The organism is Candidatus Zixiibacteriota bacterium (assembly GCA_040752815.1).
Taxonomy (GTDB): domain Bacteria; phylum Zixibacteria; class MSB-5A5; order GN15; family FEB-12; genus JAGGTI01.
The window spans coordinates 115,344-173,014 of the sequence record JBFMGC010000001.1; the positions used below are offsets into that span (position 1 = coordinate 115,344).

Consider the following 57,671-nt stretch of genomic DNA (forward strand, 5'->3'; position numbering starts at 1 on the left):
GCCGCGGTCGCCAATCGCACCAAGGAGATCGGTACCCTCCGTGCGCTCGGATTCAGCCGCTTCAGTGTGCTGACCGTATTCTTGTTCGAAGCGTTGATTATATCACTCACCGGTGGATTGGTGGGTGTAGCGGCCGCTTATTTCCTGAACTTCCTGCAGATTTCGACTACCAACTGGGATACGTTTTCAGAACTCGCCTTCAATTTCCGCTTGTCATCATCGATCCTGATCCAGGCCCTGATATTTTCGCTCGTCATGGGTCTGCTCGGCGGCTTTCTGCCCGCCGTGCGGGCATCACGGCTGCGCATCGTGGAATCGTTGCGGGCGTGACGGCGCAGGGGAATCGATGTAGCGCGGCAGCTACAATCAAATCCTGCCGATGAATCTACGCAGACGCCCCTCATCTGCCGAGTCCAGCGCTTCGCCGGACGCCGCCAGTTGCTCCATAAGGGCCGAGAGCGCCGGCCGCAGGTAACGCCGATTCTGCCAGAGTATTTGGAATACCATTTCGGGGTCCGACTCGGCAACGCGGGTAGCCCCATCATAACTGGACGAGCGAAGTTCGTTTTTGTCAGTTTCAATGGAGGGTAGTTGCTGGAAGACGTGAGAAAGCGAGTAGGCGAGAAGATGCGGCAGGCTGCTGGTCACCGCGATTACCTGATCATGCCATGGCGCGCTCACTCTAATTGCCCTCGCTCCCAGTGCCGCTGTAAGTTCGTTTACGACGGCGTAGGCTTGACTGTCGGCGGACTCACCTGGTGTAAGAAAGTAGTTCGCATCCTTGAAAAGCGTCCCGTTCCACGAATCGACACCGCGCTTTTCCGTTCCGGCGAGCGGGTGTCCGCCAACGAAATCGCACAAATCCAGGCTCTCGGCTATTTGCGTTATGTCCTGCTTGACCGAACCGGTGTCAGTCACAGCTACTTTTGGCCTTAGCGCGTCGTGGTGTCTCTGCAGGATAGCCATGATAGCCACAACCGGCACGGCGATTACTACGATATCGCTCAGAGCAATTAATTCAGCTTCGGACGAGGCAACGCCGTTCACCGCGCGCCTCTCCAGCGCTGCAGCCGTCAATTCTGTCCGCGGATCAAATCCTACGATGTTGCCGCACGCGCCCCCGGAACTCAAGCATGAGGCTATCGATCCACCGATCTGCCCCAGACCAAGGATCCCCAGCCTGAGATCGCCGAGCGCCATCACACCGCCTTGCCGATTGCCCGACCGATCGTCCGCACCTGATCCATCAAGGCGTCGAATTGGTCGAGGTACAGCGACTGGTGGCCGTCGCACAGGGCGGTTTCCGGGCTTGGATGAATCTCGATAATGAGGCCGTCGGCTCCGGCGGCCACCGCGGCCAGCGAGACCGGGGCGATCAGCTTGCGGTCACCGGTGGCGTGCGACGGGTCGACAATGACCGGAAGGTGGGTCAGCGATTTGAGCAGGGGAACCGCGGCGATGTCACACGTGTTGCGGGTCAGCTTCTCGAACGTGCGAATACCGCGCTCGCAGAGGATGACGTTGTAGTTGCCGTTGGCGAGGATATATTCAGCAGACATAAGCAGCTCCTCGATTGTCGACATCATGCCGCGCTTGAGCAGCACCGGTCGCGACTGCTTGCCCACTTTCTCCAGCATGGAGAAATTCTGCATGTTCCGGGCGCCGATCTGAATGATATCGACATATTCGGACACCAACGCCACGTCGTCCTGTGACAGGCACTCTGACACAATCGGCAGACCTACCTGCTCACGCACACGCGCCAGTATCTCCAGCCCCTCCCGCCCAAGGCCCTGAAAGGCGTACGGTGAAGTGCGCGGTTTGAAAGCGCCCCCGCGAAGCACTTTGGCGCCCGCCTGCTTGGCCCTGACGGCGGTCTCCAGCACCTGATCATAGCTCTCGACAGCACACGGCCCCGCCATTACAACCACCTCGCCGTTGCCGATCTTAGTCCCGTTGAAATTGATTACCGTCGACTGCGGCTTAAACTCCTTGGAGGCGAGTTTGTACGGTTTGAGTATCGGAATGACCGCCTCTACTCCCTCCAGCCCGAGCAGCTTCTCCGGGTCTATGGTGCGCTCGTCGCCGATCGCGCCGATAATTGTCTTCTCGTCGCCCTCGGAGATGTGGGGCTTGAGGCCCAGGCCCTCGATATGTTTGATCACGCCGGCCATGTCTTTGACCGACGAACCCTTCTTGAGCACGACTATCATCATTCTTCTCCTCCAGCCAGGTCAGGCCTGAGCCGAGCGGTCTCACGCAGGTAGAGATGGCGGACCTCGTCTTGTTTCATCTCAGTTTCACAGTGTATCAGGATGCGGATAACCCGCTTCATTGCGCCGGGGACGTCAATTTCAGTAGCGCACAATAAAGGCACGCGGGAGAGACCCATTTCGCGCGCGACATAGGCGGGGTAATCGGCATTCAGGTCGGGAGTCGCCGTTATGAAGACCGATGCAATGTGTTCTGCTTCGATCCTGTTGGCCGCAATCAGGCGGGCCAAAAGATCTCTGGTTGCCTCGAAGACCGCTTCGCGCGAATTGGCCCTGGCGCAGGTTGCCCCGCGTACACCTCGCATCATGGATTACCTCCTAATCGCCCGGCCACTTCCGCCATAAAACCTCTGAGGTTCCGAAAGTGACCGTCTCCATTGTCCGAATCTATCAGCTCTATGATCTTGCTGCCGATGATGACGCCGTCTGCGTACCGTGCCGCCTCGGCGGCCATGTCCGGTGTGGATATGCCGAACCCTATGCAGACCGGCAGCGCGGTCTGTTTCTTTATTCTGGTTGCGCTCTGTCTTAGCTTTGGGTCGAGCCTCGTACGCGTGCCGGTCGTGCCCGTGACACTTACGAGGTAGAGAAACCCCGAACCGAACTCCGCTATCGAAGCAGCGCGATCTTTGGGAGTCGTAGGTGTGACCAAACCGATGTACGCCACATCGCGGCGAGCGCAGGTTGAGCGCAGCTTATCGCTCTCCTCCAGTATCATATCCGGCACGATCAGCCCGCTCACCCCGGAATCACGGCACTCGCCAAGAAACCGCGATAGCCCGGCCCTGAATATCAGATTGCTGTAGCACATGACTACAATAGGTAGAGAATGGGCTGCAGCTATCGATCTTATAGCGGCAAAACCGCGTGACACCGTAAAGCCGTTGACTATCGCTCGGTGAGATGACCTCTGTATCACCGGGCCATCGGCCAGCGGATCAGAATGGGGAAAACCGATTTCGAGGATGTCGGCGCCGGAACTGCAGGTCGCATCCACGGCAGGCTTGAAGCGCTCGGGGTCCGGGTACTCCGCAGTAAGAAACGGAATCAGGGCCTTGCGCCTTTGCTGCCGAAGGCGCGCGAAGGTGTCATCGAGTCTGCCGTTCATATTCCAACACGCTCTGCATGTCCTTGTCGCCCCGTCCGGACAGGTTGACGACTATGATCTGCTTTGGTTTTGTTCTTCGCGCCAGTCTTCGAGCGTACGCCAAAGCGAAACTCGATTCGAGCGCCGGGATGATGCCCTCATTCGCACACAGTTCGTGGAACGCAGCCACTGCGTCGCGGTCCGGAACCGTGCGGTAAGCGACTCTGCCCGTCTTTTTGAAATGGGCGTGCTGAGGCCCCACTCCGGGATAATCAAGACCGGCGCTGATAGTGGTCGTCAAAGATATTTGCCCGTCACTGTCCTGAAGCACGTAGCTGCGCGTCCCGTGGAGAATGCCCGGCGTGCCTTTGGCAAGCGCGGCGGCGTGTTGTCCGGGGCGGAGTCCCTTACCGGCAGATTCCACACCAATCAGCTTGACAGTCTGGTCGCCCAGAAACGACGAGAAGATTCCCAGCGCGTTGGAACCGCCGCCGATACACGCGATCACGTAGTCCGGCAGCCGACGAGCGACACGCCGGATTTGGCTCCGCGTTTCCCGGCCTATGACGGATTGAAACTCACGCACGATCGCCGGGTACGGGTGCGGGCCAACAGTTGAGCCGATGATGTAGTGAGTGGTCGCCACGTTGGTTACCCAGTCACGAATTGCCTCCGAGGTGGCCTCTTTGAGAGTGGCGAGACCCGCATTTACCTCACGCACCTCGGCGCCGAGATACCGCATGCGCAGCACATTGGGCTGCTGTCTGTGAATGTCGTGGCTGCCCATGTAAACGACGCAGCGTAGCCCCATCATTGCACACACCGCAGCGGTGGCGGTACCGTGCTGGCCTGCCCCGGTCTCAGCTACAATTCGGGTCTTGCCCAAACGCCTGGCCAGAAGTACCTGGCCGATCGTGTTGTTGATCTTGTGCGCACCCGTGTGGTTTAGGTCCTCGCGCTTGAGGTAGATCCTCGCACCTTTCCACCGCCGAGTCAGATTCTCGGCCAAATACAACGGCGTGGGTCGCCCGCCAAAATCCCGGAGCAGCTTCGCCAGTTCGCGGCGGAAGGCGACGTCACCGCGCACCCGCAGGAAACACGATTCCAATTCGTCGAGTGCCGCCACCAGAGTCTCCGGTACAAAGCGGCCTCCGAATTCGCCGTAGTATCCTCGCCGTTTTGCCTCAGGCATTCTGGGCCCTCGCAATGAATTGCTCGATCTTTTTTACATCTTTCACGCCGGGTGACAACTCAGTTCCCCGGGCGACATCGACACCGAAGGGGCGCAGCGCCCGCACCACAGCGGCGACGTTATCAACTGTGAGTTTCCCAGCGATAAGGGTGCGCTCTCGCAAAAACGCGGCACATCCGCCGGGTACGTGGTAAGAATCGCGCTTTGCCTCGTGTTTGAAGTCACATAATAGGAGATCACCGTTCGCCAAGGCGCCAATATCGGTCTGTTCATGGGCCCAAAACGACCTGATCCAGGCGCGCCTCGGCTTTCTCACTACCAAATCCTGGTATTCGAAATACACTTGGTAATAATCAAGCGCTATGGCACTCGTGCGATCGTACCCAATCAGGTCGATTTCAGAAGCAAACACACCCACAACGTGTGCTTTTTCTCTCACGGCATTCACGATGGGCTCTACTTGAGTGATATCCACTCGCCGGGGCGACGACGACAGGACCAGGCCGATGAAATCAGCGCCGGCATCGACCGCGGCGATCGCGTCGCTGACTCTCGTAATACCGCAAATCTTCACTTTGGTCATACGCCCATCAACTCCGCGATCTTCTCAGTCATATTGTCTGCGTGCATCACCGACGATCCAACCAGGAAAGCATCCGCACCGGCATCGCGCATCATCACGATATCAGAGCGCAACTTCAGGCCGCTCTCGGCGATTCGCACGCAGTGATCCGGCACTTGCCGCAAAAGCTGCGCGGCGGACGATAAGTCGACCTTCATAGTATGAAGATCGCGACTATTTACGCCGATAATACCCGCGCCGGCGTCGACTGCGCGGGCCAGCTCCGCCTCCGAATGCACTTCCACGAGAGCGTCGATTTGTATTGACGCAGCGAACTCGATGAAAGTCCTTAACTCATGGTCCGACAGAATAGCGGTTATGAGGAGAACGGCATCTGCGCCGTACGCTTTAGCCTCGGCTATCTGCAGCTTGTCGACAATGAAGTCCTTGCGCAGCAGCGGCAGCGTGACCGACTCGCGGGCCGTGGCAAGATCGGCGAGACTACCGCCGAAATACTGCCCCTCGGTAAGCACGCTGACAGCAGCGGCGCCGCACCGTTGGAAACACGCGGCCGTGGCGTGTACGTCCACCGAATGAACGACGCCGTGGTTGCTGGGCGAAGTTCTCTTTATCTCCAGTATGAAATTCTCCCGGCCGCGCTTGAGCGCCTTGCGAAAGCCGATACCCCCTGCCCGCAGCTTTAGCAATGCTTCGATTTCTCGCTCCCACCCTTCGTACGATCTCAGACTTAGTTGTGATCTCACGCTTTCAGCGATAGTCGACAGCATCAGGAGATCTCCCGCGATTGCGTCACATATTGCTCAAAGAGTCTTAGTGCTGCTCCCGATCTCAACGCGTTCATCGCCGTTTTATACCCATCCTCGACATTTGTGACCTTATCTGCGCACAAAAGCCCTACACCGGCATTAAGAGCGGTCACTTTGGTTCGTTCCGATTCCGTACCGCGTAGGACTTCCAGCAACATCGTCAGGTTGACGCTGCGGTCACCGCCGCGAACGGATTCAAGCGCGAAACCGTTGTTCAGAAGCTCCGGCAGTGAGAGTGATTCGGTTCGAACGTGGCCGTTGGACCAGCGATACAGCACATTCGTGTCGCCCGGCAGCAGCTCGTCTACACCGGATTCGTTGTGAAAACTGACAACTCTCTGGTGCGTGAAATGCCCGGCGACTGATGCCATCAGGGTGGCATTCCGGTGATTCGATGTCCCAATTATCTGGTGTGTGGCGCGGGCCGGATTCAGAAGCGGACCGATAAGATTGAAGACCGTGCGAAAACCAAGTTCGCGCCGCACTTTCGCCACCCGCGCCGTGGCGGGATGGTAGAGCGGCGCGAACAGGAAGCAAAAGCCTATCTCGTCCAGCAAGTGTGCGGAATGCTCCGGCGTGACGTCGATCTTCGCGCCCGCCTCTTCCAGAATGTCCGCCGATCCGCAACTGGAACTGACGGCCCGGTTGCCATGCTTGGCGGTCGGCACGCCGCACGAGGCCACCACAAACGCAGCCGCGGTCGAGACATTGAATGTATTGGAGCCGTCGCCGCCCGTGCCGCAGCAATCGAATACCGTGGTCTGATGATGCGGGACACCGACCGCATGCCTGCGCAGCGAACTCACGCATCCGGCCAGCTCGTCCGGGCGCTCGCCCTTGATACGAAGCCCGGTCAGGAAAGCAGCGATCTGTGCATCGGTGATCTCGCCCCCGGCGATCGCGTCGATAAACGCTTCGGTCTCCTCGAAGGCAAGCCCTTCTCCTGCTGCCAGTTTGGTCAGCGTCTCTTTGATCATGACGGCCAATCCAGAAAGTTACTGATGATCTGTTTGCCGCAGTCGGTTAGTATCGACTCCGGATGAAACTGCACTCCGAACAACGGGAACGAATCGTGCATCAAACCCATCACCTCGCCATCTGCGGTGTAGGCGACAGCATGCAACTGCGCCGGCAGGGTTTCTTCGCTGACGATAAGCGAATGGTAGCGTGTCGCCCGAAACGGATTCGGCAGGCCGGCCAGTATGCCTTTGCCGCGATGGTAGATCTCCGACGTCTTGCCGTGAACGAGCCGTTCCGCCCCCCTTACCTCGGCGCCGTAGGCCTGAGCGATACACTGGTGCCCCAGGCAGACGCCGAGGATTGGGATTTCGGCCTGAAGAGATTCGATGATTTCCAAGCAAAGCTGAGCATCGCGGGGATGTCCCGGCCCCGGCGACAGGACGATCTTCTCGGGACGCATCTCGATCACATCGCCGAGCGCAATCTCGTGCGGTCTGAAAACCCGGACATCACTGTCCCGTTCACCGAAGTACTGAACGATATTATAGATGAACGAATCATAGTTATCTATGAACAGAATCATAACCGCCCCTCCTCGGCGTCAGCAATAGCCCGCTTAAGAACCGCTATTTTGTTCCGGGTTTCCAGATGCTCCTGGGCAGGGATAGAATCGGCCACGATACCTGCGCCCCCTTGCAGCAGAAGCTCGCCGTTGCGCCGAATGATCGTGCGTATCGTGATGCACATGTCGAAATCGCCGGAAAGCGAGAAATACCCGACCGACCCGGCATACGGCCCGCGGGCAGAACGCTCCTGCTCGGCAATTATCTCCATCGCCCGCAGCTTGGGAGCTCCTGAGACAGTTCCGGCGGGGAATGTGGCCCGGAAGAGATCAAAGTGGTCACAATCGGAACGCAGTTTACCGGTCACGGTAGAGGTGAGGTGCATGACATGCGAGTACATCTCCAACTGCAATCTGGACGGCACGCTCACCGTACCGAATTTGCACACTCTTCCGAGATCGTTGCGGGCGAGATCGATCAGCATCACGTGCTCGGCCCGCTCCTTCTCATTGTGCAACAACTCCTCGGCCAGCCGGTGATCATCATCGGGCGTTCTGCCGCGCCGGCGAGTTCCGGCGATCGGGCGGGCAGTCGCGAGGCCATCGCGAAGCTTCACCAGCGCCTCGGGTGAAGAACCGACCAGCTCGATGTCATCGAAATCGAGATAGTACATGTAAGGCGACGGATTGAGCATACGAAGCGCACGATAGACCTGGAAGCAATCGACAGCGGACTGGCGCCGCTCACACTGCGAGACCACCGCCTGGAAGATGTCACCCTTGACGATGTGCTCCTTGACCTTGAGCACCATCGCCTCGAAGTCGGCCGGGCTGAAATTGGAACGATAGTCGCCGTTGGCGACAGCCGGTTCGCGATGATTCGGCACTCGCTCACCGGCCAGTGTCGATCTTACCTGCTCCAGTGAAACCGGCTCCTTGCCGGAGTGGAGCGTCCCTCCCCTATGACGCAGCCGCACCAGTTTCATGCGCCTCATGTAGTGATCGAAAACGAGCAGCTTATCGACAAAATAGAACAACCCGAGAGGCCAGTCCGAACGGGAAAGCAGGCCCTGAAGTTTGGGCTCGAAAAACTTGACGATATCGTATGACGTAAATCCAACTATTCCCCCCAGCAAGGGCATCTCTAAACGCGACGAGGTCTCGAATCTATCCAGGATTAGTTTCAGGCCGTCGAACGGGGCGCCCACGGCCGAATGGGGAACGACAGCACTCCCGCTGGCGGAACTGACTAACGTATCCTGATCGCGAATTTCGATTCGAAGCAGCGGATCAATGCCAATAAAAGTGTAACGTCCGGCCGACTTCGCGTCCTCCGCCGATTCCAGGAGGAACCGCGCGCCCACCGATTGCAGTTTCATGAAAGCCGACACCGGCGTTTCCAGATCGCCCGGGAGGTCGAGTTCTTCCAGGTCGAGAGGGTACCTGGCTTTTGGGGGTTGATCGGCGAGGACGTCGAAGATATTCAAAGGACTCTCCAAAAACAAGAAGCCCGCCATCTCTGCGATAGCGGGCTTGATTTTTCGTTATCCTGAAGCGGTTACACCGGCACAGGCCCACTATCGCAGAGGCGACGGTACCACCAAAAGTAGACAGTAAAGCTGACTGAGATAAAGAGGGCCGATATGAAAGCCGGGGTAATCATTTCAGATCGAATATACCTGGATTTCCATTTTTGTCAAGGGGGTATTTGGTGTCCGACTGAAAGCCAGATTGACTCCGTTCGATCCCGCAAACGTCCGGTGGCGGCACTTGCTTACTTTTGCGCCGTACGGCCTCGATCGTCGTACGGCAATTCACACCTGCAACCATTTGACCAACAACGAGATGTCCGGCCCTATAGACAGTCCGGCAGGCCTACGGACGATCCGGAAATGAACAAATAATCGATCAGCATAGTGATGTCGCCAATCGAAATATCCTCGGCCTGAGGCTCAGCGCCGCCGGACTGGTTGATATCGGCCTCAGCTAGGCAGGGTATGACACCGAAATCACCGCCGATAAACAGCGCATCGATCATGGTGGTCACGTCGCCGATAGTCGGCTCGTCATCACCGCTGCCGTTGGCATCACCGACTCGAGCGACGCAGCACCCTTCGCATCCGTCCGGGACACCATTACCATTCGAGTCAATGTGATCGTCGTAGCCGGGACACAAATCACAATCATCACCGACGCCGTCGCCGTCTGCGTCGGCTTCCTGCCCAAACGGGTTAAACAGATCAGGACAATTGTCCACCGGGCAGAGGTTGGCCGCAAAACCCGGGTCGCCCCACTCATCACCGTCAGTATCGGTACAGGTGTCGCAGGCATCGCCGATCCCATCCTGGTCGGCGTCTGCCTGATTCGAGTTGGCTGACTCCGGGCAGTTATCTTCCTGTGCGCATAGGCCATCATCGTCAATATCGTTTTGCGCGTCGAACACGCATGGATCGCACAGGTCCCCTACTTTGTCATAGTCAAGATCGGACTGGTCGAGGTTGGCCAGGTCGGGACAGTTGTCGCAGCCATCGGCAAGGCCGTCGCCATCGGAATCCGCGCCGCCGCTGCAATCAAGATACAGACGGTACATAGACCGTCCGTGGGTGGCCGCGGCGATCTGGCGGGTCGGCTGATTGAAATCCAGGTCCAGGACCGGCTGCATCGGCATACCGTCACCGAGCGGCGCCCATGAGACTCCCAGGTCTTCGGTGTAGAACACTCCGAAGTCGGTGGCGATATACAGCGTCGACGAGTTCGCCGGGTCGACTATGACGTCGTTGATCGGAGCGTCGGGGAGATTGCCGGCGATCGGCGTCCACGTCATTCCATAATCGTCAGTGCGGTAGATATGGGCAACCCACTCGGCGAGCTGGTAACCCGACAGAGTTACATACGCCACGGATGCATCAGTGGGATCGGGAGTGACACGGGTTATCCAGCGATCGGGAAGACCGGCGGAACGGTTGAGCCAGCTTGTGCCGCCGTTAAGCGTGACCCACACGTTGGCGTCACCGGTACCGACATAGATGACATCGCTGTCGGCTGCGGTCAGCCCGATAGTCGATATGACATTACTTCCCGGAGCAAAGTCGCCGTCGGTGAGATCGCCGCTAATCGCTGTCCAGTTGGACGCGGCGTTGGTCGTTCGATAAATCCGGTGGGAGCCGAGGTAAAGCACGCCGGCGTTGTTCGGGTCCATGGCGAAAGGGGTGTTCCAGTTAAACCGATCGCCGCGGTTGATTCCGGCGCCGGCATTGGCGAAACTGGCGCCGCCATTGGTTGATTTAGTGATATTCCCCCATTGCCATTCGGCATAGGCGATGTTGGGGTTGGTATGATCCACTAAACAGTAGAAACCGTCGCCGCCGAGAACGTGCTGCCAGAACGCCAGCGTCCCGTCAGGAGTACGAAGTGTGCCACGGTCCTGGGTGCCACCGTATAGCCTTGCCGGATTGTGGGGATCGATTGCCACCGTATAAAACTGGGTGTTCGGGAAGTTGGTTAGGCCTTGCCAGTTGTCGTATAAGCCGCCTGTTGTGCTCAAGTACACGCCGCCGTCGTTTCCGACCAAGACAAAGTTGGGCGACCCGGGATGGATATACATGGCGTGCTGATCGGCGTAAATGTAAGGCTCGGTCCAGTCGCCGATCTGCTGCCAATTGAATCCTCCGTCGTCGGAACGGTAAATATCCACGCCCCCCAGATACAACCGGTCAGGAACTCCCGGTGCGACTTTTATCATGGCAAAGTAGTAACCGCGATACGTGACCGCAGCATCGGCCACCCCCGCGCCGAGGCGCGTCCACGAATCACCGAGGTCATCGCTGCGATAAACATCCGTACCTTCGGGCGGGTATGTCCAGTAAAAGGCGTATACGCGAGTGGACTGCGGATCCAGCGTCAATCCTATCCGCCCGACTGTCGGACCGGTGGGCAGGTCAGTATCAGACATCAGCTGCCAGGTGTCGCCCCCGTCGGTCGAACGGTACAGTCCGCTAGTCGAGCCGACCATCACCTCCGACACCGTGTACGTGCTCTCCAGCGACCAGTGTCTCTCCCACATGGCCGCGAACAGCGTACCTGTCGATGGGTGAATGATGACTTCAGCACAGCCGGTAAACTCCGAGATGTAGAGAACTGATTCCCAGTTGGCGCCGCCATCGGTAGAGCGATATAAACCTCGCTCCGGATTAGGCTCCCAGAGCCGCCCCATTACAGCGGCGTAAACTATGTTCGAGTTATTCGGATCTACCAGGATGCGCCCGATCCCGAAACTGAGCGGCAACCCCGAGAACGTCCACGTCTCGCCCCCGTCGGTGCTCTTGTACAGTCCGGTCCCGTCATAGGTCTGAACACGGCCGTTGATCTCCCCTGTACCGGCATAGACGACATTGGGGTTGTTCGGGTCGACCGCCACGGCCCCCATGGAGTAAGTCCCCACCTCATCGAATACCGCTCTCCAGGTCAGGCCGCGATCTGCTGTCTTGAAAATGCCGGCTCCGGCGCTGGCGGCGTAAATCGTGGCCGAATCGGTTGGGTCGACCGCCAGATCGGTGATGCGCCCCGGGACATTGGTCGGCCCGGCCAACTGCCAGTTGAGAGCGGCCTCGCCGCTGAGGGCGCTTTCCGCCCGGGCCTTGGCTCTCATTTCGCGGTACTTGTCCGCAGCTTGAAGCCGCCGAACCGGATCGACCAACTTAGACGGGTAGGCTCGCTGTATGTAAAACCACTCATTCGGAAGAGCGCCAATCTTGCCCCATTTGTCTTTCGAAGGTGGCGTGAGTGGCCCGGAAGTTGAATGCGGGGTCGTCCGGTTGAAGCTTGCCGCATAGACTAGTGCGATAAGTACAATGCCCAGACTAGATGCCAGTGTAAACGATGCCCGTCGGCTTGTCTTCATATATGTCCTCTTTTGAGTGCCGCTTGGCGGCCGAAACGTAGAAATGCTAAGTAAACGTGAAACCGTGCCGAGATTTAACTTTAGACGGAGAGTCGCGCCAAAGTGTTTACAAAAACTCGCTGACGGCGGACCCCTCGAATCCGGCGCCGGTCTACAAATGTCGTACGCCCAGAATAAACTAATTACCACTCCCTCGCGCTACAGCCAAAAAGCCCTTTTTAGAGGGCTCACCGATTCCGGTGTCTCCAATTCGGTGCTAGTTTATGAGCGTGCACCAGATCGTGGGCGGCAGACTTCCCGACAAGCGAGGGCGGCAGACCTCCCGGTCTGCCCCTTGCTGATCCTTCCACGATATACGGACAGACGAGGACCCCGGATTCAGTCCGGGGCAGGCTCTGCCGCGCACAGAAACGGGCAGACGAGGACCCGCCGGCGGCGGGGCCGCGCACGGACTATCAGTTGTTGGGGCACTAGCACATGCGTGCACCATGCCGGCAAGAAAAGACAAACTAGGGAACTTTCTGTGAAATATGCTATTATTGCTAAAATCGACGGAGCCTGCCGGCCGCTTTTATCATCCGCAGGCAGCCGATACATTAATAGGCACTCGTCGCACAGTGCACACTTAAGCGACATGATTCTGTCTTTATCAGGATTTGAGAGTCAATAAACGCAACGCCGACGAGCATGCGGTCGGCAGAAAGGTGGCATATGAGTCGCGTGTTAGTGACGGGCGGGGCCGGGTTTATTGGCAGTCATCTTGTCGACGCACTCGTCGGAAAAGGGCACGAAGTCACCGTGTTCGACAACTTCTCCACCGGCCGCGAGGAGAATCTTAGTTCCTCTCTTTCGAAAGTCAAAGTAATCCGCGAAGACATCCTGAACCTGCAGGCGCTCTCACAGGCGGCCACCGGGACGAACCTCATTTACCACCTGGCCGCGATCTCATCGGTGCCACTTTCTGTAGATAACCCTACCGAGACATTCCAGGTGAATCTGATTGGCACGAGTAACGTGCTCGAGGCGGCCCGGCGCAGCGGCATCAAGCGAGTCGTGTTTATCTCGTCAGCGTCTGTCTACGGCGCCGATGCTCCCGTGCCGTTCCGCGAAACTTTGCCGCTCGAAGGCAGCTCTCCCTATGCCACGAGCAAGCTGATAGGCGAGCAGCTTTGCAACCTCTATAGGCGACTTTACGGACTCGAAACCGTGGCCCTTCGGTTGTTCAGTGTTTACGGGCCGCGCCAGAATCCGCGGTCACAGTATGCCAATGTCATCCCGGCGTTTTCCACGCGATTGTTGAGAGGCGAAGCGCCGGTCATCTACGGCACCGGCAAACAAACCAGGGACTTCATCTTTGTAGGCGACGTGGTGAAAGCGCTGTGGGTCGCGGGCAGAAAGAACGGAATCAATGGTGAGGTCATCAATTTCGGCTCGGGCAGACAGACTACCGTATTGCAGCTTCTCGCTCTGATTAGCAAGTCCCTCAGAATCGATATCCCCCCGCAGTTCGCGCCCGCCAAGCCGGGGGACGACCCCCGCACGTGCGCGGACACGCGAAAGGCGCGACGCGTACTGGGCATCGAGAAGCTGACCCCGTTAGAGTCGGGACTGAAGAAGACCTGCACCTGGTTTAGGCAGTTGCACGAGGCCGGGAGTTGAATTAGCGACCTGATCGCGGTGAAACGGGCAAGGACAAATTGTTTTCCGTGCGGGTGCCATTAACGTACAATAGTCCCCGAACATGACTGTACGCGCCAAGCTTATTCTTTCTTATTCCGTGATGGCCGCAACCGTAGTAGCCGCGGCGGTGGCCACTACATTGGCCATGATCAACTGGCAGGACGCAGCGGGAAAATTGGCCCACAGCCGACAGCAGAGCATGCAGGCCGAGGCGCTGCGGGTCATGATGTTCCGCCAGGTGACCAAGGGTCTTGACTACTTGAGCAACGCCGGAGGTACAGTCGAGGACTTCCAGCAACTGCAGGTCCAGATTAAGGCCGCGCTGGACAAGCTGCTGGCCGGGGTCACCTCCGATATCGAGGCCGACCATGTCGAGAGTCTCGATGAAACCCAGACCGAGCTGCGCTGGGTGCTGGCTCAGATACTGACGGCCAGCACTGGTCCCGGCTCCCGATTCGACCCGGTCGGGGCCCGCACCCGACTGCGGGAAATCGCCGATGAGGTCACCGACGACGTAGCCATACTTAACCAGTATTATCATCACGTGATGGACGACCGACTGGCCGATGCCTCACGCGCGGGCCAATCGGCGGTGCTCACGGCAGGAATAGCCGTAGTTATCGCTCTCTCGCAGTTGCTCGTTCTGGTAATCCTGAGCAACCGGTGGCTGGTGCGTCCGATGAGCAGAATCACACAGGTAACTGAACGTATCAGTCAGGGGGATTTCGACGACCGGGTCGGTATCGAGGCTGCCGACGAGTGGGGTACGCTGGCGACTGCGATCGATAAGATGGCGTCGTCACTCAAAGCGCTTGAACGCCAACTGCTCGCCAAAGAACGGTTCGCCGCGCACGGCGAGATTATCGCCTACACCGCGCACAATATCAAGAACCCCCTGGCGGCGATCAGGGCGGCGGCGCAGGTCACGCTTCGCGCGGTGGAAGACAGGGATCACGAGACTGCGGAATCGCTCAAGGATATCGTGGCCACAGTGGACCGCATGGACGCCTGGGTGAAGGGGCTGATGAATCTCGCCGCGCCGACCCAGTTGCGCCAGGATGATGTCGATATAAACCAGTTGGTCGATGAAGTCCTGCATATCGCGGAAACACGGGCGGCAGGCGATGGTGTCGGTCTCGTGCGTGAGTTTGGAAACGACCTTCCGAGGATTCGCGTTGATTCCGCCCTGATACAGCAGGCGCTCAGCGTGGTAATATCGAATGCTATAGAGGCCGAGAGCCGGACGATAAGGGTCATCACCGGTGTCAAGAGAGGGGCAGTCAACGATCGGATGCTGACCGTTACGATTGCCGACGACGGCCGCGGGGTGTCGCCCGAGGTCATGCCGAAGCTGTTCCGCGCGTTTGTCACAGATAAGAAGGGCGGCACCGGCCTTGGGCTGGCCCAGGCCAAGAAGTTTGTGGAGCTCCATCGGGGCCTGCTGACAATACAGAGTGAGCCGGAAAAAGGCACGACGGTGCTGATTGAACTGCCGGAGTCCCAGAAACCGACGCCGCCTGTATCATAATGCCGCCGGGCTTACACATCGGAGAGATACGATGGCACAGATACTGATAGTGGAAGACGAGGTCCTGTTGGCCAAGTCGCTGGCCCGCGCGCTGATCCAACAGGGGCATGACTGCGCAGTCGCCCCTACCGCCGAGGAGGGTCTGGCGCTGCTGGCCAAAATGCCGACCGATCTGGTCCTCCTGGATATCCAGCTGCCCGGCATGTCCGGACTTGAGGCGCTCCGTAAAATCAAGGAGTTCGATGCCAACATCGCAGTGATCATCGCCACTGCCTATGGCACCATGGCGGCGGCAGTGGAGGCGCTTCGGTCGGGAGCGTCCGATTTTCTGCGGAAACCGCTCGACACCGAGGAAGTTTTACTTGCCGTAGAGCGCGCCGCCACTGATGCCCGCCTCCGCCAGACCGTCTCGTACTATCATGACACGATGGCCGACATGGTCGGCGAGGATCAACTGGTCGCCCGTTCGGAGGCAATGCGGCCGGTGCGCGACGTGCTCAGTCGGCTGTCATCGGCTCACCTGCCCACCGCCGGCGAACATCCGCCCGTGTTGATCACCGGCGAAACCGGTGTGGGCAAGGACATGCTCGCGCGCACCATTCATTTCAAGGGCGAACTGGCCGCTATGCCGCTGATCGAAGTTAACTGCACGACCCTACCTCGAGGATTGGAGGAAGCAGAGCTGTTCGGTTACGAAAAGGGAGCGTTCACCGGCGCGGATCGCTCCAAGCGGGGACTTTTCGACGCCGCCGCCGGGGGAACGATATTCCTCAATGAAATCGGCGATTTGCCTATTGAGGCCCAGGTCAAGCTGCTTCATGTAATCGATCAAAAGAGCTTCCGGCGGATCGGCGGCCTGAGGGATATCGAGTCAAACGTCCGCATCATCTCGGCATCTAACCGCAACCTGAGAGACGCCGCCAACTTTCGCGAAGATCTCTTCCACCGGCTGAACTCGATCGGGATTCAGATTCCACCGTTACGGAACCGAAAGGACGACATTATCCCGCTGGCGCAGCATTTCCTGGCCAAATTTGGGCGGAAGTACAGTCGGGCCAAGATCCTATCCGAGGACGCCCAGCAGGCGCTGGTTGAGCATCACTGGCCGGGGAACGTACGGGAACTGTCTCAGCTTATGGAGCGCGTGACGTTTCTGGATGATCGCAAGGTCGTGACCGCCGATGCGCTTGGGCTAAAAGCAGGTACCCACCCGGCGCTGAACATCAGCGACGACAACGAGGTAAAAATCGAGGCCTTGGGCGATCAGGTGGACCTGGATAAGATCGAAAAAGCGGTCATCCAGAAGGTGCTCGACGCCAGCCAGGGGAATGTCAGTGAAGCGGCCCGCAGGTTAAACTTGGGCCGGGAAGCTCTACGTTACCGACTGAAGAAGCACGGACTTGACTAGACCCGCCCAATCCAACTGGTTCAAATAAACCAACTGGTTGATTTCAACCAAATAGCTGGTCGGAACAGGTGGAGGAGCTATGTCGCTCGGTCGATCTAATTCCGTGTAAGACAGAATGTTGCGAGAGCGTCCGGGACTTTGGCCCACAGTTTGCTGTGGCGTCGTGTACTAAAGCAGTCCATGATAAACCGGCGAACCTAACCATTCGGGTGCACGACATGAGAAACGACGATCACTTCACCAATCGCGCAGCTGCAAACAGCCACGGCGGGCAGGGGTCCGCTGCTATCACCTCGGCCGACCCGCTGGCGAAACGTACCGGGCTGGTCGGAACCAATATATGTGTGATCGGCGGTGGCTTTGTCGGCCTGGTTGCCGCAGCCGGGTTCGCACAGTTCGGGCATAATGTGGTATGTGTCGAGCGAAACCCAGAGTACCTAGCGATGCTCCAGCAAGGCCGGGTGCCGTTTTATGAGCGCGATCTTGACGGCCTCATTCGAACGCACCTGCAGACCGGCCGTCTCAGTTTTCTCGGCGACCTGGCCGAGGGAGTCAATGATACCCAGGCGATCTTCATCGCGGTCGGCACGCCGTCCGATCCATCAGGTCGGGCGGAGTTGTCTGCGATTGACGAAGTAGCCAGGGGTCTCGCCGCTTCGGTTCGTCCCGGCCAGGTGGTCGTAATCAAGAGCACGGTGCCGGTCGGAACCGGCAGCCGCCTTCAGGCCCAGCTCAACGAGCGGTACGGCGCAGACGGCGCAATTTCGGTCGTGAACAACCCGGAGTTTCTGCGTGAGGGCAGCGCGGTCTGGGATTTTTTCAACCCACAGAGAATTGTCATCGGGTCGAGGTCACAGGAGGCGATCAGGGTGGTCAGTGACATCTACCGACTCGGCATGATGCGTACCGTAAACATCATCACGGCCAACAACGAAACGGCCGAACTGATCAAGTATGCCTCGAATGCGTTTTTGGCGACCAAGATCGGCTTTATAAATGAAATGGCGCTTATTTGCGATCGGGCTGGGATAAACGTGCTCGAAGTGGCTCGCGCGATGGGCCAGGACAGCCGCATCGGTTCTGAATTTCTCGAGCCGGGCCCCGGCTGGGGCGGCTCCTGTTTCCGCAAAGATCTCCAGGAGTTCACCGGATTCGCTCGAAGCCAGGGTGCGTCTTTGGCCATCGCCGAGGCCGTACTCACTGCGAATCAGAAGCAGTTTGCGGCCGTAGTGACTAAGGTTATCTCTCTGACTGGCGACCTGGCCGGACGCCGAGTCGCGGTGTTGGGGCTGGCTTTCAAAGCCAACACCTCTGACATGAGGGATTCAGCCGCATTGCCGATCGTGCGCGAACTGCTCGCCCGGGGCGCGACGGTGTGCGCGTACGATCCTGAGGCGCATATCGAAGCGACCAATTGGATTCCGGACATTGAACTGGCTGAGTCCGCCTATGCCGCTGCCGCAGGCGCGGACTGTCTGTTGATTATCACGGAATGGGCCGAATTCCAGTCGCTGGACCTGGGCCGCCTGGCGGATACCATGGCACAGCGAAATATCGTCGACGCCCGCAATATCATCGCTCCGGAAACTGCTCACCGCTACGGCTTCCAATACGTGGGCATGGGGCAATCATAATTATGACGTCCTCTGAGGTACCGTCAGCAACGAGTGTAAACGTAGGCGAGCCCGCGACGCATCCGGTGAGATTTGACGGTGACGGGCGTCGCATGCTAATCTACTCCCACGACACGTTCGGCCTCGGGCATCTTCAGCGCTGCTTGAAAATAGCCGAGAGGCTGGTCGCCCGTCTCCCCCGACTTTCGATTTTGCTGGTCACCGGCTCTCCGGTGGTACATCGTTTCACCCTGCCGCCCGGTGTCGATTATCTCAAGCTGCCGGCGGTGCGCAAAGTGGGACCGGAAAAATACGAAGCCCGCAGCATGGGCATTCCCTATCAGCTCATTCTGGAGTTGCGCGCCAATCTCCTGACGCAGGCCGTGCAGAATTTCGCCCCGCACATTCTGCTGGTCGATCACTCACCGGCAGGTATGAGAGGCGAAATGCTCCCGGCGCTGCATTGGCTTCGCGCCAGTGGCCGACCCTGCACCAAAATCCTCGGCCTTCGCGACATTGTCGACGATCCCGAAACCGTCCGAAAGCTCTGGCACGACGAAGGCATTTACGAGCTGATGCGGACCGTGTACGACCGGATTCTCGTCTACGGACCACGCGAGGTCTTCGATCTCGCCGCCGAGTACGACTTTTCGCCCGATCTGGTCAACAAGACAACTTACTGCAACTATGTTACGGATGTCCACCGCAACGGCATTCGCGCCAGTGCGACAAATGAAACCACACGCCCGACAAAACGGGTGGTCGTGACGATAGGCGGCGGCGACGGCGCGGTGGATCTCATCATTGGCAACTACCTGTCGATGGTGGAGAAGTACCGAAGCGAAATCGACTTTGAATCGAGCATTATCACCGGGCCCTTTGTCGCCGAGGACGAGTTCCGGCAACTGCAGCGCCGCGGGCGGCGGGTGGGCGTAACGGTACGGTCGTTCGTAAAGTCAACCAGCCCGTATTTTCGGAAGAGCGACCTGGTGGTCTCCACCGGCGGCTATAACACGGTCACGCAGATACTCTGTCATGCTCGACGGGCGCTCATTATACCGCGCACCATGTATCGCCATGAGCAACTCCTCAGAGCTGCCTGCATGGCCCGGCAGGGCTGGGTGACCATGATACCTCCGGAGGAACTGACCTTCGATCGCCTCTACCGGGAAATCCGCAGCCTGCTGATGGACTCGAAACAGGCGATGGCCTCGCTGCGGAGCAAGCAATCGCACCTGCTTGACGGCGCCGCCGGGGTGGCGTCAGTGTGTGAAGGAATCCTCGTTGCGCAGTCCCAGGAAGGAAGACCGCTGTGAACAACGACAGGCAACCATTTCGGATCGGTTACGTCATCAAGATGTTTCCCCGGCTGTCCGAAACGTTTATTCTTAACGAGATCCTCGAACTCGAACGGCTCGGCGTCGAAGTAACGATCTTTTCGCTGAAGAAACCGAACGAAGGGCGGTTCCACCCGCAGTTGACATCGCTTCAGGCGCGCGTTCTGTACCTCGAAGACCTTGACCCAAAGAAATGGACCAAGTGGATCAGCGAGGAGTGGCCGACTCTCTCCCAAATGCGCGATAGCCTGTGGCTTCTGATGGACGAGGCGATTCAGTCGGGCGACGCCAACCGCGCGGATCAGGTATGGCAAGCCGCCTGGGTGGCATCACAGGCGAGGAAGTTGAATCTGAACCATTTCCACGCCCATTTCGCCAGTCTGCCCAGCACGATTGCCTACTATGCTCACCGCATCTCCAGTATCCCGTACAGTTTTACCGCTCATGCCAAAGACATTTTTGTCTACACTGCCGACGAGCACCAGCTAAGCCAAAAACTGGTCACGGCAACGCCGGTCGTGACCGTCACCGAGTTCAACCGCACGTACTTGCTTGGCCAAACAGCCAATCCCAACGACGTTCGCCTTCGCGTGATCCACAACGGCATCAACCTCGAGTACTTCCGACCAGACACGTCAATCAGCCGCGAGAAGAACCTGATCCTCACAGTTGGGCGGCTCGTCCCCAAAAAAGGCATCGACACACTCATAATGGCATGCGATCTAATGAGAAACGCGGCTGTCCCGTTCCGCTGTGTCATCGCAGGAACCGGTCCCGAGGAAGCGAGTCTGATCGAACTGACCCGTTCTCTCGGATTCGAAGCGGAAGTCGAGCTTGTCGGCTCAAGAAACCTCGAGGAAGTCCGCGTGCTGATGAACCGAAGCGCGATATTCTGCCTGCCGTGTCGGGTCACCGAAGACAACAACCAGGACGCCCTCCCCACCGTTCTGCTCGAAGCGCTGGCCTGCGAGCTGCCGTGCATCTCTACAAGCATATCGGGCATTCCGGAGATCATAGATTCCGGCATTGATGGTTCGCTCGTGGAGCCGGACAATCCGCAGGCGCTGGCCACCGAACTCACCCGGCTGCTTCAGTCAGACGAGTTGCGGAAGAAGTACGGCGCCAACGGCCGCAGGAAGGTGCTCGATAAGTTCGATCTGAGAAAGAACGTCCAGACTCTCCTGGCGGCTTTCCGGCAAGCAGGGGCGCCGTCAGCGGCGCAGCCTGCGGGCGTGGCCGGACGTCAGGTGGCTGAGGTTTAGATTACCATGCGTAAGCTCCGCCTTCTGTACATCTGCGGCGACCAGGGTATTCCCTTCGGAGGCACGAAGGGGGCGTCGATTCATGTCCGGGAGTTCCTGGAGCACCTCAGCGCCAACAACTGGAGCCCGGTGGTCGCGATGGCAAGAATCGACAAGAACTCGCAGTATCAGCCGTCGTTTCCGGTGTACGCCCTACCGAGCGACGTGGCGCTCCCTCACGACGGAGATATTGAAGAACTGGGCCTGGACGAGCAGACCATCCGCGAAGCGAAGCACTACTACCGCAGCCAGGAAGTACAGGAGCTCGTCAACGGCCTGCACAAGCAATATGACTTTGACCTCATTTACGAAAGATACTCACTTTTCAGCACCGCGGGGCACCTGCTCTCGGCGAAACATGGCCTGCCGCTCGTTCTTGAGGTCAACGCGCCGCTGGTGCGGGAAGCGGGCAGCTATCGCAGCCTGCGCCAGACACATCTGGCGCGTTCCGTCGAAAAGCTGCTGTTCAATCACGCCAGTCATATCTTCGCGGTCTCCGAGGAGTTGCGCAGCTACATCCTTGGTATCAGTCCCAACGCCGTTGTGTCGACCACGCCAAACGCCGTCTCGCTGGACAGATTCACGAATGTTGACTTCGCCGCCTGGCGGAATCGGATATCTCGCAGTCCGGAGACCGATTTTGTCATCGGTTTTGTTGGCTCGCTCAAGCCGTGGCACGGTGTCGAGATTCTGCTGAAGGCATTCGCGGCGATTGCGGATACCGATTCGCGCCTTCGACTCTGCCTGGTGGGCGCCGGGGATCAGGCGTACTTCAATGGACTTGTCGAGCTGGCGCGTCAACTCGGAGTCACAGACCGGGTGGTATTCACCGGGGCGGTTGCATACGAGGAGGTCGGGCCCGCGCTGCTCAGTATGGACGCTCTTGTCGCTCCGTACCCCGCCCTGGACAATTTCTACTTCTCGCCGCTGAAGGTTTTCGAGTATATGGCCGCAGGCAAGCCGATTGTTGCGTCCGCTATCGGCCAGATAAACAATTTGCTGAATCACGAAACTACCGCCCTGCTAGTACCTCCGGGCGACCAGCCGGCGCTGGGAAGCGCCTTGCTGAGACTGCTATATGAGCCAGCCTTGAGATCACGCCTTGCGGAAAACGCCCTTGCCGAAGTCACCGCCAGGCACACCTGGCATCAGCGTGTCGCGAACGCGGTCGGTGTATTTGACGCCCTGATTCGCGCCAAAACGAAATCGAGGAATGAAACCCGTGCGACTGAAGTCAAGACTACCAACCGTTGATTTCGCGTCGGTGCGCCGCATCTTCAGTCACTTCGGCCACTACCTGAAGGCGCATCGGGTTAAGCTCATCACCAGCGGTGTGGCGCTGCTTGGTTCCACGCTGCTCATGCTGCTTCGCCCCTGGCCGATCAAGATCGTGGTCGACTTCGTGCTCATGCCGAATCAGCCGTCGCTGGGTAGAGATACGCTGTCGTTCCTGACTGAATTCGAACCCGGAACAATCATCCTTTTCGCCGCGGTCGGCGCGGTCGTGGTTGCCGCTCTGCAGGGCATGTTCGAGTACACCCACGCCGTGCTGGCCAAGGCGGCAGGGCTGCGCGTGATCGCAGACATACGATTGCAACTCTTCTCGCACGTGCAGCGATTGCCCCTGTCATACCACGACTACCGGGAAACCGGCGATCTGCTGACACGCCTGACCGACGACATCATTCTGCTAGAAGACCTGCTGGTCTCGACAGTTGTTCAGATGGGTAGTCAGATCCTGCTGGTGGTCGGCATGCTGACGGTTATGTTCTGGATGGACTGGCAGTTGACTCTGGTCGTGCTGGCGGTCCTGCCGCTGTTCCTCTTCGCCGCATTTGAGTTCTCGGTGCGGATTCGCGAGTCGGCGCAGCGCCAGAGGGAGATGTACGGTAAGATTGTCACGTCGGTGCAGGAGAGCCTGGCCGGAATCGGCCAGGTCAAGAGCTACGCGCAGGAGAAAAGCCGCGAGAAACTGGTCGGCGTATCAGTTTCCCGAGACGTAAAGGCTAACGTACGAACGACGCGGCTGACTGCAAATTACGAACGGGTAGTGGAAACCATTACCGCTATCGGCACCGCGGTCGTGCTCTGGCTTGGCGCGACGAAGGCACTGGATGGTGCGATGTCGGCGGGCGATCTCATCATCTTCCTTTCCTATCTTCGCGGGATCTACAGACCGCTGAGGGGCATGGCGCGGCAGTCAACCCGCGTGGCCAAGGCGACTGTTCGCGGCGAAAAGATTCTCGAGCTGCTCGAGATGCAACCGGAAGTGCAGGACGTCGAAGAAGGTCTCTCGGCCAAGCAGGTGAAGGGGCAAATCCGATTCGAGCGGGTCACTTTCGGCTACGACGCCGAGCGCCCGGTACTCAGAAACCTCGATTGCGTCATCCCAGCCGGGAAGACCAGTATCATCCTTGGCCGCACCGGCGCCGGCAAGTCGACTATCGCCAAGCTGATTCTCCGCTTGTACGATGTGCAGTCCGGTCAGGTCTGGATCGATGGTACAAAGATCGCCGACTACCGGGTGCGCAGCTTGCGCAAGCGGATAACGCCGCTTTCGCAGGAAACCTTCCTGTTCCGCACGAGCATCGCCGACAACATCGGCTTCGGCAAGCGCAATGCCACACGCGATGAAATAATCGCGGCGGCCAGAACGGTCGGCGCGGACGAATTCATCGAAAAACTTCCCGCGGGGTACGACACGCTCGTAGGCGAGGGCGGACTGACTCTCTCCGGAGGCCAGAGACAACGGATAAGCTTCGCCCGCGCGGCGCTCAGGGGTAGTCCGATTATGATTCTCGACGAGCCGGTGACCGGTCTCGACGTACACACCGAGCGGGAAGCCAAAGAGGTTCTCCGCATGATGAAGGACCGTCGCACTCTTCTGATTATCACTCACCGGCTGAACTTTCTCGATCTGGCCGACTGGGTCATACTGGTCGAAGACGGCCGGGCCATCGCGCAGGGCAGTCCCGAGGAGCTGCTGGCCGAGAGCGAGGCGTACCGTCGTTTTGTCGCCACCGCGGATACGCAGACCGTTTCGCCGAACGGCGCCGAATCGCCGGCCGGCGCCTTGCATCACAGGAACCTGTCATGGGAAGCTTGAACCGGTAATGAGCAAGTCCACCGTGTCACAGCGCACCGCACGGCAGAACTCCGCAGATTACCAGTTGATGGATGCCGCCTTGAAAGGGCTGCCGGCTATTCTCGATACGCATAGAGTCGAAAGGGCGCTTTGCGAAGCGTATGTCGGAAACGGAGCGGTATCTGTCGAGAGCGCTGAGATCGCATATATCAGATACAAACCGGCTACGTCCTGCCTGGCCGCATATCGAGCGACTGTGCGCCGCGGACCAAGCGCAGACGAAGCCGCCAACACAGTCTGGTTCTACGTCAAGGCCTATCATGAAGACGCTTTTGCGGATGCCGTATCCAAAGCGACCGCGCGAGATCGGCACGAACGAACCGGCCATTGGCGGGCACTTCCGCTTCCGGATGTGAATAGCGTGCTGTATCCAATCGAGTCCGATACAGAACTGAAAGGTCTTCCGACCGTTTTCGATGCCCGCAAAGTTGTGCGTGTCATTCACGCTGCCCTGCGGGAACATCCAAGAGATACCTGGCGCATATCGGATCGCAAGCTGCGATTGACAGTCGTCCGCTACAAGCCTGAGAAGCGTGCTGTCTTCCGCGCAGACACCAGACTGGTAAACCGGGAATCCGGTGATCGCCGAAATCTCGGCATTTACATCAGGGTGTACTCCGAGGCTCACGACCCGCGCATTCTCGAGTTGATGCGCGGGCTGCATAGATCGGTCGCCGCCTCTCCGGACGTGCGCATTGCCGAACCGCTGCTTTATGACAACGACAAGCGAATCCTCATGGTCCGCGAAGCGTCCGGCACGCCGTGTTCCGAACTGCTTGGGCAGGGCGACCAGGGCGAATCGCTTGCTCAAGTTGCTCGCGCGCTAGCCGTGTTCCACCGCCTTGACAAAGTACCGGCTGACAACCGCTCTGCGGCCGAAATGCTGTCAATTGCGACCGCTACAGGCCGGAACCTGGGACGTCTGGTCACCGAGCTGCATGATCCTATCGAACGAATCGCCTCCCGTCTTCAGGCGCTATTCGGGGACCTGCCTGCGGCTCCGCAAGGTCTAGTTCACGGCGATCTTCACCCGGGACAGATTTTGCTGGGTGAGCCGTCGGAGCCGGTGACACTCCTGGATTTTGATCGCACCTGTCGTGGCGACAGCGTGTTCGACATCGGTAACTTCATCGCACACTTGCACCTCGCGAGCCTTCAGGAGAAGAAGATCGACGTCCAGACAACGGCTGCAAAGTTCCAAGCCGCATATGAGAGTGCATCGGGGCGGACGATCGATCCCCGCCTAAGACAGTTCTGGGTAGCGACCGCGCTTCTTCAGTTGGCTATCTCGCCCTTCAGAGTGCTTCGCCCCAACTGGCGCCGGGAATGCCGGGCAATTGTAGAAAGGTGCGGAGAACTGCTGTGATCAGGATGGACAGGAAATTCGCGCTGCTGGAGATCGCCACCGACCCGGTCCAGATGGCGCCGCGGCTGCAGGCCAGGCTATTCAACTCCTGGAACGGCCGGCCGCAAATACAGCACTTACACGTCTCCAGGGTGTTCCCGTCGGGCGACGGCAGTCTCTCAATACAGTATGTGGTCTATTTGCAGGAGCCGGCAACGTCAACTCCGCGCCGCATGATCTTCTGCGGCCAATGGTTCGGCATGGCCGACGGCCGGCCGACTTACCTCGCCGAGGAGCCAAACCGGGTGGTCTCGATCGACGATCTCGATCTCGCCGTGCCGATCTTCCCCTTCGATCCCGATCTGCGAATCGCTCCCCTGCTCGATGACGGCCGCGTGCTTCGCTCCCAGGCCAGTCTCTCCAATATCGAGACTGACTATCGCTGGTCCGAATTCGACCTGGAGACTTATGAAGTTCTCAGTTATCGCCTGCGGCGGCGGTGCGTGCTGCGTTTGAAAACTGGACCAAGTAGGTCCGGTTTAGATATGCTCGAAGTAATAGCCAAGATCTACCGACCCACCAAATTCCACAGGGTCCTGACCACATTGAACTGGCTGGAGACCAGGGGCTACGGCAGGGTCGCTGAAGACAGCCTGGCCTTTGCCACGGCAGTGGCAGTCGACCGCGAGCGCGGTTACCTCTTTTTGAAACCTTCCGTGGGCAAATCGGTTCATGATAGCATTGGAAACGGGTCGTTTGTGCCGGGATGTGCCGCCGCTGCCGGAATACTAAGCAAACTGCATAGCGAGAGCGGATCGGACCTTCCGCGGCACGACTGGAAGTCTGAAACCAAAAACCTATCGCCTACGATGGAACTGGCCGGGTCCATTTATCCGGAAATGAGTGAGCTGTTCAGATCAGCCTTCGACGCGCTTCAGTCACGAGCTGTCCTGGTAGAAGCCTCCCGCCCGACCGCAATTCACCGGGACTTCTACGACAAGCAGGTGCTCTTTGGCAAAGGAGCGCCGACTACGCTGCTTGATTTCGACAGCCTGGCTTCGGGAGATCGCGCCTGCGATGTCGGCAATTTTCTGGCCCATCTTGATCTGCGCGAGCTGCAGCATCCCGAAGCCGCCGCTGAAATACGGGCGGGCGAGTCAGCCTTCCTTGGAGCCTATGATAATACCGATGACGACATCGCACCGCGCGTCCGGTGGTGGCGGGCGGCGTCGCTCCTCAGATTGGGCGCAATCTATGCGCTTCGACCTCGCTGGCGCCATCTGGCGGCAACTCTCGCGGAAAAGTCGCGACAACTGATATCCATACGCGAACGAATGAAAGGGAAAGTGGTTCAATGAACAAAGTGTGGGCGTTGTGTGTGGTGATTTTAACGGTGCTGTCTCTGGCAGCAAAGGCTCGGGCTGCCGATCCCGAATACTTCAAGCTCGATCCCAAAACAGGGGACTCTTTCGAAATCGAGGGCTATTGGGATTCCTCCGGCTTCTTCGTGGCGATAGATATCGAGCGTCTGCCCGAACCCCGCCGCCCTAAACTGCGCGGGCCGATTCAATCGGTTAATTCCGCAACCCGTACCTTCGTGGTTTTCGGCCGGACGTTGAGCGTTGACGACAAAACCGAATTTCTCCAGGAAGAAGGCAAGAAATCCTCATTCGCCGATCTGAAAGCAGGCATCAAAGTCGAGATAAGCTGCAGCGTCAGTGACGACCGCACGTGGCACGCCCGTAAGATCAGAACCTTTGATGTCAAGGAAAGCAGCAAGATCAAGGGCACGGTCACAGCCGTCAGCATGGATCGTAATCCGCCCGATTCGATAGTCATCCACGATCTGGTCGTCCTCCTTACGACGGACACGGACGTCAACGACCCGAGCAGCAAAATTGAAGAGAAAGAATCGGAACTGTTTCAGGAGCTTTCCGGTAGCAGCGCCCTCGGCATGTCGGATGGTGTGATCGTTAACAAGAATGTCCACCTGTCAGCGGAATACCGGCAGGATCTGTTGTCGGAATCCGACTATGACCTCTCATCGACTTTTGACTCTGATGAAAGCAACACTCAGTTCGACTTCCGCGCCCGGGCGCTCGGTTTCTGGACGCCGCAGATCGGCACTCACGCCGAGTTCAGACTCCGCAAGAGGGTGCTCTTCATGCACGAGCATGACCGGTTCCCGGACTACGCCAAGGTTCAGGTTATCGAACTCTACGCCCTGTTGCGCAATTTCGTCGTCCCCGGCCTGGCCTTCAAGATCGGACGGCAGGAGTTTGATGACCGGCGTGAGTGGCTGTTCGACACGTACATGGACGCGGCACGAGTTTACTATTACGGCGTACCCGGAATTGTGGTGCAGGCGGCGTATATAGACCACATTCACCCGATCAGCACCAAATACGATACCTGGCGCGATGTTTATGCCAAGATCGATCTGGAAATCACCGACGTTAACGTGGTTTCAGCAGTCGTGATCAGCCGCACCGACAGCGATGAACTGCGCAACCGCGAACCAGTCTGGTGGGGTGGTCGCTACCATGGAGAGGTGTCATATCTGGAACCGTGGCTGGATGCCGCTGTCATAAAGGGCACGGACAAAGGGCGGGACCTCGATGCCTGGGCGGTTGATGCCGGTACGGTAGTCAGATTCCCCGTGCCCGATCTGGAACCCACTCTTACCATCTCCTATGCCGTCGGCAGCGGCGATGACAACAGGGGCGATGATATCGATCATCGCTTCCGTCAGACCGGATACGAAGACAACTTCGACAAGGCCGGCGGCGTGGTTGATTTCCCCTACTACGGAAGCGTACTCAACCCGGAGCTGTCTAATCTGAAGATAACCACCGTGGGCGCGGGGATACAACCGGTTAAAGGCGGTTCTATCGACGTAATCTATCACGTTTACTCACAGCATTTTGCTGATGATGACATGAAAGGCACCGATCTGGTGGCTCCGCCGGCCCTGCCTAACGGTGACTCGCCCGACTTGGGATCGGCGCTGGACATTATCCTCGGTTCGCCCAAGCTCTGGGATCATCTGCGTCTGTCCGCCGTGATCGGATTTCTTTATCCGGGGCCCGGCTTCGAACCACGGAATCAAACGGCCACGCAGTGGAAATTAAACGCGCGTGTTGGGTTCTAAGATCGTGCATAACTCGCGAGTACACTGTTCGCTCCTGAGTATGACTCTCAGCGCCTTATTGACGACCGCACTGGTCGCCCTGTCGTCCGGGAGCGCGCTCGCGGTGTGTGTCTCGGGTTTCGTGCGCGACAGCGGAGGCAACGGGATTCGCTCGGTCGATATCGATTTCTTTGATGTCCGTACCGGCGCTAAGTTGATTACCCCGAATGACAACACCGATGTACTCGGGTTTTACAATATCTGCGTGCTTCCCGGTGTCTACTACATGGCTTTCGATCCGCCGATCGGGACACGCTTCATGGGCAAGCAAGTATTCGGCATCGATCTATCCTCCAATCAGAGTATCGAGCTAAACGTCACCCTCGCAAGCGGACTGGTGGTATCCGGTACGGTCAGGGACGCCGGAGGCAATCCGATTTTTACGGATATTGACGCTGACAGCGTTGCCGGAGGGCGAGTTCATCTTTCGAATGATTTCTCGGATTCACTCACAGCGCAGTACTGGATCGTAGTCCCGGCCGGGCAGTACCGTTTCCGTTTCGATCCGCCGGTCGGTTCGAGAAGCCGCGGCCTGCAGTTGGATTCGGTGACTATCGACGCCGACACCACGATTGATCTGACACTTCCCGACGGGCTTATTCTATCGGGTCACGTTACCAGCCTCGCCGGTGGCATCCCAATCCCGCGTGTTTCGATAGATTTGCGTCATCTCGCCACCGGCTTGAAGATTTACCTGGCCAATGACAAGACTGACACCACTGGTTTCTACACGGTGGCCGCGCCGCCAGGACAGTACGAACTGCGGTTTTCGCCGCCGACCGGCACCCGTTTCATCGCCTTTCGAGACGATACGCTTACTTTCCAGGGCGACATGAGCTATGATGTCTCGCTCCGCGAGGGTGTACTCGTAACCGTGCAGGCGACTGATTCGAGCAGTCAGCCCGTAGGGGGAGTCGATATTGATTTTAAGTTAGTTTCCACCGGGGAGAAGATCTTCACGCCGGGCGATGTCACTAACGTCTCCGGAACGACCACGGTAGCGGTTGCCCCGGACACGTATGATATTGAACTCGATCCCCCGCTTGGATTGCCGGTCGGCCCGCTCGAAGTGAAGGGTGTGACCATCGACTCGGACACCACTCTTAGTTTCGTGCTACCGGATCAGCCGCGCATCCTGCTCTCAGGACGAGTGATTGATAGCGCCGGTAGCCCGCTTGCGGAAATAGAAATAAGCATCCGCTCGACATTGACCGGCGCCAAGGCAATCCTGTCCAACAACACGACAGCCTCCGACGGCGCTTTTGCAGTCGCGTCGCCGGTCGGCCTTCAGGACATCTACTTTGCCGCATCGCATAAGTCACACCTGGTGGGCAATCGCATCAGCGCCGTGAATCTCGGCGTCGATACCTCGCTCGGAGATATTACGCTCGAATCAGGCCACCTCGTGACAATCGAGGCGCGCGATCAGCATGGCCGGCCGTTCATTGGGCTTGATTACGACTTCCTGACAGCGAACACTCCAACTGAGATATTCACGCCCTGGGACAAGAGCGATAGCGACGGTGTCGCCTGGGTTTCGCTGCCTACCGGCGCGTTTGACTTGCGCACCACCTATCCCGGCGCCTGGGTGGACCGAATGGTGTGGGAGGATCTCAGCATCAATAGCGACACGTCGATCGTTCTGGCGCTATCGCGATCTGACGGATCGTTGATCGTACAGGATTTCTTCTTGTACCAGAACTATCCCAATCCGTTTATCGGTGAGACCATAGTGTCTTACATGATCCTGGTGCCGGGCAACGTTTCGGTTGAAATATATAATGTTTTGGGACAACTCGTAGTCACGCTTGCCGACCGTTACCATCCTGCCGGCGTGTACCACGTACCTTGGGGTGGACGCAACGGCAGTGGGGACCGGACCGCATCAGGCGTCTACTTTGTCAACCTGCGATTATCTACCCACTCGGAAACTAAGAAGCTTGTGTTGTTGAAATGAGAGAGTCCGTAGGGACGTTTTTGTAAGACTGAGGAGTTGAGAATATGGGAAGCCGTTCGCAAACTCGTACCTGCTTGCTGGTAATGACCGTCGTTTTATTAGCCGTGTCCGCCGCAAGCGCGCAGTTTTCAATTTCCGGGACAGTCCTTGACCATCTTGCCGCTCCCGTAGCAAACGTCGAGGTTTTTCTGTATGACGACCAGGGAAACCCTATCGGTATGACCCAGGTGCTTACCGACGGTGCTGGCTTTTATACGGTTTCGGACCTACCCGAAGCCACCTACGGCGTGGAGTTCGTACCGCCCGGCGGCAGCCAATTACTGCCCGTTATGTATACAGGTATAGTGGTCAATGGGAACGTCACGCTCGACGTAACGTTGCAGCTCGGTTATTCGATTTCAGGGACGGTTACCGATGGAAACGGCTTCGGGATACCTGATATTGATTTAAATGTCTACGAACAGGCCACTGGTTTCAAACTGAACACACCCGGTGACAATACTGATGCGACCGGAGCGTATGATATTTTAGTCCCCGCGGGTACCTTTCGTGTCCGTTGGCGGGCCGTCAATGGCGAACCCCTGGTACCAGTTGAAATGGAAAACGTCGTTATCTATACCAACACGGTGATTAATGTCACCATGCAGGCGGGGTTCTTCCTCTCCGGAACAGTACTGGGACCGTCGAGCCAGCCGGTCGTCGGCGCCGATATTGACATAGTCGATGCCGCCACCAACATCACCATGTTCACGCCGAGCGACAACACCGATGCCCTGGGCGGCTACCAGGTAATCATTCCGCCGGGCACGTACGACGTGATTGTCGAGCCGGTGGTCCTCGACAGGTTGTTGGCGGCGCAGGTGTCCGACGTAACCATCAATGCGGACACGACTCTGGATTTCAGTCTCTCGCCGGGATACTCGCTGTCCGGATATGTCAGGAACAGCGGAGGCACAGCGGTTCCGTCGGTTGACATCGATGTCAGCTTCGCGCCGTCCGGCCCCAAGATAATCACGCCGTCGGATATCACCGATGCCGCCGGTTTATACCAGATAATCGTCCCTGCCGGATTGCTGAACGTTGCCTTCACCCCGCCTCCAAGCTCGCACCTGGCGCCGGCGGCTCAGTACAATTATGCCGTCTCCGCCGACGCGGTGTTGGATATGGTCGTCCCGACCGGAGTGCTCGTCACCGGCACCGTGACCGACGGTTCGGCCCAGCCGGTGGCCGGAGTTGATATCGATGCGCGCGTGTCGTCGACCGGCACACCGGTACTGCTCGGCGGCGATCGCACCGATGCTGCCGGCCACTACCAGATAGTGGTGGTTCCCGGTGTATACGACTTGCAGGTCGAGCCGTTGATTTCGCAGAGGCTTGTCGCGGTCGAGCTGCGCGACGTATCCTTGATGTCCGATACACCGATCGCCACCACTCTCGAGGCCGGAGCGCTTGTCAGCGGCACAGTCACCGATGCGTTCGCACAGCCGCTGGCCGGTGTCGATGCTGCTGCGATCATAGCTTCGAGCGGTGATACCGTATTCACGCCGGCCGACAACACGAACCTTTTGGGGCAGTACGGAATGGTAGTTCCGTTGACCACGTTGAACCTCGAGTTTTACCCGCCGATTGGTTCCGGGATTACCGATACCGCTCGCTATCCAGGTGTGGTTGTAACATCCGACAGGACTTTCAACGCCTCCTTTGCCGGGGGATTCGATTGCTGCCAGGTTCGAGTGGGCGACGCGAATCAATCGGGCGAAGACGAGCCGACTATCGGCGACGTGACGGTCATGATCGACGCCAAATTCATAACCGGAAGCTGCACGGGGGTTCTTCCCTGCCTGCCGGAGGCCGACATCAATCTGTCTGCAGTCTCCCAGCCGACCTGTGAGGATATCTCGATTGGTGATATCACGATTCTGATCGACTATCTATTCATAACCGGCCCGGCCCTGGGCCTGCCCAGTTGCCCATGACCCGGTTTCGTCACTGCTTGGCGACAGGCACGTTCCCGCCACCGGGTCCCACACATCAGAGATGAGCTAAGGAGCCCAATCCCTGATCGTCTTCGAGGGGGTCAGTACGAATCCGAGTCCGATTTGGCAGTCAGGCGACGCGGGGCCACGAACCCCACAGTTTGGCGCTCCCCGGTCAACTGTACCTAAGAACAATAGCGGTGCAGGGATGTGTGACATTAAGGAAATCTCAGTCGAGTTTAGCTTGACAATCGAGATGCCTAGGCGAAACGGCCGCAATTCTGAATAAGAACTCGATCCGCGTCCAATTGAGTCCTTTCGTGTAAAGCCATAATGGCCTTGCTTTCAGTTACTTACATACACATATACCTGAAAAACTCCGAACTACAAAGCACCAACTATACCTGACATCCCCCAACCCACACACTCAAAGGGAAATTCTATGCACGAAAATTGTGCTATATGTCGCTTACAGGTGATGAGGCACGCGCTTCCCATTAGTCTATGCGGCGAGCTTAAGATTGTCGCAAGACTTAAGCGGGCAATTTGCGTTTCGGAACAAGAAGTTTCTGGACATGGTAGATGAGCTGGGACCCTCTGTTGCGGACCGGCCACCACTGAAATCGGGAGGCTCTCCTTCAAAGCTGTGATGCCATCGATTGCAATGTGTTACGCTTCGCGTTCTAGCGGTGTCGCACGGGGCGTTCTAACGGGCGGGTGTTGGTTGGTTGGGGCAACCGACATGTGTGATCGGCGGCTGGTCGTTATCGGCAAAGTCTCACCCAGATACCAAAGCCCTTTTTCTGACCTATCCGGTCTACCGAGACCAAACACGACACTTTGGCCAGATGAGTCACACAGCAACCTGCGGAGGACCGGTACGCTCGAACGGACGACCTTATTCGGAGATACCGTGTCTTTAGTATCTCAGTGTGATCTGAGATTGTAACCCAAATGCTCCGCGATTACACAGATAAATCTAACCGCATGTTACACTTTGCGTTATCCCGTCATTCACACGTCAGCGGATGCTCTATGAGATCTTTGTTATACTGCCGCAGTCTGGGGGGATTTTACGGCCATAGCCGGGAGACACTGTCGCCGAAAAAAGCGCTTGCCAGCGTGGATGACCGTGTTTATTTTAATTGTAATTCATTTCAAGATCGAACCGAGTCAGCACAGTGTCAATACGATCTGAGGCACTCAAGAGCAAGGAATAAAAGCGTGAAACTGTATGTTCATTCGCGAATATGGACAACCTTGGTCGTTGCAACGCTTGCGTTCGGACAAGGTTCGCCAAGATATATCCAGCACTATGTTTTCATACTTGACACATCAGGATCAATGAGTGAACTGCTTCCGGGGACACACATGTCAATATTTGACACTGTGACGAAGATGATAGGCACCTATATAGACGATCTGGTGATCAGCGACGTTCCAGGACTTCCGACGCATGTTTTCGTATATACATTTGACAGGGGCATTCAGAGTCGCTTCAATACTACACTTACCTCTGACTCCGAGAGGTCCAGCTTGTCCAGTATGTTGTCGGAGTTTCAACCTACCGGTGGGCGCACCTTCATATACTCCTCTTTTAGACAAGCGTCCGAGGAGGTAATGGAGACACTTCGCAGCCTGCCCGCGAGTCCTCCCTTTGAACACGTAGTCACTTACTATCTCTTCACCGACGGTAGAGACAACAGTGAGCCTCGCGTAAGCTTTGACGACGTCCTGAGGGAATTCGATCTGCAACGAAATCCGCAGGACTTCTTGTTTTACTGCAAGGTTGGCATTCCTTTCGATAGTAATGAACAGGCCGCCTTTGCTAATTGGCCCAGGATAGTTGGCCCTACAGATTCCCTTGAGCCCATTTGGTCCGTTGAGGTGAGGCCGTCAGTGTTGGACCTCGGCAATCTTTGGGGGGCTTCTTCTACCGAGAGACAGATTCTCCTTCAGCGAACGCCTCCAAATGGCGGCCAGCATGATACTCTGGTATTGGATCTTGTCGTCCCGGAATTGGACAGTGGGTGGGGAGTTCTATCCGATGTAGCTCCGCGACGAATTCCGGTAAGTGGGCATGTGAATTTGTCGTTCACGTTTTCAAACTTCCCGAGTGATGCAACCCACCTGGTGAGGCTCCAGGACTGGACCGGTAACCTCAATTTATCTACGACGTCTCGCTGGGGTCGCATTCTTCCAAAGAATGTACCAGTTAGATTCACGTACTCCCCTCCGTGTAGTCTTCTCGTGTTTCCTATTGAGAAGGATCTGGTGTTCACGAGCGCGCCAGAACTTTGGTGGGAGGAGCAGGCACCCGAGACTGCAGGAATGAGGTTTGCGCTAGTGCCCAGTATTCCGTTCGGAGCAGCACAGCTTGGTGTCCATGTTCGCCTTCTACCTCGCGATTCGCGCCAATCTACATCGAAAGAGTGGCAATACGTCCAATCCCACGCCAGCATAAATGGACAGCCTGGCATAGAGGCAATTCTTGAGCCGATGCCCGATACGATTAGCATTGAGATATCGCCAGCTCCTGCGGACGGATCTGGGATCGATCTCGAGACTTCACTGTCAATCACATGTACTCGGGCGACTTTAGTATGGCGGGGTGAAGACATTTCGTCCGCTAGCGATAGCGTAATCGTCATTTCTACCCGTGTGGATCTGCCGGAGCGGCCAGATCCCCCTCTCTTGCGGGTGATCAAACTCGCCGCGATAGCTTTCGGATCCTTAGTTCTCCTGTTCTTGCTGTTCTGCTTTCTGATACTCAAGCGGTCCCCGCTCGATGTTTTGAGGAGTTGGTTGAGTCGCCCGGGATTGCACGGGACACTCGCTCCAACGTCTAGTACAGGTGGGGCCCTGCCCATCGATCTTAACGGCAGGCGACGATTGCGAGTAGGACTTGGCAGGGACGCGCTTACGGATTATGATGGAGATGCGGTCTTTACAAACCGCGGTGGTCACGTGTGCGTTACTGTTGTCTCGGGTGTAGCGAGCAAGTACGACCCTGCTGCCAAGATCGATCTACCACTACTAGATGATCAGTTGAGGGATGGAGATATCATTAGTTTCGGCCAGCACAGAGTCATTTATAAAACCGACAGAACAGATTACATGAATTGACGCGGAGGCCGTTATGTCTTATCAGCTGCGACGCTCGGTAATAATAGGTCTCGGAGGCACGGGACTAGACACGGTTCTAAACATCAAACACAAATTCTGGCAGGTTTACGGTCAAGGGAGGCTGACGACAGACGGCTTTGCAAGACTGCCCGATGGACTACTTAGAGGTATCCGTTTCGTCGTGTTTGATACGGCAGATCCCAAGCCTTTGCTGACAGAGTCAGGAGCCCGTATAGGCTTGGATCCATCCGAATTCATACATCTTTCAGTCATGGACCCAACTATTCTGCTTAGGCAGAATCGCGAGATACGCGACTGGTATCCCGAAAAGGTGCCAGCGCGAGCTATTTTCGCGGGTGCGGGCCAAATACGGGCGCTGGGCCGCCTAGCGCTCTTTGCCAATTGTGACAGAGTGTACCGAGCGATTCAATCGGTGTTTCAAGACGTGCGGGACTTTAAGGTAACGCAAAAAGAGGAGACGGATTTTGATTACCCGTTTCGCGACGTAGTGGTTTATATCGTCGGTTCTATGGCGGGCGGCACCGGTGGCGGGACGTTTCTTGACATGGGCTTTCTTTGTCGCCGATTTCTCGGGCAACAGGACACTTCAGTCGCTATGCTGCTTCAACCAGATGTTTTCACATCGCTACCTGGCTCAGATAATGTCGAACCAAATGCCTATGGTGCGTTACGGGAACTCGATTACTACATGGAAGCAAAGAGCCCTTTTCAAACCTATCTTTTCAACGACGAAAGAATCGAATGCAGGCCACCATTTGATATCATTAATCTCATCAACAACCGGAATCTCGCCGGAGACGTGTTCCAGGATGTTGAATATATGACAGAGGTAATAGGCACATCTATTTTCGCAGCAGTTGGAACCGCAGGTCAAAAGCAGTCGCTGATCTGGGATAACCTAAAGCACCAGATAACGGCTCAGGGTTACTGGGATGGCAAGAAACCTCAGTACTCAAGTTTTGGTATCGCTGAACTCGTATACGATGGCAGCCGCTATGCCCAAATGGCGGCCCTTGAAGTTGCAATAGATGTGGTTTCTAAGGCGTTTTTGACAGCTCACTCGAATGAACTCCTTGGCGAAGTTGAGAGTTTTATGGATACGGCTCGCATCCGAGAGGAAGATGCCGACCAGGTTATCGATGATCTGATGCTTGTTACAGGGCTGCCGCGTTTTGGTATTCCCAACGATATTAGTCGCAGCGCCATCACCGAAGCACATCAAAGGCGACCACAGTTTGTTGATGGCGCAAGGGCAACTATCAAACAGCAGCTACTAGAGAATCTCGAGCTCATTCGGATATCCCGCTCTAAAGCCCTTGACGACCAAGTTGGTGCGACTATTCGCACACCGGGAGGGGCTAATCGAGCAATCCAGTTTCTTACACTGCTTCTTACTCGTCTCGAGCATGGCCGCGAACTTATGTTGGCGGAGGCAAATCAGTACAAGGTGCAACTTGATGCTGCAGAGGCTAATGCTACTCGCCTTGAACAAGCTGGCAAGAAGCTAACCACTGGTTTTTTGCCGCCGTCCCGCGCTAGTCTTGAGTCCCATCTGCGTCTTTACGCTCAGGCTTCTGATCAAATCGTGTTACTGCACGCGCAGCGCGAACGACGTATAGACGCTACAGAATTCTTCGGCTATTTCACTGGTGTAGTCAGACAGTGGTCAGAATCTTTGACTCAGTTTGTGAAGTCAATGTCTGCCGTTCAGCAGCGGCTTGGAGAGCAATTAGGTAAGCTCCGAATGTACGCACGCCGCCTCCGCCCGTTCACCCTCGAGGTTCAAGCCCCCTCGACCCGCCTGGAGGACATTCGCATACGCCCTGAAGAATTCCTAAGATGGTTGGAGGAGTCCAAACCCAAGGGCTTGGTCTCTCTCATCGACAGCTCGATAGAACAAATGCAGGACTGTGTGCTGCAATTCGCGCTCGAATTGCCGAAGGTGACACAATTGCGGCAACGCTCAGTAGAAGACGTCCTATTAGCGTTGCCGGAGGTTGATCGCTGGCAGTACATCGTTAAGTTGTATCATATGGCAGTGCCACTTTGGAACTATGAGCACGGGTTTGTCACAGGCGGCAAGCGCAAGACGGTAAACGTTCTTCTCTTTGGCGTCGGTAATTCTCGGGCCACTTTTCTTACGGCGGATGAGCTGAAAAATCGGCTGCCCGCTGAAGCAACGAACTATACCCCTGACGTGGTGGACACCGGTGATAATCGTCGAATCTTGTGCGTGAATACGCATGCGGCCCTGCCAGCATATGCGATACTTTTTGTAAAAGACCGCTACAGAGAACCGTTCTTTGACGAAAACCGACCATTTACCTATCATATTCATAAGGCTTGGGATTCGGAGATCCCTGACTTGATTCCACCGACTGAAACGGAGGAGGATCACCTGATTTGGACGCTGGCTGTCTCTGATCCCTTTGGCATGATCAAACAGGTCGGCAATTTCTATGAGGTACGAACCGAGAAGAGAGGGGAGAGAGTGCGTGATTTCTGGTTGCGCCTTGACAACGGGAGGAGCCAGTCAGCACGCAAGTTTCTACAGGACGTCGAGGTGCTTAACGAAATTCGCGACAAGATAGACCAGGTTCTCCGCAACGAGGGAAATGAGCGGATTCGAGAGAAGCTTCTCACCTATAGGAGCAAGTTGATGAGCTCGCTCAAGGGAGCTACGTCGGATACGCGAGATCAAAAGGAGAAGGAGCTGCGAGACCTTGACGCGTATACAACACAACTCAAGGAAATCTAATATAATGCAGGGAGCCGCTTCAATCGTCACACCGATGGCATTAATCGCACTTGGTGATAGTCTGTCTAACAGCCTTCAGTACGTCAAGAACTACCTGTTCTCGAATGCTTACGCACTTGCCGCCAACTCGATTTTTCTAATAGTAGATGACGAAGGTCATCTGTGCGTTGTTAATGGGACTCGTTTATTACTTGACAAGTTTGAAGATGGTGCCGGCGATGCACCGACCAAAACTACCAAGCCTGGTTGCTGGCAGGACAACTTTCGTTTGTTCTGTTCTCGTGCATTCGCCTGGTCTGAGGCTCTCGAGGCGGCTGAAAAGGACCTCGTTCGAAGACGCCAAGGTGAGCCGTCATCATTATCGGGAATTGTTGCGCCGAAAAGAGACCTCTGGTTACTGGCCACAACCTATGACCCGATTGGCTCAGCTGCGATCATTCCTGCACTACAGGCTCACGTTCACACGCAGACTGTGTTTCTCGGCAGAAGTAGGGCTTCCTGCAATCTTGTTCTCTTCGCCCCCAAAACTGTCTCGGACCTTCGTGGACGAGATGCGTATTGTCGCACTCGTAGCCTATTTGACGAACTTGACGACTTAGAAGGTATATGTTCCAGGGTCGGGCTTCGCAATCTCATTCATGACTCACCGTCACAAGTGTCGATCTGGATCGTTTCCGATAGGGATGACCAAGATCGTGTAGTTGCGGCCCCTGAGGCGCTGTACTCACAGCTGGCTTCGATCATAGAGCTGCAGCAACTGGGACTACTTCCAGCTGATGACAGCCGCAGACTTGGTCGACAAATGGCGTCCGCCGACACATCGAAGCGCCTATATAACCTATTTGGAGTGCGGCGACTGTCATTTCCTGCGGCTGATGCCATCTCACGGGCGCTCGACAAGGCTACTTCTGAGGCGATCTCAACGGTTTGGCTTTCACCTGCGTCTGAACCACATCCGCGTCAAATCGCTGAGGAGGTGGCTAGCTTTCTGTATCTCCACGAATTCCACAAACTTCAGGACCACCTTCAGCTATCCGGAACCCCAGATCAAATAGGACCTGCGTTCGAGTACTCTGAAAAAGCCACGCTGACTTTGTCGGCGGATGAGCATCTGGCCAGACTCAAATCTGAATATGAAGAGTACAAGAATCTGAATGTGCCACTAGTTAACGCCCGAGTTTACGAATTGCGGCAGATGTTACTAGTGAAGTACCGGGCTATAGTCGACTCCAAAATCCGAGAAATGATCGACTCCCGTGCCCGCGGGGTGCGAGCCGCCCGCGCTTTCCTTCGTGCCCTAGTTGGTCGCTCTCGGCAGTTTGCTGGAACGGCTGCTTTAGAAACTCCTCTTGATTTGTGGAAAATCCGAGATGATATAAGGGCCCGCCAATTTCAGTTCTTCCGCCTCGCCGATCGCCGCGATTCTATTCAGCGCATGGCTCGTGACCTACTCGAGCTCCAAGCCCAAGAGTCACTGCTCTGCGGCGAAATCAGCGAACTAGACGATAACGGGATTCCGCCCCTTGAGCGTGAAATCAAGAGAGAGGCAAAGACGCAAAGATTGAGTGAACTAAGATCGAGGATAAGATCTCTAGAGGAGGCGATACGAACTGAATGTCTTGATCAGGAACAAAGCGAAGCGCACTTAGACGACGTAACCTGGCGGCGTGACTTTCTTTCCAAGAGGAGGCAAGAGCGCTGGGACAATGTCATCGGCCCTACGTTTGAAGAGTTGCGCCGCCTTGATCCCATGCTGAGCGATTTACGGTCACAGCAGCGGACCGTTCAGTCAATAAAGGAAAAACGCGCACGAAGAGACTTCGTACTTTTGCCACTGCTGGTTTCGATCGGTGCTATTGCTGCGTCACTTCTGCTCATGCTGTTTTGGATAGACGCCTGGGGATTGCTGCGCGGCGTGTCTGTGTATTTGATTGCGTTATCGTTGGTAGCTGTGGTTACAAATGGATTGGTCCACCAGTTTTTCAAGTTGAGGCCGCGACTAAAGACACTTCGGAGGCAGGTCGAGACCTTTGAAAACAGATACTCGACGAATCTCTTCAAGGCAACTCAGGAAGTCCAGAGCGAGTTTCAGGAGCTGTTCGACGAGTTCTGCATGGAGGAGACCTATAGGCTGTTACTCGACATATTAGTATCTGAAAAGCGAAATCTGGCGTACGTCGCGGTCATTGAAGAGCGGCTGAATAGCGAAGCCCACGAACTCATGAAGAGCTGGGATGCGTTTCTTGGCACTCTGAAGTGTCGAGACGGGAATGTAGCTCATAGCTCGTACTTGAACAAGCTCTACGACGCTAAAGCATCGGAACTCGAGGCTATCAAACATCGCTTTAGCCCAACGGACTCAGAGAACCCAGACGATATCGTAACCAGCAACGTGTTCTTCCAATCTGAGGGCGGAACTCCTGCAGCTGCCGAGAACGCTGCCAATCGCCTAATTGCGGAAGTGCGAAGTCGATTCAAATCAGTATTCGCGTCCTGGGGAAGAACATCCATTGAGGAATGGCTGTCACATTGCCCACATGCGGACGATGATGACAAAGTTGAATTACAGAAAGCAGTTGATACGTTTACGCGGTCCAGGGCCACCGTCCAAGCTCAATTCGTCGAAGAGCCGAACCCGAAGTATATTGATGAGGCATTTGTGGTTACACATAACACGCAGTGGGACAGACTCGGAGACATAACTGCAGCGATGGTACCAAACAGGAGAACACCAGCTATCCCACACACGCAGCCGAACGAGATCCTCTTTGTAAGAAGGATCTTAAACCTGCAGGCGAGCGAGACGAAGGAATTTCGCACAGCCGATCTTTTGGTGCAGCAGGCGTCGCATCCTGGCACCGACCGCAAGAAAGGGTTTAGCGCAATTTAGAAGTGTGCTAAGTAGGTCTTGCAGCCCTTGCAGTGCAACATATAATGGATTGACCCAAGCTGCGGAATTGTGGCTTGTCGGCGCCGTTATTCGTTTGTTGCATCGTACCTTCCCAGAGGCCCGGATGATGAATAGGTCCCGCCTACGAATAGAGGCTACAGTCGACAGAAGCGGCGCTTTTCCTTGGCCAGACGGAAGGGCTGAGGGCACTGCGGTTAAGGGCGGTATGACGGCAGTAAATTAGGCAGTTTGAGACTTCATGTAAACGCAATGCGAGAATAGAAATGGAGTTGTATTTTCTCGACGCATGCCTTCTACTGCTCCTAGTTTTGGCCTTCTATAAAGGTGCGAAAGGTGGACTGCTCAATCGTGGCATATGGCTAGCTTCTCTTATCGCTGCTTATGTGGCAGCCTCGAAGCTCTGTTTTCATGTTACAAAGCTCGTGGACGTCATAATCTATAACGAGCGTCTCACGCTTGCTCTCTGGTTCGCGGCCTTATTTCTCCTTACAGTATCGGCTACTCGACGTTTGGGCAAATGGCTGACGAGAGCTATTAACTTCACACCGATCGGTTGGCTCAATACTCTGCTAGGCGGACTGCTGAACAGCCTGCTTTACGTCGCTGCGCTGACCGTCGTCGTGCATATGGGACTGATCATAATCCCCGGACTCGATAAGTACCTTGAGAAGACGCTCATTCTTGGACAGCTCGTCAGGATAGAGAAGCACATCATGCATAGCCGTTTGGCGATGACTGTGTTCAATGCAGCTGGAGATATCGGCAATTGACAACTTAGGGGAGCGAGGATTCGTCTTCTGCGCGTGCTGCACTCACTTGGTATTACGCACACACACCGAAAAGACGCCAAATAACGTATCATCACATGGATGCGAATCTCCCGACCCGCACACTCAAAAGAGAATTTCGACGCGCACAAGACCTGCGCGATTGTAGATTACCCGCCCGCGACCTAACTGTGACACAAGACTGTACAGCTTCTATGATCGAACCGCGACGCCGTTTCGTTCGGGATTGCGAACTCACGGCCTCGCATCAAATGCACTCTGGCAATCCCAGCGTCGGACCGGTGATAAACAAGTAATCGATCAGGATTGTGATGTCGCCGATAGAAATGTCCATGCACGTCGGGTTAGCACCACCGGATTGGTTCACGTCGCTCTCAGCCAAACAGAGGATCAGGTTTTCGCAAGTGATAGAGATGAATTTGGCGTCAATCATAATAGTCACATCGCCGATCGTGGGCTCGTCGTCACCCGATAGATTTGCGTCACCGACGCGGCCATCGCAGCAGATGCCCAATGGTACACCCGACAGTGTTCCAACAATTCCTCCTTGTCCGCGCTCCCACCCTTCGCAGTCGGTATAGTTATAGTACGTAACCTCCACCCAGTACGTGGCCCCGGACATGAGGCCCTCAATGCGACACTCATATTCCCAATACTTGAAATAGCCGTCAGCCGTTAGATAATAATCAACCGAGTCAGCCGGCACGTCCAATGGGGAGTCGTATGGTGGGAGCGGCGCATGAGGGTACTTCTGCGCAAACGGGGTCTCTAATCCGAATACGTGCTGATTATGACCGATTGGTTCGAAATAGAAGACCGAGTCCGGATAACCTGGCATGATGTATGGCTGTTGCCGCGAGTAGTCAAGTGGGTGCCACGTTAAATCGTTGCAGCTGTTAGGTGCGTACGCGCAGCGCGCATCCTCGATCCGGAAGCGTTCTTCACGTATTATCCAATCTTCATAGTCGGAATTCCACTCATAACGGCAGAAATCCTCGATATCGAAAGTCCCGACAAGTACCTCGTCACCCGAATACTCTGTCCTTGACACGTAGAGATTGTAACCTTCAAAGCTTACCTCTCCGGTAAAAACATCAAAGACAGTTTCAGCCCGGAAGCCATTCCACCGCACTATCAACGCGGCGGTGTCAGGGTGAAGCCAAGCTTGTCCGGCCGCACGGTCAGACAAGGCAAACCAAAACGCAAGGCACATCACCAGAAGAGCTTGGTAAGTCATCGTTGCCCTCCTTCATGAACCGATTCTACTGGACAACCCGGGGCTGACTCATGAGCCAGCCGGTTGTGGAAACCATCGTATAGCCAGTCCAGTACTATACTAACCAGTTGTTGAGCAGCAGTTATAGTAATCGATAACGGTGTAAACATGGAATGAACGGTCCGAGAGTAATCTCGTTCAAGTCGATGCATGACTGGTTTGTTTGCGTAGGGCGCCCGCACTGAATCAACGCCGTACAGTGACCTGTAGAGGTACATCACTTCGGCCTCGGGCACAGGCTCAGCACACCCTACTTGAGGCAACGCGCCTATTGTGTCAATAAAGGGATAGTAGGGGTATACGGGAGGATCAATGCTGCCCGACCACCTATACCGGCTGCGCAACAAAGAAGTATCGACAGATAGCTCGGGCCACAACTGGTCGTTCTGTGAAACGGCACCGACGAAGTCTTCCCGTCTGGGCAAACCATATCCGTTGCCGTCGTCGGTCCTGAATATTCCATATCCCCATCCGGGGAACTCCGTCGAAACAACTCCGAAGAAGAACCCATAAGCCCCGGACGGTTCAACAGACCAGGCGGGATAGTCCTCAACGCGGAAGTAACCCACCGGCACCCTAGCACACACCCAAGCGTTGACTCCCAAATCGATGGCGGGCCAAATCGCTTCCTGAAGCATGCCCCCATTGTATAAGCCAGCCGAACCAGCTGCGTCTTGAGTCAATATGAGTACTTTGTGACGCAGCGCCTGCTCCAGCAAGCGTATACGATCAGCATCGGGCGCGGGCATATAGTCTCTGGCTGTGTCGAAGACTATTCCGGAACCTTGTCCCCGCGAGCTTATCCACGTATCCAGGGCATCATTCCAAAACGACTTCGTCGAGTCTCGATATGCGGATAGCGAGTAGCCGGCCTGCCAGAAACTCATAACCAGTACATCCCGCTCGAACTTCGGATCGATGACATGAAAACTCCTCCAATCGGGAGTTGGATCGACAGATACTGTGTCCAACGATTCTCGTGATCGCACCCAGAAGATGAACTGCATGTTGGATGTTGTATCAGCCGGGAAGTCGGCAAAGACGTCATAGATGCTGTCCCTTTCCCTGGAGGTCCACAGTTCGCTTTGGTCTGACGATCTAGCGGCGAGCGTATTGAGTTGTAGGTTATCGCTGAAACCCGGGTTGTCGACGTCGATAATCCATTTAACTTCGCCGTACTTGTTGTACGCCGCCATTGTATCCAGATTGATCGAATAACAATTGATCAGGCGCACACCGCCGGTCCATGATGTGTCACATACGCTGTCGCCCGTTCGCAGGAGGCTGCCGTCATCCCTCCTCAAGACCGGCACGATATATGTGTCGGCTATCTGGCTGAAAAGGACGCTATCGTACGGGCCATACAAACGCCACTCAAACTCGAACGGGGGCGGGTCCGTCGGAAAGTCGATACGATCCGCACCCTGCCAACGCATTCTCACACCCGTTATCGGACTTAGTAGTGCCACACTGTTAATGAATGGCAGCCCATCTATGAAGCCAACTATACGAGTGGTCGGCGGATGGTTAGGTGGTTTCGGACAAAGTGGAAGTTCGGGGAGGGTGATGAACAAATGTTCAATTAGGAGCGTCACATCTGCGATGTCTATTGATCCCAGAGAGTCACCGTCGACATTGGCTTCATCCTTGTTTGGCAGCCTAATTCCCGTGATGAACAGGTGATCGATTAAATACGTGGCGTCGGCAATCGAGACCTCATCGCGATAGTCACAATTGACATTTCCAACTTTACCAATGCAGGGGCAATCATCAGGAAACATCGCTGCCTCCAAGCCACCAGCGAGCAGTATGGTTAATCCCCCAACTAAGAGGGCGCATACTACCGTCCCACCGCCTAACCGTAACCCGTTCATGACCAACTCCTTGCGGTCTGGTCGGGGCGCGCTCACGATATGCCCGCGCCTCGATTGATATGTTTACTGACTAGATGCGGCGGTCATACCGTTTCAATCTGACCCGGCAATTGAGATGGCTGGTTGGAGATGCTTGGTGCCGAGGACAGTTGCTAGGCCACGCGGACGAGTTCGGCGACATTACACCGCCGCATTGATGTCTCCTGTCTCTTAGAAAGCGACTCACCAACAAGTGTACCAAATCTGGAGCAATTGGGCAAGGTTTTTCTCGCTTCTCGCTTGGCTGCTGCCTCTGGTTTGCGCCTTTAAGCCTTTGGTCTTCCGGTGGCTCAGTTAGAGACCCGGCGGGGCGAACAGAAAGATCCCGCCGGGCCACAATAGACTGGGTGATATCACCCGGTCCTCATCCCCCCGTGTCCCAGCCTATTTCAGCAACAGCATCTTCTTCGACAGAACCTGCTTACCGGCGGTCAGTCGGTAGAAATAAACCCCGCTCGACTGATCCGACCCATCCCAGGTCACCCGATGCGCCCCGGCCTCGACACGCCCGTCGACCAGCGTAGCGACCTTCTGGCCAAGGACGTTGAATACTTCGAGCGTGACATCGTCCGCGGTCGGCAGCGCAAAGCCTATCTCCGTCACCGGGTTAAACGGGTTGGGGTAGTTTTGGTCCAGGGCGAAGGTAGCGGGGTTAAGCGCTGAGCTTTCTCCCTTGTAATATATGGCGGGCGTGACGAGCGGAATGACGCCCGCAGGAACCGGCTTGGACTGGTGCATCAAACTGAGAACCGAGTACGCTTGGTAGCACTTGTTTGAGAGACCGCTTTCAATCAGATCGGAACAGTAAGTGATTGCCTGACTGGCGGTCGCGCCATCTCTGCTGACTGCGATGCCTTGCGGCATACGGCCAGACGCTACATTTAGCAAGACTGCCAGCAAGGCACGTCTTGCCTTCGCTTGATACGATTCGTTGTACCAACCGAAGTAGACGTTGTACATGTCATCCGCCGTGAGAGCGCGAGCGACGGCCTCGTCGGCACATGTGACATTGGGCATTCGAATAGCGAATTCGTCGCTTCTGCGGTTGAAGTGTTGAAAGATGATCCGCCCGTAATTGTCGACCGCGCTGCGGGTGATCTCCGACCACGCACCATTATGGATATAGGCCAATTGGAGTTTCCACCACCAGATGTTCATGACTTTGCCGACTACTTGGAGAGGCGACAACGTGAAATTCACTTCCCCCGCAGAGCAGTCGACAATTAGATTCTTGGTCTCACTATCGGGTTGATACCCAAGAGGGGTTGCAATCGCGACTGTATACGGTCCGTTCGGTAACCCTTCGGATTGGTAATGTCCCGTTGCGTCAGTTACTGCAGTACTGACGAGACTGCCCTCAGCGTCGATGAGATTCACCGCAACGCCCATGACTCCGCCGTGCGGACCACTTACTGTGCCGGCGATATATTGTTCAGTTTCCAGGACGGTAATGGCTCCTGTACCCGTCGAAGGACCAAGTCCGCTGTGGCTGACATAGGCGAGTCTGCCGTCTTGTGAGAACTCTATGTCGTAAGGCCGTTCATGAATACCACTGATGGTCTCTACCACCGAGTGACTCGCGATGTCAACAACGTATATGGCGGCCTCCCAAGTGTCGGCTGCGTACAGATATCGCCCACTCGGCATTGCCGCTATCGTTGCCGGCGAGCCGGGTAGGGGAATTGCTTCGACGGAAGTAAGGCTGGCGCGGTCGAGCACAACGATTTGATTGTTCAAATAGTCGCTGACAAAGACCTCCGCCTCATTTGCATACACCCCCATTCCGCCCGAACTCTCCCACGGATAGGTTCTGGACACGATAGGAACCGACCTAAGCAGGGAATAAGGCGGGGTGAGAGATACTTCGTACAGTCTTTCCAACCCCGGCGCACCGATGTTACCAGTGATGTAAGCTCTTGTTCCGTCCGGCGTTACACCGATCTTGTCCTCGGCCGGATCTGCGTTAAGTACGATCTGACCCAGAACCGAAAACGACGCCACATCCACAATCGTGACGCCATTCCTCCACTTGGCGACCAGCTTCGATCCATCGGGCACCATCTCAAGGTCGTTGCACAAAGACCCCACGTTTATGGTTTGCGTAGACCTGTCGGCCACATTCAGCCTGCTTATGCTCCCAGAATAGTAGTTGCTGGTGAAGCAGTAACGGCCGTCGGGCGACCAGGCAACATCGCTATGGCAGTCGCCGAGCGCATAGATACCTTCAAGTGCGAGCGTCGGTGTCGAGTACTCCTCGATTCGAGCTCCGGGCCAGGCGCCGCAAAGCCAGTATGCCAGGCCCATTTTGTCACCGGTCTCGTTAAGACCGATCCCTTTTATGTTATCAAGTCCGTCAAGTACCATTTGGACATGAGACGGATAACCGGGACACTCGGCCTGCTCAATCGCAAAAACGATGTTGTCAAAGCGCCCGGTAGTATGAGCGCCGGGAACCTGGAACCCACCGTTAGGCCGATAACAGGAACTCCGCAAGTAATCCATGTCGCTCGGCAGGTTGTCAACGTTTTCAAGGCGCAGTGCGATTACCGGAAGCATGGTTGCCCGCTCGGAAACGGTGGCATCTAACGTGTGGGCGTCAGCATCGTATAGGATTACGATGTGGTACCAGGTATTCAGCGCCCATTGCACATCGAACCTCTCACTACAATCGGAACCCGTACTTGTGGCCCAACACACCGAGGTAATGTGCCCCTGGTCTCCTGAGTTAAAGGAAAAATATACGAACCCCGGCAGGTCGATGTCCATCTGCCTGGCGATAACGAACTCGAGGGCGGACGCGTAGTCGGAGGACTCTACCTTCATGTCCCATTCATACCTGAACGAACCGCCATCATAGTCTATTGGGCAGTTCGCGTAGAATCCTCCGAAAGGGACATTCTCCTGATTGGCAAAGTAGGTGCCACTCGCCGCTTCCCAATAGTAATGAGCCTCGCTACTGGTTGTCCAACCAGAACTAGCGGAGAAATCCTCCCGGTAGATAACCTGCCAGGTTTGTCCGACGAGATCGGAGCTCACGAACAGAGCTGCCAACATAATCATGCAGAACAATCGAAACACCTTCATACTACCTTCCTCCTGTTATCATGTTTTCGCGCATGTGCGGTCGCGAAGTCCGGCTAAGGCGCGCAGTCTGTCTGCGGCAGAGAATCCATCACCCGCCCGCCGGGCCTTCCGGCCGCACGATTCGTGACCTTCTATCCCCCTATAGGCGTCAGGACCGCCCGTTGCGGAAAAAAACTGACAAAAATCGAGAATTGTGTCGTTGTAATGCGGCGGCTCAGCGTCCATCGGCAGCCCGAAGCTCCGCCTCGGTCACCCAGCTCTCGCCGGTCCAGTGCCTAACGGAGTCTCTCAAAGCGTCCGAATAGCCGTACCAGTCTGGCGGCTCTACAGTGTTGTAGAACGCCAGATTGTCGCGACGCTGCTTGAAGACATCATCGACTGTCACTTTGATCACCCGAAAGTCGGTCGTAAGGTAGTACAGGACGGCGGCGCATACGGAATCCTGATCCTCGCTTGTCACGGCTCTGACGACACCGTCCGCCTCAAACGTCAGCGACTGCTGCGAATTGTACAAATACCCGAGTTTCCGGCAGTATTCCGAACGCGGGAAGATAACATACTTGTACTGGTTACCGCGCAGCACGCCTGAAAGATCGATATCAGGATGATCGTAGGGGGGAGAGACCCCGATACTACCAAACGGATTCAGCGCAAAAAGACAGGCGCTATTAAGCGCATTATTAGTGCCGAGAAAAACCAGGCCCAGGCGCTTATCGTACACGCAGTACGGCTCCGACGGGCTCGCCCAGCCGGCGTTGACATACCACCCGAGTGAATCACCCCGCGCGTTCCAGAACCGGATGTGCGCCCGCGACGGGTTCGACTGCACTACGCCGGTAGCGATGACCATCTGCGAATCAATGTCAAAGAACTCGACACCGTGGGGATTATAAGGCTGCGCAAGTGAGGTATCGCCGGGGTACTGGTTGTAGATGACACAGTTGCGACGAAAGCGCGTCTTCCCGTCATTCTCATACACGAACAAATCGGCGTCACTGGCGCAGATCGATTTCCGATCCGAGCGCAGCACAAAAGCAACCTCATTATCGCCGTCACGATCCAAATCGCCGACCTTAAACCTTGAGTCGGAAGGTACAGTGCCGCACTCGAAGGACTGCGACCACAGCAGAACAGAGTCTTTATTCCGAGCGTCGAATCCGAACGTGCTGACAACTATATGCGTGGGGTTGCAATCGCCCCAGGGCTTGACACATTCAGGCAGGAGCAGATCGGCGAGAACAGACGCGAAAATGAGTATCAGCACTCCGAGCAATGGTGCCTGCACGCGCGACGACCTGGCCGCCTGAACCGTTCGCCGGGCCAGGTATTTGCGGACCGGAAGACGTTCGGTGCATATGAGTCGCTGGTCGGCGAAAATGCCATCGATTGTCTCCGGCCCGCAGATTTCGAGCGTTCGTCCCGGACATGACTTCACCAGTTCAGCTGCGTAGGCTTTGGCCTCGACGAGATGGTCGGCGGGGACCGCGAGCCATCTGGCACGCGAGTGAAACGCCCTGAAGATTTTGAGCCTGAGGGCTTCGGAGTCGACCGACGTGAGTTTTCCGTCGGAACTAAGCGCCCCACATAAAACTGCGCCGGGCTGAACCGCTAGATCCTCCGAGAACACCACTATCCGCCCAATTGCCGCAACCGCGCCGACGGCAAATGCCGCCCCTAGCGAATCGCCCGTCAGCCGCGCACCGGTCGAGTCAACCGCAAAATCAAAGCGGTATCGCTTCGCTAGCGAAAGACCGAAACGGCGGTGCAGGTAATCCCTGGCAGCCTTGATCGAGTCCCTGGCCTGACTCAGAAAGCGGTCGTCTGGTTCCTCGGTCGGGTTGCGGACGATTATGTCGTCAGTCGGAATCTTGGACGAAATGACCGTGGCGGTCACCTGCATCTGCAGCAGTCTGCCTCGCGGGGGCAGGTCGAGATCTGGATAGTATTCGACAAAGAGACAGACAACGCGGACAGCGTCTTTAGCGGCGGTGCTGGGCGGGGGCTCTGCCCGGCCATCCTGAAGTGACTGCGCCAGCTCATTCAATCGCGCCAGATCATCGGAGTGTACGACATCGGTCGCAAGCCCATGGATCATTCTGACAAGCGCCTGGAGAGAGTCAGACTCCGCCGGCAGAAATTCATGCGGGTGGCACTTCGCGGCGGAGTCGGCCAGAGTCGGGACAAATTCCCGCAAGTACGACTCCAACTCTACTCCGGGATGAGCCGCCGCAAACTCAAAAAAACGAAGACCGCAGAGCAGGCGCAGCTCCGGAATCCGGGCCCGTATCAGGCTCCGTCTCAATCGCGACGCTTCGCGTTCTATGTCAACAATGCCGGCCAAGGTCCCAATTATCGATACAGGTAGATTTCAACTATCCCCTCGGCGCTCACTCGGTCAAATGAGACCTCCGCGGGGGTTGCGCCCGGGACACCTGATATGTGCCCTGAATCGGGCGTGCGGATGGCCACCCTCAGAGGCGCGTCCCCGCGCGTGCCGGCCAATTCCAGCAGTTGCACCGTGAGCTTCCGGTACCGGCCTTCCCCAGTGAAGGTTACTTTGATCCGGTCGCCCGATGGTGATTCCAATTCGGAGCTGCTACCCCGGTCGGCAAGTTGATCGACCCGGGACAACCGGAACGTGGCGCGCGGAAGCCTCACCTCGGCGGTCAACCGCTCGGGCTGAGGCCACTCTATCTCACCAAGGTTAATCCGACCGCTTTCGTCCGTAAGCAGTTCACGGTCACCGCCGAACGGTGTGACCAGAACGTTTCGGCAGGTGTCCGGATCGTCCGCCTTGAGATAAAGCCAGATCTCTCTGGTGCGGGCATCCCGCACCGCGTGCAGCATCAGTCGTTGGTCGTCCGACGTGAGCGTCACGGATGCCGACTCCCGCGGCCGGTCGTTACCTTGAGCGGCAAGAGTCGTTACCGATGTTATATCCGTTAACGTGTCCTCGCTGCGCGGGCGCAGGACGATAACACTTTCTAAACCGCCGCCCCATACGTCCTTGAGTTCCTCAAGTTCTTTCGCGGCCTGCGCCGCCTGGAAACGGCAGGCAGGGCAGCTTTCGAGATGAAGTCTCATGGGATCGGATGCCGTCCCCGTCGGCCCAAGAACAAATCTCTGCCAATCTTCCCACTCCGGGCAATTGTCAATACTATTCACCACGGCATTCCTTGCGCCAATAGTTCGTCACCCCGTCTGAAGAGACTATAGTACACGGCAGGGCTGACTGCAGACTTTTCAGCGATCATAATTGTCCTTCAGAACCTCAGCGAATCGAATCCTGACGAATTCCGCCAGATATTCGAACCGGCTCCTGTACGATTTCCTGTATTCTACGCGGCTCAACCCTGGTAGGTAGCTGCTCAGATAGCCGAAATAACTAATCGCCGGACCGCCGTCGGCGCAGTCGATCAGAATATCCTCGAGTGCGGCTTTGAAACAGCCCAGGGCGGGTGGCATCAGCTTCCCGTCGGTCTCGTATCGCTGCAAGCGTTCCTGTAGTCCCTGTCGGGCCGCCGCCGTGGCCTTCTCGACCGCTATGTGCAGGATCTCGTTTTGCACGCCTGAGGTCGCCTCGTGAACCGATTCCACTGCCGCGACCCGCATGGCATCGAAAAGATCCTCAATCGAAATAACCTGCGGTTGGCCGGTATCGAATTCAGCCTGCTCGAGAGCCTCCACGATCAGATCAGCGATCGACACCCCCGGTTGCAGACACGCGGCGGCCAGTTCGCAAAGCCGCTGCGAATCGAGGGACGCCAAATCTCTCGAGTCGCGCCTCCTGCCTGACAACATCACCCAACGCGGCGTCTCGGGCGGAAACAGGTGCAGATGCTCGCCGTCTCTAAGACTTCGCTGAAGCCGGTGCCAGAGCCAGCAACTGAGATGATCGACTTGTCGCCAGCGGTGGAATAGCTCCTGTTTGGCGTGCCTTACAACGACAGCCTGGAATCGCTGGAAGAGTTCGATGTCGTCTGCGTCCAACCATCGGTCGAGAGCGCTGACCAACGGAATTCCCTGACTTGTCCTGCCGAATAGCGGTCCCACGATTGACGCCGCCTCTTGCTGTGCTGATGTGTCGTTCACTCGCGCTGCGGCTTTGATCTTGCCGCTCACTTTCTGCTCGGCGACTTTCGCCGCCATCAGCACCAGCCGGTTTTCTTCGGCGCGGGTGCACGCACCATGGCAGTACCAACGCAACAGCGCCGCTACCTGGGCAACAAAATCGGCATAATCAGCCATACCGTTCGCAAGGTGTGTGGTCTCTTAGCTTAGACGAGTATGTTGTCGAATGTGCTTCATCAGACAGTCAAGACAAGGTGATGCCCCAAGTTGAAATGCAAGTTGCTCGTGCCGATGGCCTTCCGTGCAGCAAACAGCACTCCTCACAAACACTCCGGCAGCCCCAGCGATGGCCCAGTGATGAATAGGTAGTCGATGAGGATAGTAATATCTCCTATTGAGATATCATCACAGGTGACCACACCCGTTGCTGACTGGTTAATATCCGCTTCTTCGAGACAGTTGAGAATCCCGTCGCAAGTCCCGGAGATGAACTTCGCGTCGATCAAGATTGTAACATCTCCGATAGTCGGCTCGTCATCACCAGATTGGTTAGCGTCGCCGACTCGACCGTTGCAGCAACCAGTTCGAATGGCCACAACAAATGGCGACAGCGAGCTGGTGAGGCCGCAAATGACATTATTACTCACATCAGGATAACCGGAGGAAGTGATATCTTCCCAGTCTGATCCCGTATAGTGCAGTATGGTCAACCCCGCCTCGTCACCAGGCTGCATGTTTGCATCATCATAGGTAATGCACACTTCAATCTGCCCGCTGTAAGTCGCATCGGTCGTGATGTAGTAGTACGCAGGTGACTGCAGCGGAGTTATCTGGAGCCCGGTCGGACCCGAGCCAGCGGGTGTCATGACCATCTCTGTGCTGCCAGCGGCTGTAACACCGTCGAATGTGAGACTTACGACACTGCCAAGTTCCACGTTCACGTTGCTGCCCTCCGGGGTGGGAGCAGAAAACGTGCACGCGTCACCAACACCGTCGAAATCGGAATCGTCTTGGCCGGGATTGGCAATCCAGAGACAGTTATCAGCAGGACAGGTATTCGCAGTGTAGGCCGGATCTCCGAATCCGTCCGCGTCGATATCTGTGCAGGCGTCACACGAGTTGCCAATGCCATCCGTGTCGGCATCTGTCTGGTCGGGGTTAGGGATAGATGGGCAGTTGTCAGACGGATCGCAAATCCCGTCACCGTCCTCATCAGAGGCCGGCTCGATTATCACTGGAACCACGCCGGCATTCTGGTCTGCGACCAGTCGCGAGAGAACAACGGTTCCGTCGGGATTGTATCTGACCGTGTCTATTTCGATGTGTTGCGTTTCGCTCAACGGAGCCAGCGAAAACCAGAGCGACGCCAACTGGTACTTGCCCGCCGGGGGGAAGTAGAGTTCGTCGTACCCAATGTCGACCAGTCCAATGATACCCGATGAGTCGACTTGAGAGATTTGTCGCAGCTCGCCGACATTGGTTATCAGATTATCCGGGTCAAGTAAGATCGAATCCAGCGTCACGTCTGACGTGCCACAATGGTAGCGAAAAGGAAATGCTAGGCCTTGGTACGATTGAGCAGCGGCTATCCACAGTTCGACCTCCCATTTGTAGCTGCCCGCCGTTACGTAGGCGTTTCGTATTTCGATGGTATCAAAGTAGGAGATAGGAAATGTACTATCATACCTGGGGAGACAATCCAACAACTCAACTTGGCCGCTGTAGAAGAGCGCATAGTTTATCTGCATGACGTCATTGTTAGTTATCCACTTGACGTTGTCGACATCAGCCAATCTGGCGTGCGGCAACGAGGGATGTGATACGAATAGGTAGTCTATTAACATTGTGACGTCGCCAATTGATACATCATTGGCCCCTCCTTCAGGCCCTCCAGAGAAATCAACATCGCCACAAGCGCCAAAATCGCAGACGTCTCCCATGCCGTCGCCGTCGCTGTCGGCCTGATCCGCATTTGCATCAGTGGGGCAGTTGTCGCAGGCATCTCCAATGTCATCAGCGTCTGTATCTGCTTGACTATTGTTGGCTGTTGCTGCGCAGTTGTCGCACAGGTCACCGAAGTAATCTCCGTCCACATTAGCTTGGTTTGTATTCGCTACGGTCCCGCAGTTATCGCACGCATCTCCCACGTCGTCCAAGTCACTGTCGGATTGGCCGCTGTTGGCTGCGGTAGGGCAGTTGTCGCAGGCGTCGCCAAATAAATCTCCGTCGGTATTTGACTGCTCATTGTTGGAGACTGACACGCAATTATCGCATGCATCTCCTACGCCGTCACCGTCGCTGTCGGCCTGATCGTTGTTCGATACTGTTGGGCAGTTATCGCATACATCACCATATAAATCCCCGTCCGCGTTGGTCTGATTTGCATTTGCAATGGCCATGCAATTGTCACAGACGTCACCAAAGCCATCGGTGTCCGAATCTGCTTGATCCGCGTTGGCGACCGCAGCACAGTTGTCGCAAACATCTCCTGCGCCATCACTATCTGTATCTGCTTGGTCGTTGTTGGACGCTGTCGGGCAGTTATCGCACACATCACCAAAGCTGTCGCCATCCGTATTTGCTTGACTTGCGTTCGCTACCTCCACGCAGTTGTCGCATGCACTCCCTACGCCATCCGCGTCCTCGTCTGATTGGTCGTTGTTGAACGCTGTCGGACAGTTGTCACACAAATCACCGTGGTCATCGCCATCGACATCTGACTGGCTGGTATTGGAAGCACTCGGACAATTGTCACAGGCGTCCCCTACGCCATCAATGTCAGAGTCGGCTTGATCCGAATTGGCTACCGCAACACAGTTGTCGCAGACATCCCCTTTGTTATCACTATCTGTATCTGCTTGGTCATTGTTAACTGCTGCGGGGCAGTTGTCACACAGGTCACCGTAACTGTCGGCGTCAGTGTTGGCTTGAGCGGTATTCACGACATCAGGACAATTATCGCACACGTTCCCGATACCGTCTATGTCGCTGTCCGCCTGGTCGTTGTTGGACGCTGTCAGGCAGTTATCGCACACGTCACCATAGCTATCGGCGTCGACATTGGACTGTCCGCTATTGGAGGCCGTCGGACAGTTGTCGCAGAGGTCGCCGACGCCGTCGCTGTCCAAGTCCTCTTGACCAGAGTTCCCGATACCCGGGCAGTTGTCCAAAAGACATGTGTTGGCCGTGTAGCCTGGGTCACCAAAACCGTCTTGATCTGTATCAGTGCAATCGTCACATGGATCGCCGGCACTATCGGCGTCAGCGTCCGATTGAGTGCTGTTACTTACTTGAGGGCAGTTGTCGCAAACGTCACCGACCCCATCCGCGTCCTGATTGCTCTGGTTAGAATTGGATACCGTTGGGCAGTTGTCCCAGTAGTTGGAAATCCCATCTCCATCAGTGTCAGGACCTGTTTCACCCCAAAGCGCAAAGAACGCTGAAGGCGTACCTCCAGCGGTTTTAAAGTCACCGCCGGCCACCAAACTCGTGTCATAGACTGCCAGAGCGCGGGGCCCAGCTACATAACCCGTGCCTGATAGCCCAGCGCCTACGGGCGACCATGTGGTGCCATCCCAAGCCGCGACATTAGCAGCGGAAACAGGGCTTCCATGGTCGATAGCGCTGAACCGACCACCGATAATAAGTCTGCTATTGTATACGGCAAAGCACCGTAAGAAATCCCCCGAGACGTTACCGATTGACTGCCATGATGAACCGTCCCACCTGGCCAGGTTCCGCGAGCGCACCGTTCCCGCAGAGTCAAACTGGCCCCCGGCCACCAAGGAGTTGTCGTGTACACTCAGGGTGTACACTATCGCGTATCCCGCATAACCTGTGATACCTGCACCCAGTGGTCGCCATGAGGATCCGTCCCAGGCGGCAATGTTCTTGCACGCGACTCCACCCGCTGAGTCGAACGTGCCGCCTGCAATCAGGAGGTCTTCATACAAGGCGAGAGCATGCACTTCGGCATATCCGGTGCCGTAGTCCTTTGCCATTCCGGAGCCCAAGGGCGACCAGGCTATCCCATTCCAAGTAGCGGTTCGGTTCGCAGGCATCCCTCCGGCTGTCGTGAAACCTCCACCCACGACAAGGCTTCCATTATAGACGATCATCGAGTATATGGGGGCCCATCCCCAATCGTTATTGCTGAATTGAGCCCAGGAATTGCCGTTCCAAACTGCGATTCGGTTTGCGGGTACTCCGCCCGCAGTTGTGAATCCTCCGCTAACAATAAGGCTGTCACCATACACAGCCAATGAATGTACCTCCCCGTTTACACCGTCCCCCAGTGACGACCATGCCGTACCATCCCATGCGGCGATTCGATTCGCGGTTTCGCTTCCAGCCGCCGTGAAAAGCCCTCCCGCAACGAGCTTGTTGTCGTAAACGGTCACAGCGTTTATCACATTACTGACGCCCATGCCCGGCTGGCTGACCAATGATGACCACGACGTGCCATTCCACGCCGCTATTCCTTTGGCAGCAATGTTACCAGCCGCGGAAAACCCCCCCGCTACTATCAGTGTGTCATCAGAAACCAGCAGAGCATAAACACGGTCGTTGGTACCACCGTCGACCTCTGACCAGACTGTTCCGTCCCAAGCGGCCAGACCATTGGCAGCATTACCACCTGCCTGAGTGAAATCGCCGCCAGCGATCAGTTTGCTGTCGTAAACCGCAAGGGAGTGTACCCAATAGTTCATTCCGTCACCCAATGGCGACCAGGAAACCCCGTTCCACGATGCAACTCTGCTGGCCCCGACTCCGCCCGCGTTGCTAAACCCCCCTCCCGCTACCAATTCGTTTCCGAAAACAGTTAGGCTTTGGACGACCCAGTCCACACCACCTCCCAGAGTCGACCAGGACACTCCGTC

General features: G+C 56.4%; 35 protein-coding genes (2 of these 35 cut by a window edge). 17 read left to right on the forward strand and 18 right to left on the reverse strand.

The window, feature by feature from the left end:
* Nucleotides 1-330, forward strand: the end of a protein-coding gene (locus tag AB1772_00480; protein MEW5794809.1) for an FtsX-like permease family protein. 831 nt of this gene lie to the left of the window's left edge; only the last 330 of its 1,161 coding nucleotides appear in the window; its start codon lies beyond the left edge, outside the window; the stop codon is at nt 328-330.
* Between the two features lie 36 nt (nt 331-366).
* Here AB1772_00480 and AB1772_00485 read toward each other — a convergent pair whose 3' ends face one another.
* The 11 genes from AB1772_00485 to AB1772_00535 all read right to left on the reverse strand — a co-directional run bounded on the left by AB1772_00485 (nt 367) and on the right by AB1772_00535 (nt 12,363).
* Entirely contained in the window at nt 367-1,200 is an 834-nt protein-coding gene (locus AB1772_00485; GenBank protein MEW5794810.1) for a prephenate dehydrogenase, read from the reverse strand.
* A complete protein-coding gene (gene aroF, locus AB1772_00490; GenBank protein ID MEW5794811.1) occupies nt 1,200-2,216 on the reverse strand; it encodes a 3-deoxy-7-phosphoheptulonate synthase in 1,017 nt (338 codons plus the stop codon). The genes AB1772_00485 and aroF overlap by 1 nt, the downstream gene beginning before the upstream one ends.
* A complete protein-coding gene (aroH, locus tag AB1772_00495; protein ID MEW5794812.1) occupies nt 2,213-2,581 on the reverse strand; it encodes a chorismate mutase in 369 nt (122 codons plus the stop codon). The genes aroF and aroH overlap by 4 nt, the downstream gene beginning before the upstream one ends.
* Nucleotides 2,578-3,381 (reverse strand): tryptophan synthase subunit alpha, encoded by an 804-nt coding sequence (trpA, locus tag AB1772_00500; protein ID MEW5794813.1) that lies wholly within the window; start codon nt 3,379-3,381, stop codon nt 2,578-2,580. The genes aroH and trpA overlap by 4 nt, the downstream gene beginning before the upstream one ends.
* Entirely contained in the window at nt 3,362-4,552 is a 1,191-nt protein-coding gene (gene trpB / locus AB1772_00505) for a tryptophan synthase subunit beta (GenBank protein MEW5794814.1), read from the reverse strand. The genes trpA and trpB overlap by 20 nt, the downstream gene beginning before the upstream one ends.
* A complete protein-coding gene (locus AB1772_00510) occupies nt 4,545-5,135 on the reverse strand; it encodes a hypothetical protein (protein ID MEW5794815.1) in 591 nt (196 codons plus the stop codon). The genes trpB and AB1772_00510 overlap by 8 nt, the downstream gene beginning before the upstream one ends.
* On the reverse strand, nt 5,132-5,902 hold the full coding sequence (locus tag AB1772_00515) for an indole-3-glycerol phosphate synthase TrpC (protein MEW5794816.1): 771 nt from the start codon (nt 5,900-5,902) through the stop codon (nt 5,132-5,134). The genes AB1772_00510 and AB1772_00515 overlap by 4 nt, the downstream gene beginning before the upstream one ends.
* Nucleotides 5,902-6,918: an anthranilate phosphoribosyltransferase gene (gene trpD / locus AB1772_00520; protein ID MEW5794817.1), complete on the reverse strand. Its 1,017-nt coding sequence runs from the start codon at nt 6,916-6,918 to the stop codon at nt 5,902-5,904. The genes AB1772_00515 and trpD overlap by 1 nt, the downstream gene beginning before the upstream one ends.
* Complete coding sequence (locus AB1772_00525) at nt 6,915-7,484, reverse strand: aminodeoxychorismate/anthranilate synthase component II (GenBank protein MEW5794818.1); 570 nt, start codon at nt 7,482-7,484, stop codon at nt 6,915-6,917. The genes trpD and AB1772_00525 overlap by 4 nt, the downstream gene beginning before the upstream one ends.
* Complete coding sequence (locus AB1772_00530) at nt 7,481-8,950, reverse strand: anthranilate synthase component I family protein (GenBank protein MEW5794819.1); 1,470 nt, start codon at nt 8,948-8,950, stop codon at nt 7,481-7,483. Before AB1772_00530 ends, AB1772_00525 begins: the two co-directional genes overlap by 4 nt.
* 368 nt (nt 8,951-9,318) lie before the next feature.
* On the reverse strand, nt 9,319-12,363 hold the full coding sequence (locus AB1772_00535; GenBank protein ID MEW5794820.1) for a thrombospondin type 3 repeat-containing protein: 3,045 nt from the start codon (nt 12,361-12,363) through the stop codon (nt 9,319-9,321).
* Nucleotides 12,364-13,074: 711 nt separating this feature from the next.
* Here AB1772_00535 and AB1772_00540 point away from each other — a divergent pair.
* The 16 genes from AB1772_00540 (at nt 13,075) to AB1772_00615 (ending at nt 42,429) form a co-directional block, all read left to right on the forward strand.
* The gene (locus tag AB1772_00540) at nt 13,075-14,022 is read left to right on the forward strand and encodes an NAD-dependent epimerase/dehydratase family protein (GenBank protein ID MEW5794821.1); all 948 of its coding nucleotides are present in this window, start codon (nt 13,075-13,077) and stop codon (nt 14,020-14,022) included.
* An 82-nt stretch (nt 14,023-14,104) separates the two neighbouring features.
* A complete protein-coding gene (locus AB1772_00545; GenBank protein ID MEW5794822.1) occupies nt 14,105-15,571 on the forward strand; it encodes an ATP-binding protein in 1,467 nt (488 codons plus the stop codon).
* Between the two features lie 31 nt (nt 15,572-15,602).
* Complete coding sequence (locus AB1772_00550; protein ID MEW5794823.1) at nt 15,603-16,979, forward strand: sigma-54 dependent transcriptional regulator; 1,377 nt, start codon at nt 15,603-15,605, stop codon at nt 16,977-16,979.
* Between the two features lie 218 nt (nt 16,980-17,197).
* Complete coding sequence (locus tag AB1772_00555) at nt 17,198-18,613, forward strand: UDP-glucose/GDP-mannose dehydrogenase family protein (protein ID MEW5794824.1); 1,416 nt, start codon at nt 17,198-17,200, stop codon at nt 18,611-18,613.
* A gap of 92 nt (nt 18,614-18,705) precedes the next feature.
* On the forward strand, nt 18,706-19,908 hold the full coding sequence (locus AB1772_00560; protein ID MEW5794825.1) for a glycosyltransferase: 1,203 nt from the start codon (nt 18,706-18,708) through the stop codon (nt 19,906-19,908).
* A complete protein-coding gene (locus AB1772_00565) occupies nt 19,905-21,191 on the forward strand; it encodes a glycosyltransferase family 4 protein (protein MEW5794826.1) in 1,287 nt (428 codons plus the stop codon). Before AB1772_00560 ends, AB1772_00565 begins: the two co-directional genes overlap by 4 nt.
* 6 nt (nt 21,192-21,197) lie before the next feature.
* Nucleotides 21,198-22,484: a glycosyltransferase family 4 protein gene (locus AB1772_00570; protein ID MEW5794827.1), complete on the forward strand. Its 1,287-nt coding sequence runs from the start codon at nt 21,198-21,200 to the stop codon at nt 22,482-22,484.
* Complete coding sequence (locus AB1772_00575; protein ID MEW5794828.1) at nt 22,453-24,336, forward strand: ABC transporter ATP-binding protein; 1,884 nt, start codon at nt 22,453-22,455, stop codon at nt 24,334-24,336. The genes AB1772_00570 and AB1772_00575 overlap by 32 nt, the downstream gene beginning before the upstream one ends.
* Before the next feature lie 7 nt (nt 24,337-24,343).
* Nucleotides 24,344-25,741: an aminoglycoside phosphotransferase family protein gene (locus tag AB1772_00580; GenBank protein MEW5794829.1), complete on the forward strand. Its 1,398-nt coding sequence runs from the start codon at nt 24,344-24,346 to the stop codon at nt 25,739-25,741.
* Between the two features lie 5 nt (nt 25,742-25,746).
* Nucleotides 25,747-27,078 carry a phosphotransferase gene (locus tag AB1772_00585; protein ID MEW5794830.1) on the forward strand — a complete coding sequence of 444 codons (1,332 nt, stop codon included), beginning with the start codon at nt 25,747-25,749 and terminating at the stop codon, nt 27,076-27,078.
* The gene (locus AB1772_00590; protein ID MEW5794831.1) at nt 27,075-28,871 is read left to right on the forward strand and encodes an alginate export family protein; all 1,797 of its coding nucleotides are present in this window, start codon (nt 27,075-27,077) and stop codon (nt 28,869-28,871) included. The genes AB1772_00585 and AB1772_00590 overlap by 4 nt, the downstream gene beginning before the upstream one ends.
* A complete protein-coding gene (locus AB1772_00595) occupies nt 28,858-30,867 on the forward strand; it encodes a T9SS type A sorting domain-containing protein (GenBank protein ID MEW5794832.1) in 2,010 nt (669 codons plus the stop codon). Before AB1772_00590 ends, AB1772_00595 begins: the two co-directional genes overlap by 14 nt.
* A 44-nt stretch (nt 30,868-30,911) precedes the next feature.
* The gene (locus tag AB1772_00600) at nt 30,912-32,843 is read left to right on the forward strand and encodes a carboxypeptidase-like regulatory domain-containing protein (GenBank protein ID MEW5794833.1); all 1,932 of its coding nucleotides are present in this window, start codon (nt 30,912-30,914) and stop codon (nt 32,841-32,843) included.
* A 3,139-nt stretch (nt 32,844-35,982) separates the two neighbouring features.
* On the forward strand, nt 35,983-38,748 hold the full coding sequence (locus tag AB1772_00605) for a tubulin-like doman-containing protein (GenBank protein MEW5794834.1): 2,766 nt from the start codon (nt 35,983-35,985) through the stop codon (nt 38,746-38,748).
* 4 nt (nt 38,749-38,752) lie between these two features.
* A complete protein-coding gene (locus tag AB1772_00610) occupies nt 38,753-41,638 on the forward strand; it encodes a hypothetical protein (GenBank protein ID MEW5794835.1) in 2,886 nt (961 codons plus the stop codon).
* A gap of 284 nt (nt 41,639-41,922) precedes the next feature.
* On the forward strand, nt 41,923-42,429 hold the full coding sequence (locus AB1772_00615) for a CvpA family protein (GenBank protein ID MEW5794836.1): 507 nt from the start codon (nt 41,923-41,925) through the stop codon (nt 42,427-42,429).
* A gap of 265 nt (nt 42,430-42,694) precedes the next feature.
* Here the strand turns inward: AB1772_00615 and AB1772_00620 are convergent, their stop codons facing one another.
* The 7 genes from AB1772_00620 to AB1772_00650 form a co-directional block, all read right to left on the reverse strand.
* Nucleotides 42,695-43,684, reverse strand: a complete 990-nt coding sequence (locus AB1772_00620; GenBank protein MEW5794837.1) for a hypothetical protein — start codon at nt 43,682-43,684, stop codon at nt 42,695-42,697.
* The gene (locus AB1772_00625) at nt 43,681-45,504 is read right to left on the reverse strand and encodes a hypothetical protein (protein MEW5794838.1); all 1,824 of its coding nucleotides are present in this window, start codon (nt 45,502-45,504) and stop codon (nt 43,681-43,683) included. The genes AB1772_00620 and AB1772_00625 overlap by 4 nt, the downstream gene beginning before the upstream one ends.
* Before the next feature lie 516 nt (nt 45,505-46,020).
* Complete coding sequence (locus AB1772_00630; protein ID MEW5794839.1) at nt 46,021-48,720, reverse strand: T9SS type A sorting domain-containing protein; 2,700 nt, start codon at nt 48,718-48,720, stop codon at nt 46,021-46,023.
* Nucleotides 48,721-48,934: 214 nt separating this feature from the next.
* On the reverse strand, nt 48,935-51,022 hold the full coding sequence (locus tag AB1772_00635) for a VCBS repeat-containing protein (GenBank protein MEW5794840.1): 2,088 nt from the start codon (nt 51,020-51,022) through the stop codon (nt 48,935-48,937).
* 47 nt (nt 51,023-51,069) lie between these two features.
* Nucleotides 51,070-51,804 carry a hypothetical protein gene (locus AB1772_00640; GenBank protein MEW5794841.1) on the reverse strand — a complete coding sequence of 245 codons (735 nt, stop codon included), beginning with the start codon at nt 51,802-51,804 and terminating at the stop codon, nt 51,070-51,072.
* 159 nt (nt 51,805-51,963) lie between these two features.
* Nucleotides 51,964-52,968 carry a hypothetical protein gene (locus tag AB1772_00645; protein MEW5794842.1) on the reverse strand — a complete coding sequence of 335 codons (1,005 nt, stop codon included), beginning with the start codon at nt 52,966-52,968 and terminating at the stop codon, nt 51,964-51,966.
* Between the two features lie 143 nt (nt 52,969-53,111).
* Nucleotides 53,112-57,671, reverse strand: partial view of a thrombospondin type 3 repeat-containing protein gene (locus AB1772_00650; GenBank protein MEW5794843.1) — the 3' portion only. It continues 624 nt past the right edge of the window; only the last 4,560 of its 5,184 coding nucleotides appear in the window; its start codon lies beyond the right edge, outside the window — the gene reads right to left on this strand; it ends in the stop codon at nt 53,112-53,114.

Bases quoted from the DNA above. Each gene is read 5' to 3' on its own strand.
- AB1772_00485 (MEW5794810.1), bottom strand. From the start codon at position 1,200: ATGGCGCTCGGCGATCTCAGGCTGGGGATCCTTGGTCTGGGGCAGATC.
- aroF (MEW5794811.1), bottom strand. From the start codon at position 2,216: ATGATGATAGTCGTGCTCAAGAAGGGTTCGTCGGTCAAAGACATGGCC.
- aroH (MEW5794812.1), bottom strand. From the start codon at position 2,581: ATGATGCGAGGTGTACGCGGGGCAACCTGCGCCAGGGCCAATTCGCGC.
- trpA (MEW5794813.1), bottom strand. From the start codon at position 3,381: ATGAACGGCAGACTCGATGACACCTTCGCGCGCCTTCGGCAGCAAAGG.
- trpB (MEW5794814.1), bottom strand. From the start codon at position 4,552: ATGCCTGAGGCAAAACGGCGAGGATACTACGGCGAATTCGGAGGCCGC.
- AB1772_00510 (MEW5794815.1), bottom strand. From the start codon at position 5,135: ATGACCAAAGTGAAGATTTGCGGTATTACGAGAGTCAGCGACGCGATC.
- AB1772_00515 (MEW5794816.1), bottom strand. From the start codon at position 5,902: ATGCTGTCGACTATCGCTGAAAGCGTGAGATCACAACTAAGTCTGAGA.
- trpD (MEW5794817.1), bottom strand. From the start codon at position 6,918: ATGATCAAAGAGACGCTGACCAAACTGGCAGCAGGAGAAGGGCTTGCC.
- AB1772_00525 (MEW5794818.1), bottom strand. From the start codon at position 7,484: ATGATTCTGTTCATAGATAACTATGATTCGTTCATCTATAATATCGTT.
- AB1772_00535 (MEW5794820.1), bottom strand. From the start codon at position 12,363: ATGAAGACAAGCCGACGGGCATCGTTTACACTGGCATCTAGTCTGGGC.
- AB1772_00540 (MEW5794821.1), top strand. From the start codon at position 13,075: ATGAGTCGCGTGTTAGTGACGGGCGGGGCCGGGTTTATTGGCAGTCAT.
- AB1772_00545 (MEW5794822.1), top strand. From the start codon at position 14,105: ATGACTGTACGCGCCAAGCTTATTCTTTCTTATTCCGTGATGGCCGCA.
- AB1772_00550 (MEW5794823.1), top strand. From the start codon at position 15,603: ATGGCACAGATACTGATAGTGGAAGACGAGGTCCTGTTGGCCAAGTCG.
- AB1772_00555 (MEW5794824.1), top strand. From the start codon at position 17,198: ATGAGAAACGACGATCACTTCACCAATCGCGCAGCTGCAAACAGCCAC.
- AB1772_00560 (MEW5794825.1), top strand. From the start codon at position 18,706: ATGCTAATCTACTCCCACGACACGTTCGGCCTCGGGCATCTTCAGCGC.
- AB1772_00570 (MEW5794827.1), top strand. From the start codon at position 21,198: ATGCGTAAGCTCCGCCTTCTGTACATCTGCGGCGACCAGGGTATTCCC.
- AB1772_00580 (MEW5794829.1), top strand. From the start codon at position 24,344: ATGAGCAAGTCCACCGTGTCACAGCGCACCGCACGGCAGAACTCCGCA.
- AB1772_00585 (MEW5794830.1), top strand. From the start codon at position 25,747: ATGGACAGGAAATTCGCGCTGCTGGAGATCGCCACCGACCCGGTCCAG.
- AB1772_00590 (MEW5794831.1), top strand. From the start codon at position 27,075: ATGAACAAAGTGTGGGCGTTGTGTGTGGTGATTTTAACGGTGCTGTCT.
- AB1772_00600 (MEW5794833.1), top strand. From the start codon at position 30,912: ATGGGAAGCCGTTCGCAAACTCGTACCTGCTTGCTGGTAATGACCGTC.
- AB1772_00605 (MEW5794834.1), top strand. From the start codon at position 35,983: ATGTCTTATCAGCTGCGACGCTCGGTAATAATAGGTCTCGGAGGCACG.
- AB1772_00610 (MEW5794835.1), top strand. From the start codon at position 38,753: ATGCAGGGAGCCGCTTCAATCGTCACACCGATGGCATTAATCGCACTT.
- AB1772_00615 (MEW5794836.1), top strand. From the start codon at position 41,923: ATGGAGTTGTATTTTCTCGACGCATGCCTTCTACTGCTCCTAGTTTTG.
- AB1772_00620 (MEW5794837.1), bottom strand. From the start codon at position 43,684: ATGACTTACCAAGCTCTTCTGGTGATGTGCCTTGCGTTTTGGTTTGCC.
- AB1772_00625 (MEW5794838.1), bottom strand. From the start codon at position 45,504: ATGTTTCCTGATGATTGCCCCTGCATTGGTAAAGTTGGAAATGTCAAT.
- AB1772_00630 (MEW5794839.1), bottom strand. From the start codon at position 48,720: ATGAAGGTGTTTCGATTGTTCTGCATGATTATGTTGGCAGCTCTGTTC.
- AB1772_00640 (MEW5794841.1), bottom strand. From the start codon at position 51,804: ATGAGACTTCATCTCGAAAGCTGCCCTGCCTGCCGTTTCCAGGCGGCG.
- AB1772_00645 (MEW5794842.1), bottom strand. From the start codon at position 52,968: ATGGCTGATTATGCCGATTTTGTTGCCCAGGTAGCGGCGCTGTTGCGT.